This is a genomic window from Actinocorallia libanotica, from assembly GCF_039525175.1.
GTDB classification, from domain to species: Bacteria; Actinomycetota; Actinomycetes; order Streptosporangiales; family Streptosporangiaceae; genus Actinocorallia; species Actinocorallia libanotica.
The window spans coordinates 85,359-142,207 of record NZ_BAAAHH010000006.1; the positions used below are offsets into that span (position 1 = coordinate 85,359).

Consider the following 56,849-nt stretch of genomic DNA (forward strand, 5'->3'; position numbering starts at 1 on the left):
CACCCAGGCGGTGCCGCCGGGGAGCGCGAGGACGACGCCGTCGCAGCGCCCGGCGTACCAGGCCTCGAGGATGGAGGGGATCTCCTCGTAGGTTCCCTGGGGCAGGAGCGTGTCGATGACGTCGTCGCTCAGGTGGGCCGCGAGGCCGCCCCAGGCCGAGCGGCGGGCCATGTCCGACAGGGCCGCGCCGAGGTCGCCGAGCCCGAACTCCTCCAGCTGCCGCCGGTAGGCCGGGGTGCTGTAGAGGAAGCCGAGCTGCGGCCGGCGCTCGTCACGGACGCGTTCGAGCCCGGCGCGGGTGGCGGCCATCAGCGGCTGCGGCCCGGCGATGATCCGGGGCCCGCCGTCGGCCCGCCCCGCCCGGCGCGCCCCTTCGGCGAGGGCGGGCAGGATGCGGCCGTCGAGGATCCGCGGATGGGAGTTGGTGGGATGGCAGACGAAGCCGTCGGACACCTCCCCGGCCAGCGCGCACATCCCGGCGTTGACCCCGCCGGTCCAGATCTGCACGTCAGGATGGTCGATGGGCCCGGGATTGAAGTACGGCTGAAGCCGGCGGAACCGGTAATGGGTCCCCGAATGATCGAGTTCCGCGCCGGTCTGGAAGGACCGGAAGATCGCCCGCAGGGAGGCGACATAGTCGCGCAGCCGCGCGACCGGCTCCGACCACTCGGTGGAGAACCGCCCGACGATGTTGCCCTTGACCTGCGAGGCGATGCCGAGCTGGAAACGCCCCCCGGACAGCTTGGCCAGATCCCAGGCCGCGTACGCGGTGAGCATGGGACTGCGCGGAAACGCGACGACCATACTGGTCCGCACCACGAGCCGCGAGGTCTGCGTCACCGCCAGGGCGGCGACGGTGAACGCGTCATGGATCGTCTCGGGAACGTGCATGACGTCGAACCCCAGCCCCTCGACGCGCCGGGCATAACGCCCCACCTCGCTCAACGGCAGGTCGGCGGGCAGCGACGCCACGATCTCCACGCGCTCTCCCTCTCACCCGGACCCGGACACGCGGAAACGCCAGAGGCCCTTCACCGAAGTGAAAGGGCCTCGGGACCCGAGGCGAGCGACCGGACTTGAACCGGCGACACCCAGGATCCCCACTGAGATCATTTAAGGCCGAGTGCCATGTTAACGCGCAGAACGCCTGGTGAAGGACAGTGCCTGGCACCGGACGGCCGCTGCTGACGCACCTGCCCGAGCATGATCATCCCCACTCCGCCCCCGCAGGGTCGCGGGTGCGGTCGCCGGTGCCGTCCCCGCGCACCGGGCGGCCCTGATCCCCTCCGGCCCGGCCCGGCTAGGCTCCCCCCCCGAGATCCCCGCCCGCACGGGACACCCCCTCCCTGATCTCCCGAAAGGCCCCCGTGACCACCCGCGAGTTCATCGTCTTCGCCCCCGACGTCCCGGAGAAGTACCGCAAGCGCCTCACCATCAGGGTCGACGCCTGCTTCCCCTACAGCGCTCCGCTCCCGCGGTTCCCGTTCTGGAGCACCCTCATCGGGACGATCTTCAGCGCGATCTTCCACCTCTTCCTCACCGCGGTCATCGCCGCGATGGTCGCGAGCGTGGTGGCCGCCGCCGTCATGTTCGTCGGCTGGCTCCTCACCCTGATCGGCCTCCTCCCGGACATGTCCCCGGACACCGCGACGGTCATCGCCTCCATCCCGGCCGGCATCCTGGCCGCTGTGATCATGCTCGCCGGGGTCATGATGTACCTGGACCCCACATCGGACTCCGGGGCCCCCAAGGCGCTGAAGGCCAAGATGCTCGGGGCGCGCGCCCACCACCGCCGCTACCTGCGGGCGTCCGACCTGGACGAGCCCTCGCAGGCGCTGATGGAACGCGCCCGGAAGGCCATCACCGCCGTCCTGGACGCCGAGGTCACCCGGGACGGCCTGCTCGACGAGATCGCGAACGCGGTCATCCTGCCGGACGAGCAGTGGCAGATCGCCGAGCTCCTCCAGCGCCAGACCGCCCTGCGCACCAAGCTCGACCAGTACGACCGGATGGCCGACACCCCCGAGCTGGACCGGGTCCTCGACCCGCAGCTGGCCGCCCTCGACCAGTCGGTCCGCGAGGTCACCGGCCGCATCGAGGCCCTCGAACGCTACGCCGACCTCGTCGCCCGCGCCGACTCCATCCGCGCCTCCGAACGCCTCGACGACGACACCGCCTACCTCGACCTCCTGGCCCACACCGCCGACACCACGGCCGTGGCCTCCCTCGCCGAACACGCCGACCTCCTCGGCGCCCACCTCACCGAGACCCTCCAGGCCGGCCGTGCCATCACCCCCCGCTGAGCGATCGTCCCGGGCTCTCCGCGCCACGCCGCCGACCAGTCGCGCAAAGCGGTGTCATGGACGCCCGACTGCTGCTTCCCTTCGGTCACCCCGGGTCTGGCCGGGCACTGTCCGGAAGTCCTGGGGCGCCCCGGGCATGGTGAAACGCCAGAGGCCCCTTCACCGAAGTGAAAGGGCCTCTGGACCGAGGGTGAGTGACCGGGCTTGAACCGGCGACACCCAGGATCACAACCTTGCCGACCACCTTGATCAAGCTGGCCTGTTTGGAGGATTCGCAGCTGAACAGGCAATCGAGCGTTCTCTGGCCGAGTCTCACCGACGATCACGGGAGTACGCTCGCTCCCAGATCGGCTCCCAAGTGACTTGACTCGTGGGGGAGCGACCGGCGGTCAGCGTTTGCGGCGGCCGCCGGACTTGTCGGTCACGCCAGGGTGGCCGATGGAGGCCTTCGTGATGTAGAGGGTGCGTTCTTCATCGTTGATGGCGTACCAGAGCCGTCCGCCGGCGGTGATCTCGTACTGCCATTGTTCGAGGTCGGCTGCGCCGATCTTGACAGAGGAGAGTCCGCCTTTGAGGCGGTGCTGGCGGCTGGGGTTGGCCATGGATCGCGGGTCGGCGGTGATCTCGCACCAGGCGCGGTCGAGCCCGGTGCGTGCGTGGCGGAGGAGTTCGGGCCATCCTCGCGCCGCGTCGGAATTGTGGAGGACGACCCGCCACGGATCTGGACGTGGAGCTTCGTCTCCTCGGCGCAGCTTCATGCGCCGGGCCGTCCGATCTCGGTGAACTCGTCGGTTTCGAAGGGCCCTGCCAGGTGCTTGGCGAGGGACGGATCAGTGTGGACCTCGGCGGTGTGCTTCCAGGCGACGAGGTTGGCGGCGAAGGGAGTGAACCGTCCGGTGTCGGCTCCGGCGAGCAGGTCCTCGAGGAGCTCGGTGATGGCCTGGGGGCGCTCCTCGGCGGGTAGCCAGGTGAGCCAGGGCAGTTCTTCGGCAAAGGCTTCCTCCGCGAGTGCGCGGTTGGCCCGCGCGAGCAGACGCAGCGAGCGGGCGGCGAACCGGAGCGCGTCGAGCTCGGCCTGCCGGGAAGCGCGGCGGGTCAGTGAGAGGTCCTCCTCATCTCCCCGACGCTCGAGGATGACGTCACCGTCTCCGAGCGCAGGCAGCACCGAGGTGGGCTTCCTGAGAAAGTCGCTGTAGTTCACGGTCGTCGTAGCCATGACCTCACTATATCTGAACTAATGCAGAACTTGTCCCTGCTGGGTGTCGTCTACTCCGACGGGCCATCTCCGAGCTGGGCGGAGAGCTGCTCTATGAGCTGCTCTGTCTTCTCCGCGGCCTTCCGCTGCCGTTCAAGCTTTGCTTGAGCGGCTCGAAGATCGGCGTTCAACCGCTCGCGCTTGATATGACCCTCGGGATCGTTGGACGGGCCGATCCGCACGGACTCGACGATGCCGCGGCGTTCGCCGCACTCGCCGCAGTCGGCGACCGCCAGCGATGGGCGGTGGTTGCTCTGATGAACTCGAACCTTGACGACATGGCCACACGTCAGAGTCTGATCCCAGTCATCGAGCTCCCTGAGGTCGGGTTTTCTTCCTCCGCTCGGGGCGAAGATCTGACGAACGCGCTCGATCTGCCCAGGGCTCATCGGGGGTGGCGGACAGCAGTGCCCGCAATGGAGCGTCATGGAGCCTTCCACCGTCCACCTGTGTGATCGGCACGCGCCATGTCGTTGCCGATAGCGTTCCTCGTCCTGCTCCTTGAGGGCGATCGACTCCGCGTCCACCATGTTCGTTCGCCCAGGTCCGGCACGGTCGAGCAGAGGCTCGCCGCACCCGCGGCACGGCTCACCCGCCTGGTACTCCTCGTACGTGAGGTACGTTCCTTCGCGTTTCCAGAGTTCGGCCTGCTCGCGGCTGCGGCGATCCCTCTCCTCCCACTCAAGGGCCTCCCGTCTGGCTCGCGCAAGCGCCCGAGCTCGCTTCTGCTCTGCTGTCAGCTTCGCCACTGTCACCTCCGCGTCCGGGTTCTGGCCCCATCATTCGCTCGCGAGCACGAATGGGCGAGGAGCTGGGACGACTCGGTATGGCAAGGGCGAGGCTCAAGTGCCGGCCGCCGACCTCTGGGAGCGGACCTGCTCCCAGAGGCGGACGTATTCGCCGATCTGAGGTGATCGGAAATGCCAGAAGCCCTGCCCATCAATGCGATGAGCAGGGCTTCTGCTTGGGGTGAGTGACCGGGCTTGAACCGGCGACACCCAGGATCACAACCTGGTGCTCTGCCAACTGAGCTACACCCACCATGTTCGCCGTCCCGCCCTGTCGGGTGAGGCAGCGAGATAAGTGTAGCGCGTTTCGGAGGGTGGTCGTCACCCGTTATCGGCGGCCTCGGCGACGATCCTGGCCGACAGGGCGCGGGCGGTCTCGGAGTCGGGGCCGGGCTGGGGGACGAAGACGGCGGCGCGGTAGTAGCGCAGCTCGCGGATGGACTCGGTGATGTCGGCCAGGGCGCGGTGGCCGCCGTTCTTCACGGGGCTGGCGAAGTAGACGCGCGGGTACCAGCGGCGGGACAGCTCCTTGATGGAGCTGACGTCGATCATGCGGTAGTGCAGGTGGGCGTCGAGCGCCTGCATGTCCCGGGCGAGGAAGGAGCGGTCCGTGGCGATGGAGTTGCCGCACAGCGGGGCCTTCTTGGGGTCCGGGACGTGGCGCTTGACGTAGTCCAGGACGGTGGCCTCGGCCTCGGCGAGGGTGACCCCGCGGGGGAGCTCCTCCAGCAGGCCGGAGGTGGTGTGCATGTCGTGCACCACCTTGTTCATCTGGGCGAGCGACTCCTCGGGCGGCTTGATCACCACGTCCACACCCTCATCGAGGATGTTGAGCTCCGGATCGGTCACCAGGACCGCGATCTCGATCAGCGCGTCGCGCGCCAGATCGAGGCCGGTCATCTCGCAGTCGATCCAGACGAGTCTGTCGTTCATGTCCTCAACCTTAAGGGCCGCGGGGAGGGGCCCGGATCAGCCGATCTTGAGGGAGTCGAGGATCAGGCCGAGGTCGCCCTGGTTGGCGTGGCTGTCGGGGAAGGACAGGAAGAGGGCGGCGGGCTGGTCGCCCGGCCGGTCGACCAGGACGATCACGGCGCGCTCGGTGCGGAAGTTCCAGCCCTTGGACTCGGCCTGCGGGAAGCTCACGCGCGCCTCGTAGTACCAGGCCTTCTTGCCGCTGACGCTGTAGGCGCGCGAGGAGACGTCCTCGACCTGGTTCTCGGGGTAGAAGGCGGGCCGGACGAGGCCGAACCAGCTCTTGGCGGCCGCCTCGAGGTCGCCGTTGGTGTAGAAGACGCTGGTCGGCAGTTCGGCGGCGTAGACGGAGGAGACGTATTCGCTGCCGGGCCCGTTGTACTCCTTCTGCACCGAGGCGATCTGGCCCTTGATCAGGCCGAGCTTGGCGTAGGCGTTGTCGGACGGGATGGTGGAGGACTTCCACTCCCCGCCGAGCTGCGACCAGGACAGGCCGGAGGCGCTGTCGGAGACCGTCCCGACGACGGGGGAGCGGTTGTCGTTCGGGGCGGCGCTGGTGCTCTGCGCGGGGCGCGGCCCGGCGGGGTCGGAGTCGAACGCGCCGGTGGCCAGCAGCACCGCCACGACGACGAGGACGACCACGACGGCGCCGCCGCCGGCCAGGCCCAGGAGCACCGCCTGGTTGTTCCTGCGGGGCGGGGCGGTGGCGCCGGGGCTCTGGCCGGGCGGCGTCCACGGCTGCGGGGTGCCCTGCCCCGGCGCCTGCCAGGGCTGGGGCGTGCCGGATCCCTGAGGCGTGCCGGATCCCTGCCCGGGGGACCAGGGGGCGGGCGTCGGCTGCCCGGCGGGTTGGGTCGACTGGGTCCACTGGGCGCCGTCGAACCAGCGCTGGAGACCGGGGGTTCCGTAAGGATCCGGGTACCAGCCGGGGGGAGTCTGGCCGCTCATGGCACCGACTTTAAGGTAAAAGAATAACAAAGCAGTCAAAAGCCTCCGGCGGCCTCAAGTGGCCGCTCCAGCGGCCGGGAATTCACCCGCCCCAGCTGTTCACCGCTCAGCCGGGGCCGGGGCGGGCCCGGATCCGGACCGGTCAGCCTGCCGATGTCGATGCCCCCCGGCCCCGGAATCCGGCAGTCGGGGACCTGCGAGTGCCCGAAGTAGCCGCCGCGTGCCCAGAAGCGGCGTTCACCGAGCGTCTGGTACGCCGCGGGGACGGCCGGAGGCGGTCCGGCGGGCCAGCGCCGCGCGACACCCCAGGAGTCCAGCCAGTCCAGGACCAGGTCGAGGTCGCGCAGCGGCCCCAGGGTGAAGGGGTGGCGCGCGAAGCCCACCACCATGATCTGCAGGCAGGCCCGCCCCTCCCGGCCGGTCTCCCCGGAGAGCAGGCGCGCGGCCCGGGTCGCGGGCACCTGCTGCACCACCTCCCCGCGCAGCGGGTTCCAGACGAGATGGGCGGGCGTCCCGCCGTACTCCAGCGTCTGGGCCACCGACCGCGCGGAGACCGTCTGCGGGTCGTTCTCGCTGGTGCTCCAGACGGCGCGCGGCGCGCCGCCCTTGAGCCTCCCTCCGTCGTCGCTGCTCGGCAGGCGTCCTGCCCCTGGAAGCCAGGCTTCGGCCACGAACACGAACCCCCAATCGGGCGGAGGTTTCCGCCCTGGATTGGCCAAGTCCTACTGTCCTAACCCACTTACTGGGAGTTAGTCCAGTCAGGCACTACCCGAGTTGAAAGTTCCTTACACGGCAAGAAAAGGCCGTTTGTGGAGGGGCAGGGTGGCGCGACAGAACCGAGTCGCGTTCTAATTGTCTGCCATGAGCCTCGAACCCGTACCCGGCCTGGACTTCCCTCAGCTGACGCGCTGGCTGGAGCAGGCGTTGCCCGACGCCGGGGAGCCGACCGGCGCCACCCTGATCGCCGGCGGCAGGTCCAATCTCACCTACCGGCTGGACCTGTCAGGACGGTCGGTGGCGCTGCGCCGCCAGCCGCTGGGCCACGTGCTGCCCACCGCGCACGACATGGCCCGCGAGTACCGCGTGCTCAGCGCGCTGGCCGCGGCGGGCGGCGTGCCGGTGCCCGGGCCGCTGGCCCTGTGCACCGACGAGAGCGTGCTCGGCGCCCACTTCTATCTCATGGAGTGGGTCGACGGGCGGATCCTGCGCACGGTCGAGGACGCCGCGGACGTCACCCCGCAGCAGGCCGGCGAGCTCTCCCAGCGGCTCGCCGAGGCGTTGGCCGCCATCCACACGCTGGACGTGGAGGCCGCGGGCCTGAGCGGCTTCGGCAGGCCCGAGGGCTACATGGCCCGCCAGCTCAAGCGGTGGGGCCAGCAGTGGGAGCGCTCGCAGACCCGCGAGCTGCCCGCCTACGACAAGCTGGTGACCCGCCTGGCCGCGGGGCTCCCGGAGCACTCGCCCGCCTCCCTGGTGCACGGCGACTTCCGGCTCGACAACGCCCTCGTGCGGCTCGGCCCGCGGCCGGAGATCGCCGCCGTCGTCGACTGGGAGATGTCCACTCTCGGCGACCCGCTGGCCGATCTCGGCCTCACCCTCGTCTACTGGCTGGAGGCCGGCGAGCCTTCGCTGCCCGTCGGCGCCACCGTCACCGCCGCGCCCGGCTTCGCGACCCGCGACCAGTTCGTCGAGGCGTACGCGAAGCTCACCGGCTTCGACGTGGACGGCCTGGACTACTACGTGGCGTTCGGCTGCTTCAAGCTGGCGATCATCCTGGAGGGCATCCACGCCCGCTTCCTGCAGAACGCCACCGTCGGCGAGGGCTTCGAGAAGATCGGCGACGCGGTCCCCGTCCTCATCGACCGGGCGCACGCCGTCCTGGGCTAGACGGGCTGCGGTCCGTCGCCGTTCCCGGGGTCCTCCCCGGGGGCGGGCGGCTCCTCCTCCACCGGCGGCGGGCAGTCCCAGGCGACCTGGACGCTGCCCGCCGGGGTGAAGGGGACGGCCAGCTCGCCCTCGAGGCACGGGTCGTCCCGGACGACGCGGAAGAGCAGCATCCGGCTCTGGCCGTCGGCCAGGGTGCCCGAGCCGCCGCCGCGCACGTTGTCGTAGCCGGAGGCCGACCACTTCACCGGCCCGCCCGACGCCGTGATGGTGACCGTGCACGTCCGTGCCGGATAGGCGATGACGCAGGCGGCGGAGGAGAAGAGCAGCTTGCCCGGCTTGGGCGTCGCGGCGGGCTTGGTGGTGGACGGCGTGCTGCTCGGCGTGGGCTTCTTGGTCGGCGTCGTGGTGCTGGGCGATGCCGAAGGGGACGGCGGCTCCTGCGACGGCGTCTTCGCAGGGGTCTTGGTGACCGCCGTCTTCTCCGGGGACGGCTCGTCCGTCGGCTCCTCGCCGTCGACCGGCTCGTCGGTGTACTCGGGCATGAGCCGGCTGGTGTCGGCGGCCTGCGGATCGCTCAGCCCCTCGTCGGGGCGCAGGAGGAACAGCCCGCCCATGAGCATCGCGACGGCCGCCGCGCCCGCCAGCGGCCACAGCACGGACGGCGTCTTCGGCTTCTCCCCGGTCCGCCCGGCGCCGATCACCCTGGTCACGGCGGCTTCCGGCGCCCGATGCCCCTGGCGGGCCGCCTCCTCGCAGGGCCAGCCGCGGGCGTCGAACGGCAGGGCGCGCCGGGCGATCTGCGCCCGGTCCTGCTCCATGCCCGGATCCAGCACGCTGGCCAGCACCCGCTGCTCCAGGTTCGGCGGGGCCATCGCGGAGGGCAGGACGGCCATCAGGCGGCCGAGCTGGATCCGGCGGTGCCCCACGCGGGACTCGACGGCGTCGGCGAGCTCGTCGCGGGAGCCCTCGGCCAGCGCCGCCGCCTCCTCCGGGGGGACGCCCAGCACCCCGGCCAGCTCGGTGTCGGTCAGCCCGTGCCGCAGCGTCAGGTCGACCGCCTCGCGCTGCCGCCCGGTCAGCGCCCTGAGCGCGTCATGGGCCAGCAGCCGCGCCTCGTGGTACCTGCGGCGCTCCTCGGGGGAGGCGAAGCGGTCGGGCGTCTCGGGCGCCGGACGCCGCTGGACGGGCCGGTCGGGGCCGCTGAGGATGCGCTGGCACTCCCGCCGCGCCAGCGCGTACAGCCAGCCGCGCAGCTGCGCGGGGGAGCGCAGCCGCTCCACGTGGGCCTGGGCGGCGAGCAGGATGTCGTGCAGGACGCGCGAGGCGTAGGGCTCGTCCCGCAGCAGGGCGTGGCAGTAGTCGAAGAGCTGCGGGCCGTACCGGTCGTAGACCTGGGTGAGCGCGTCGGTGTGCCGGGTCCGCAGCGCGCGGACGAGCGCCTCGTCTTCGGGCGAGACGGGGGGCAGGGCGTCGGGCCGAGGCGTCCAACCGGTCAACGCGGCCTCCAGCAGTAGGGAAGGGGATCTACTTCCAAGGACGGCTCGCACTGTGCCACGGTTGACAGTGATCCGTCCATATGCGAGAGGCGCGGCCGTCGGCCGCGCCTCTCCTCGGATCCGCCCGCTCAGCGCGGGATCAGCACTTGGTCTGCTGGCCCGCGCACATCCGCCGCGAGAGCGCCTGCAGGAAGATCTGGGTGATCTCCTCGGGCTTCTTGGGGATGTAGGCCTGGCCGCCGGTGAGACCGGTGATCCTGTTCATGGTCGCCAGCTGCTCCGGGCCCGAGCCGATGCTGATCATGATGACCTGGATCGGCTTGCGCTTGTCGACCTCCTTCTTGAGCGTCGACAGCAGCTGCTTGAGGGTGATGCCGCCGTTGGGGTCGTCGTTGCCCAGGCCGTCGGTGAACAGCACGATCGAGTTGATGCGTCCCGGCTGGTGCGTCTTCTTCATGTGCCGGTAGGCGGCGAGCACCGTGTCGTACAGGCCGGTGTTGCCGGTCGGGATCGCCTTGATGCCCAGCAGCGCCTGCTGGAGGCGGCTCAGGTGGGTGGCCGAGCCGAAGCGCTTGTTGAGCTGCTCGACCGGCACGACCTCCTTCCAGTCCTGGTCGCCCACCAGCCGGTCGGAGTAGATCCAGGTGCCGATCTGGCTGTCCGGCGGGAACTGGCTGAGGCCCTTGGAGGCGATGGTGAGGATGGTCTCCATCCGGCTCGGCTGGCCGGGGGCGATCGGGTCGCCCATGGTGCCGGAGACGTCGATGACCGAGAGCATCCGGATCGCCAGCGACAGCTTCGACCAGTCCTGGGTGATCTTGTAGATCTCCTGGGGGGTGCTCAGCGGCAGCACCTTGACCCGCTGGGTGCTCAGCCCCGACTGGGGGGTGAAGGAGTCCGGCGCCTTGCGGTCGGGGCTGCGGAACCCGAGCGCCTGGTAGTTGGCGACGGCCTCGGGGGAGCTCAGCACGGTGGCCAGCTCCTGGGCCGCCTGCGCCTTGCCCGCGTCCTGGGCGGTGATCGTCACCGGGTAGTCGAGGCTCACCATGCCCTCGGTGGGGTAGATGGCGACGGCCTTCTCCTTGGGGTTGCCGCTGTTGTGCTCGAACACCGAGCGCTCGGGCGCGATGAGCAGCGGGAAGCGGCCCCGGGCGTCCTTGCGGAAGTTGTCGTAGAGCGAGTCCACCGTGGGGACGGTGTGGTTGCGGATCGTCTGCGCGATGCCGGTGAAGATGGTGGCGGCGTACTTGTCGCTGCGCAGCAGGGTGCGCAGCATCGAGACCGCCGACATCCCGGTGCCGGTGTTGACCGGGTCGGGCACCCGCATGTCCAGCAGCTTGGGGTTGATGGTCTGGTTCTTGGTGGCGGCGCCGCCCTCCATGCCGCCGGCGGCGCGCAGCAGGTTGTCCCAGGAGGGGCTCTCGGAGAAGCCCTCCTTCTGCAGGTAGGCGGCGAGCGTCTGCGGGACCGCGACGACCACCGGGGTGGAGGCGATCGAGATCTTGGTCGGGGTGACCGCCTTGTCGTCGGCCGCCTGCACCAGGCCCGACCACAGGGAGGAGTCCGGGATCCACACGTCGGGCCTGCCGGTCTGGCCGCCCGAGACGCCCTCGCCGGTCAGCACGGTGCGCACGGCGCTGGGGTCGGTGGCGGTGACCTTCGCCTCGTAGCAGACGCCGCCGATCTCCGTGCCGCCGTCGTTGAACGCCTGGGCGGACTTCTCGACGGCCGGGGCGATGTCCTTGGCCACCGCGACGTTCAGCGTGGTCGGCGAGCCCGAGCAGCCGCCGCTCTTCTGGGTGAAGGCGTAGATGGCCACGCCCAGCAGCAGCGCGAGCCCCACCGCGCCGGCCAGCGGGCCGATGAGCGCGCCCTTCTTGCGCTTCTTGCGGGCACCATAGGAACCGGAGTTGAACGCGTAGTCGCCGCTGGAATGAACGCCGCTGCCCCCGGGTCCGCCGCGGCCGGGCGAGGGTTCGCCGGGGCCGGTGGGAAAGGGGCGGTCGTAGGAGGAAGCGGACGGGTTGCCGGCGGAGGAGCCGGACGGCGGCACGGGCGCCGAAAGGTAGGGCTCGGACGCCGCGGGGTTCTGGGAGTAGGAGGGGCCGCCCGGATCGGAGGCGCCGGAGAACCCGCCGGATCCGAAGGACGAACCGGAGGCGCGCGGGTTGAACCATTCCGACTGCCCGCCGGAGTCCGAGACGGTCCGGTCCGCGGCGGGGTTGCCCGCCGACGAGCCTCCGGCCGCCCGGGGGCGGAACCAGTCACTGCTGTCGGCGGAGGGGTACTCCGAGGAGGAGCCGTATCCACCCTCGCCCGGGAGGTCGCCGGGGGGACGAGTCATGGTGCTCTCCGGGTTCTGTCATGGGGCCGTGCCTGGTCCTGGAGGCGCCGGGCGTTGGTCGGAGGCACTTTAGCCTTATCACGCAGCCGTTACAAAGGCGTCCAAACAGCGAATCTGCCTGCGGAACGCACCATGTCCTGATTTAATTGGATTACTTATCGGTAACATGTGGGTGCGGCGCCGCGCCTTGACCTCCGACGGGGCAAGGGGTGCGCATCCCGTAAGTGATCCCTTGCCCTGGGGTGACAACGCGCCGCGGTTCCCGTTCGTTGGGGTTGTCGTGGGTACCGAAGCCGTAACCGAAAAGTTGTCTGACGAATCAGGTGAAACGGGCAGGTCAGCGGGGGAGGAACGCGCCGGGAACGGCCGCGCGAGGCTCCGAAGCTGGACGGCCCGCTCTCTGGCGGGCCTGTGGGCCGGCTGGGCGCTGGGCCGCGTCCTGGGCCTCGACGGGTGGGCGGTCTTCGAGGGGCTCGCGGTGCCGCTCATCTCCCTCACCCCCTACCTGGCGCTGGTGTCGCCGCTGCCCGTCGCCGCGGCCCTCCTGCTCCGCCGCCGGGGCGCCGCGCTCGTCGCCGGCGTCGCGGCCCTCGCCCTGGGCGCCGCCCTCCTGCCCCGCGCCACCGCCGACACCGCCGTCGAGGCGGACGGCCCGAAACTGCGGGTCCTCACCTCCAACGTCTTCTTCGGCCGGGCCTCCATGGCCGAACTCGTCCGGATCGTGGAACGCGAACGGGTGGACGTGCTGAGCCTGCAGGAGTTCACCCCCGACGCCCAGAGCGGCCTGGCCGAACAGGGACTCCAGGCGCACCTGCCCCACAGGGTCGCCGACCCGCAGTGGGGCGCCGGCGGCTCCGCCCTCTACTCCCGGTACCCCCTCACCGCGCTGCCCGCCCTCCCCGGAACGGTCATGGCCCACCCCCGCGCCGCCCTGGACGTGGCAGGCCGCCGCGTCGAACTCACGGCGGTCCACCCCCTGCCGCCCATCAACGGCGCGGGCCGCGCCGACTGGAAGCACTCCCTCGCCACCCTCCCCTCCTCCTCCACCGACCCCGTCCGCATCCTCGCCGGCGACTTCAACGCCACCCTCGACCACGCCCGCTTCCGCGACCTCCTCTCCCGCGGCCACACCGACGCCGCCGACCGCCGCGGCCGGGGCCTCACCACCACCTGGGGCTTCACCGCCTTCCCCCGCCTCACCCTCGACCACATCCTCGTCCCGCCCACCGTGGCGGTGCGCTCCTACGACGTCCTCCGCCTGACCGGCAGCGACCACCGCCCCGTCCTGGCCGAACTCCAGCTGCCCTGACCCGCCCGTCCTGGCTTCGCCGCGGTCGCCGGGGCCTGGGACAATCGGCGCCATGGCCGAACTCATCCACGTCCCCGACGCCGCCGACCCGCGGCTGGCCGACTACGTCCGGCTCACCGACGGGCAGCTCCGCAGGAGCCTGGAGGCCGCGGAGGGCCTGTTCATCGCCGAGGGCGCCAAGGTCATCCGCCGCGCCCTGGCGTCCGGCCACCTCCCCCGCTCGATCCTCATGGCCGAGCGCTGGCTCGACTCCCTCGCCGACGTCCTGCCCGCCCTCGACTGCCCCGTCTACCTCGTCTCCGACGCCACCGCCGAGGCCCTCACCGGCTTCGCCGTCCACCGCGGCGCCCTCGCCTCCCTCACCCGCCTGCCCCTCCCCGACCTCCCCGACGTCCTCGCCTCCGCCCGCCGCGTCATCATCCTCGAAGACCTCGTCAACCACACGAACGTCGGCGCCATCTTCAGATGCGCGGCCGCCCTCGACGTGGACGCGGTGATCCTGGCGCCCCGCTGTGCCGACCCCCTGTACCGCCGCTCGGTGAAGGTCTCGATGGGCGCGGTCTTCGCCGTCCCCTACGCCCGCATGACCGACTGGCACAAGGACCTGTCCCAGGTCCGCGCGGCCGGCTTCCGCCTCCTCGCCCTCACCCCCGCCGACGACGCCCTCGACCTGGAGGACGCCGTCACCTCCTCCGGCGGGAAGGTGGGCCTCCTCCTGGGCTCCGAAGGCGACGGCCTCTCCTCCCACTGGATCTCCGAAGCCGACGCCGCCGTCCGCATCCCCATGAGCCCCACCGCCCTGGCCAAGGGCGTGGACAGCCTCAACGTCGTGGCCGCCGCCGCCATAGCCTGCTACACCCTCACCCGCTGACCCCGCCCTCCGGCCCGGGTCGCCGGGCCTTCAGCGCCGCGCCAGGGCCAGCACGCTCAGCCCGAACATCAGGACGCCCAGAGGGAGGTGGACCGACGGCACGTGCGCGATGCCGAGCGCGACCTGGGCCGAGGCGAGGGCGAGGAATCCGGTCGCGTGCCAGACGGGCCGGGGCGAGCCGCCGCCCGGCTTCCACGCCAGCACCGCCGCGAGCACGTACAGCATCGACGCCCCGTACATCACGCGGGCTCCGGCGCTGTGCAGCGTCTCCCCGTAGGACGAGGTCAGCAGCAGTCCGGCGGAGACGGCCTGGAGGAAGATGGTCAGGGTCTGCAGGGCGATCGCGATCTGCAGGAACGAGAAGCGGCGTTGCGTCATCGCCTGGGTCGCCATGTCACGGTCTCCTTTCCGCCCGGGGGGCGGTGGATCGGTAAGGTCTCACCGGTTCGACGACGCGGGCCCGCGAAAGGTAAGGCGAGGAGGCGGCCGGGAGCATGGGGACGGCTGGAACGCGCACCGATGAGGCGGCCGGCGAGCGGCGCCATCTGATCAATGTCGCCTACCGGCTGCTCGGCTCGCTGGCCGAGTCCGAGGACGCCGTGCAGGAGGCGTACGCGCGCTGGTACGCGCTGCCGCGGAGCCGGCAGGACGAGATCGCCTCCCCCGGCGCCTGGCTGACGACGGTGACCGGCCGCATCTGCCTGGACGTGCTCGGCTCGGCGCGGGCGCGGCGTGAACGCTACGTCGGCGCGTGGCTGCCCGAACCGCTGCCCGACCGCGCCGGGCGCGACCGCGGCTCCGACGCCCTCGACCCCGCCGACCAGATCGTCCTGGACGAGTCGGTGGCCATGGCCTTCCTCGTCGTCCTGGAGTCGATGACGCCCGCCGAACGTGTGGCGTTCGTCCTGCACGACGTCTTCCGGTACCCCTTCGCCGAGATCGCCGGCATCCTCGACCGGACCCCCGCCGCCTGCAAGCAGCTCGCGGCCTCCGCCCGGCAGCGGACGCGCGTCGAGCGGGCACAGGCGCCGGCGGCCGAGCACGCCGACACGGTGCGCCGGGTCAGAAGGGCGTGGGAGGCCAAGGACATCGCGGCCCTCGTCGACCTCCTCGACCCGGCCGCCGTGATGACCGCCGACGGCGGCGGCATGGTCGGCACCGTCCTGCAACCGATCGAGGGCGGCGCGCGCATCGCCCGGTACATGGCCGCCATCGCCGACAAGGCGCCCGGCCTGGAGCTCCTGGAGCGCTCGGTCAACGGCGCACCGGGCCTGGTGGCCCGCCACGCCGGCACCATCACGACCGTGGCCTCCTTCGACATCGCCGACGGCCGCATCACCCGGCTCTGGGTGGTCCGCAACCCGGAGAAGCTGCGTCCGTGGACGGAGCGCCGGTGAACCGGACGCGGAGGGCCAGCGGGCGAACCCGCCTCGGGAGGCGCGACGGCGGCCGCCGGGGTCAGCGGGCGAACCCGCCTCGGGGAGGCGCGGCGGCCGCCGGGGTCAGCGGGCGAATTTTCCTCGGGAGGTGCGGCGGTGGGCGCCGCGGAAGGGCTGACGCCTCAGGCGGACGGCGAGAGCGGTGAAGAGGGCGAGGAGGACGCCGAGCCAGACGGCCTGAGCGCGGACGATGGCGTCGGTGTCCGGGCCCGGGACGTCGGAGCGGATCGCCGCGACGTTCTGGGGGGCGTCCAGGGGGCGGGCGGTGGGGGAGGCGTCCGCCACGATCGGGGGGAGCCCGCCGTCGGTGCCATCGGAGGGCGAGGCGGTGGGGAGGGCCGCCTGCGGGACCCCGGAGGGAAGCGCCGAGTGCGGGCTCGCCGCGGGAGGCCCGGCCGGCGGGACGGCCGGCGGAGCGGCCGCCGTGGACGGCGTGGATGGCGTGGCCGATGTGGACGGCGTGGGAGTGGCGCTGGGCGCGGGCATGTCCTTCTCCGCGACGGTCAGAAGGTGGACCACCGTCTTGGCGGGGGCGGACTGCGCGGAAACGGCCGTCGTGACGCGCAGCGTGCCGGGCTTCGCCTTCGCCGGAACGGACAACTCGACGGGGATGAGCTCGCCTTCCGCCGTGATGTCGCCGAGGTCGCAGCCCCGCGCAGCGGACCCGCAGGCAGGCGCCGCCCCGACACCCCCGTCGGCGGTGACCTTCAGCCTGCCGCCCTTGGCCACGGGCCCCGTCGCATAGACGTGCGCATTGGCCTTCACCTTGTCCCCAGGCCGGACCGTCGGCTCGGGCACCACGAGAACGACGTGCAGCTCCGTCCCCTTCGAGGGCGCCTCCGGAGACTCACTCACCGGCCCGGGCGAAGCCGTGGGGCTCGCCGTCGCACCGGGACCGGCGGACCCGGTGGGAGAAGCGGGCCCGGCCGTCGGCTCGGGATCGGTTCCCGCCGTGGAGGAGGGCCGGGCGGTCACGCTGGGACCGGCGGACACCGTGGGCGAGGCGGGCCCGGTGGTCGGCCTGGCGTCGGCGGACACCGCGGGCGAGGCGGGCCTGGTCGCTGTGCCGGGACTGGTGGCGGGGGACGCCGTCGGGGGGTCCGGGGGGTCCGCGGCGCCGGTGGCGGTGGCCATCAGGACCAGGACCGCGACCAGGGTCGTGCTCGTTCTCGTCGTGCCCGTTCTCGGCGAAAGGCGCACGCCGCCGTCCTCCGCATCGTCTCGGAATCGATGAATGATCCGTGGCTTGTCTCCACGCTATCCGTACCCGATGCGACGAAGTGAAACAGTATGAAGTTGGCGGTATTTCTCAGATGAACTCTTCGTGGAGTTCCTCTACTTCTGTTCGGGGGGCCCAGGTCTGCCAGACGCCGTGGTCGACGCGGTCGAGGCCGAGGTGCTCGGCCACCGGGCCGCGCCCGCCGGTGTACTCCACGCGCAGCCACGTCTCGTGCTCGCCGACCACGACGAACCGCTCGCCCCGCCAGCGGCAGACCGTCCGGACGTAGCGCAGCCGCTCGATCTCCGCGGACGGCACGCTGCGGCGGTACCGGCCGGGGCGGGTCTCGGCGAAGCCCTCGGCGGGCTGCGTGGTGTACAGGCGGACCTCGTCCCCCGCCGTCGGGCTCGCCTCGTACTCCGAGCCCTTCCAGATCGCGACGTAGCCGTCCCGGATCACTGCGGGCCCTCCTTGGGCTGCTGGGCCGACGTCCAGCTCAGGACGTCGGCGTCGTAGACGGCGACCAGGGTGGCCGTCCGGTCCCTGCCGACGAGGTACAGCTCGGCGCCGGTGGGCAGCCGGGTGCTGTCGCTCTTGAACTCGCGGATGCTGCCGGCCGAGCCGGGCGCGAAGCCGTCGCCCTCGAACGGGCCGTGCTCGACCACCCAGCCGGCGTCGCCCCAGGCCTGCAGGTCCTCCTCGGTGCGCCCCCCGAACGGCACCCGGTAGAGGTCCTCGCAGTGGGCGGGCCAGCGCAGGACGTACACCGCCTCGTCGGCGGGGTCGAACACCGAACCGGGGTACAGCAGCCCGAGCGCCTCGTACAGCTGCACCGGGGTGGCCAGCTCCGCGCAGTCGGCCAGCGGGTGGACGAACCCGCCGACCCGGTCGTACCCCTGCTCCAGGTACCAGCCGACCTGGCCGTGCGGCAGCACCTTCTGCAGCACCGTCACCCCGGCGCCCCGCGGCGCGGGGACGTCCACGACGGGGTTCTCCGCCGAGGTCGCCGAGGGGTCGTCCGTGGGCGCCGCGTACGGCTGGACGGGATCGCGCCGCTGGCCCTGCCGGACGGGCAGCCCGACGGACGCCGCCCAGTCGCTGAGCTCGCGCACCTGCCCGCCGCTCAGGGACGCGCCGATCCGCGTGCCCGGGTTGAGGTGCAGCGTCCAGTCGGTACGGCGCCAGTGCGTGATGAGGTCGGTGAAGCCGACGGCGACGTACCGGACGTCGCCCACGGTCTCCTGCAGGCGCAGGTGCGAGGTGAACACCCGGACGGACGCGCCGGGGCCGGGCGGGCTCGCCGACAGCGCGGCCGACCAGTCGAAGTCGGGGTGCTCGGGGGAGAGGTCCTCGGGCGCGGTGACCGGGACCGGGACGAGCACCTCGGCGGCGAGCGCCACCCGCAGGTAGTCGTCGGGGTCCCCGGCGAGCACCGCCTCGTCGAGGTCCTGGTCGATCCGGTTGCCGGGCTCGAAGTGCTCCGGCCGCGGCTGCTGCGGCTCGGCGGGGGCGACGGCGGCGCGCAGCCTGTCGCCCGGCACGGTCAGGTCGATCGGGGTGCCCGGGTTGAGCGCCAGGGACCAGCCGTCCTCCGGCCAGCTCGCCGCCAGCTCCCGGAAGTCGGGCATGACGAACCGGCACTGGCCGACCGCCTCGTGCATCCACCGCGGCGAGGTGAACGCCATGATGGCCGGCTCGCCCTTGAGCGGCACCGGCCGCCACGGGAAGTCCGCCTCGCCCGGACGGGCGCCCCACGGCGTGTCCGGATCGGCGGGGATCATCACCTGGGCGGAGGCGAGCAGCCCGAAGAACGTCTCGGCGTCCCGGCGCTGCGCCGCCTCGTACAGCCGCTGCTCGAGCTCGTTCTGCGGGGCGAACGCCTCGGGCCGCTCGGCCAGGAGCTGGTCCGTCCAGGACGACACCAGCGGCAGCTGCTGCCCGGTCAGCGTCGCCGCCGCGGGCGTGCCCGGGTTGATGGCCAGCGTCCAGCCCGGGTCGGGCCAGTGCCGCGCCACGATCGGGAACGGCACCCGCACGTAGTCGACCTGCCCGATCGCGTCCACCAGCCGTTCGGGCGAGGTGAACCCCGGCACCGCCGGAGTACCGTCGATCTCCCCCGGCTGCCAGGGGAACCCCGCCCGACTGGGCCGCGCCGCCGCGTCCGTCCCCGGCGGCACCGGCAGCAACAGCTCCGCCCCCGCCAACGCCTTGACCAGCGACTCCTCATCGGCCGCCCGCACCAACTCCGTCTCCACCGGATTGGCGGGCAGGAACCGCCCCCGCCCCCCGGCCCCGACCACCTCGGGCACTCCTGGTCCGCCGACCACCTCGGGCACTTCCGGTCCGCCGGTCGCCGCGGGCGTTCCCGGTCCGTCGGTCGCCTCACGTGCTCCCAGGTCGCCGGTCGCCTCGGGTGCTCCGGGGCCTCCGGTTGCTTCAGGCACGCCCAGATTGCCGACCGCCGCGGGCGTTCCCGGTCCGCCGGTCGCCTCGGGTGCTCCCGGTCCTCCGGTCGCTTCAGGCGCTCCCGGAATCCCAGGTGCCTCGGGTGCTGCCGGAATCCCGGCCGACTCAGACGCTCCCGGTTCGCCGGTCGCCGCAGGCGTTCCCGGTCCGCCGGTCGCCTCACGTGCTCCCAGGCCGCCGGTCGCCTCGGGTGCTCTGGGGCTTCCGGTTGCTTCAGGCACGCCCAGATTGCCGACCGCCGCGGGCGTTCCCGGTCCGCCGGTCGCCTCGGGTGCTCCCGGTCCTCCGGTCGCTTCAGGCGCTCCCGGAATCCCAGGTGCCTCGGGTGCTGCCGGAATTCCGTGTGCCTCAGGTGTTCCGGGAACGCCGTGCGTCCCTGCCCCGGCCGCTCCGGGAGCCTCGGGCACTTCCGGGATGCTGGGAGCGCCAGGTGCTCCCGGGATCCCGGCCACCTCGGATGCTCCCGGAAGGCCGGGAGGAGCCTCAGGCACTCCAGAGACGCCGAGCGTCTCGGGCCGTCCGAGAGCTTCCGGCGCTCCCGTGGTTCCGGTCGCATCGGAAGCCTTGGGTGCTTCGTGGAGTCCGGGTTCCCTGAGCCCGCCGGGCATCCCAGTAGCGCCAGGTGCTCCTGTGGCTTCGGGCGCTTCGCGGAGTCCCGGTGTCTCGGGTGCTTCGGGACCTCCGAACATCTCGGGTGCTTCAGGCGCTCCAGGGGTGCCGGGCGCGCTGGGAGCCTCAGGTACCTCGGGAATGCCGGGTGCCTGGGGCGCTCTGGACGTCCCGGAAGCGCCAAGCGCGTCGGTCGCTCCGAGTGCGTCGAGAGCCCCCGGCGTCTCGGGGAATCGGGGCACTTCGGGCGCTCCGGGAGCGGTAGGCGTTCCGGCCATTCCGGACGCGTCGAAAGTCCGAGGTGCTTCGGGGGATCCAGGCGTCTCGGGAGCACCGGGAATTCCCGCAGCGTTGGACGCCTCAGGCACTCCGGCGGTGCTGGAAGCACCGAGGGGTCCAGTCGTGCCGGACGGATCGGACACACCAGAAGCTCCAAGCGCCTCGGGAGCTCCAGATGCCTCGGCGGTGTCGGGTCCTCCACGCGACCCATGCGTCTCGGATGTTTCGGACGGCCTGGGCGCCCCCGTCACTTCGGCTGCTTCGGACGTCCTGGGCACCTCGGGTATCCCAGGCACCCCGGACGGCTCGGTCACCTTGGAAGCCTCAGGCGTGCCGGTCGCGCCGAACGCTTCAGGCGTGCCGACCGTCCCGGAAGCACCGATGACTTCGGGCGCCCCCGCTGCTTCAGCCGCGTCTGGTGTCTTGGGCGCACCAGGAATCCTTGCGTCTTCGGTTGCGCCGGACGCGCCGACCACGTCAGCTGCTCCGGGTGCTCCGGGTGCTCCGGGTGCTCCGGGTGCTCCGGGTGCTCCGGGTGCTCCGGGTGCTCCGGGGACGTCGGGAGCGTTGGCCGCTTCAGGTGTTCCGGAAGAGCCGGGTGCTCCCTGCGTGCCGGGCATTCCGAGGGGGCTCGGCGCCTCGGGTGCTTCGCCTGTTCCGGGTGCGTCGGCCGGGTGGGGGGTGTCGCTCGTCCCGGGGGCGCCAGGAGTTCCGGTCGTGCCGGGAGCGCCTGGCATTTGGGCGACGGGGGGCAGGTCGGCCGCGGCGGGCGCCCCGGGTGTCTTCGATGCGTCGAGTGGGTGGGGGGCGTCGGTCGTGCCGGACGCTCCGGATCCTCGGGAGGCTTCAGGTGCTGCGGACACGCTGGGAGCGGCGGGAGCCCCGGTCGTTCCGGAGGCGTCGATCGCTTCGTGGCGGCCGTGTCTGCCAGGCCCTCCGGACCTCGCGGGCGTGCCTGCGGCATCGGATACGCCGGGTGCCGGGGATTCTTCCGGTGCTCTGGGCGTGAGGGGTGCTCCGGGTGTCCCAGATGCGCTGGACGGTTCAGGAGTTCCGGGGGCGCCGGTCTGCCCGGGAGCGACGGGGGCGTCGGAGGCGACGGGGGCGTTGGTCGGCCCGGGGGTTCCAGGGGCGCCGGTCGGGCCGGGCAGGGTGAAGCCGTCTGTGATCGGCGGTATGCCGTCGATTTGGGTCTGTGTCGGGTCTTCGACGGATCGTGCGTGCTGGGCTGCTCCGAAGACGCGGTCCGTGCCGGGCGCCTCCGTCGAGGTCGTTCTGTTCCGCTCGGCCTCTCGTTGTGCCAGGAGCGCGGCCACGGGGTCCGGTATGCCGCCCGGCTGGGCCTGCGGTGCGACGGGCACACCGGGGACGGGCTCGGCCTCGGTGTTCTCCGGACGGTTCCGCGATGCCGTCTCTTCGGGGGGCACCGGTCCGCCGGTCGCCGGCCCGGCGTCGACTCCGCCGGTGGGGAGGCTTCCGGGTGCTATCCCCTGGCCGGGAGGAGTCCCGGGCCCGTCGGGGGCGGTGTTCTTGTGTGCAGAGGTCGGTTCAGCGGACGCGCTGTTCGCGGGCGCGGCGGAGCCGGGCGTTCCATCGAGCGGGGAGCCCTGGCCGGGAGCCGTCCCGGGGAGCGCGTCTCCGTGCGCACCGGACCGCTCGGCGGGCAGGCCGACCGTGTTCTCCGCCGGGGAGATCTGACCGGCGAGGCCGGGTGCTCCGGCGGGCGAGGTGTTCTCTCCGGGAACCGCGCCGGGTGCGCCCGGTGCGGCGTTCCCCGGGAGGAGAGGCTGCTCGCCGAGGGCTTCGGCGTTGTTGCCCGTCGGAAGCGTCGGCCCGGTGAGACCGGGTGCTCCCGTCTGCGGAGCGTCTTGCGCCGCCGCTTCGGGCATGCCGGGCGCACCGGCCTCGCCCGAGGCTGCTCGCACGGGTGTCTCGAATCCTTCCGGCTCCCCTGTACGAGGAGCGCCGGGCTCCCCCGCGACCGGCGCCGTCTGCCCGGTGCCGGTCGAGGAAGGCACCCCGGGAAGAGCGTCTCCGGCGGGTGCCCGAGGGGGGAGCCCGCCGGTGCTCTGCGGTCCTTCGGCAGGGGGACCCGCGGCGGAAGCGTCGGCGGCAGAAAGCGTCTGCCCCGGAACGGCCTCCGAGGGGCCCGAGAGCGGGAGACCCCGTTCCGCGACGTGCGGGGCCTGCGGCGCGGGGAGGGAGTGGCTCTGTCCCGCGGTGTGCGGAGTCTCCGGGAGGGGGAGCGGGTGGCTCTGTCCCGCGACGTGCGGGGCATCCGGGAGGGGCAGCGGACGGCTCTGGTCCGCGACGTGCGGAGCCTCCGGCAGAGGAAGCGGGCGGCTCTGGTCCGCTGCCTGCGAAGCGCCCGGGACGAAGGCGCCGGGCGTCGTCCGGCCCGCGGACGTCCGCTGCGGGGGGACGCCCGGGCCGGGTGCGTACGGCGCGGTGGGGGGCACGAGGCCGGCGGGGGCGCCCGGTCGCTCGCCGGCGATGGCGCTCGGGGCGTCCTGGACGGGCCCGGAGAAGCGGTGGAGGTCGGCGAGGACCTCGGCGGCCTGCCGGGAGGCGTCCTGGACGGCGGCGCTCTCCTGGACGGCGGCCAGGGCGTTGTGGACGGAGGCGGCGTCGGGGGCCGCGGGGCGGGGGAGGCCCAGCAGCACGGGCCGCGGGTCGCCGTCGGCGAGCTGGCGCAGGAACCAGGAGGGCAGCAGCGCCTGCGGCGGGAGCGTCGCGTCGACGGCCAGCCACCAGTGGGGCTGGGGCCAAGCGGAGGCCAGGTCGGCGGGCTTCAGGCGCAGGTGGTGCTGGAAGCGCGGACCGAGATGGGCGCGCATCGCCTCGGGGGAGGTGTAGGCGAGCACATGGGTGCGGCCGTCGATCTCGTTGGTCGGCCAGACCGGTGGGAGGGCGTCGGCGAGCACCTGCTCGACGGTCTCCGGGTCGAGCGGGACGACCAGCTCGGCCCCGGCCAGGAGCCGGAAGTACCCCTCGGGGTCAGCGGCGTCGATCGCACCGACCAGAAGGGTCTCCAGGTCGGTGGTGGGCTGCCATTCCTCGGCCACGTTAAGCCACTCCTTGGGCGTGCTGCGAACCCGTCTACCTTAATGCGGACCTCACGCGGCCCAGTGCCGAGTCCGTGGACGAACCGGCCCGCCGCGAATCCTCCGCGCTCCGGCCTGCGGGACCCGCCCGTGCGCCATCATGGGAGCCTTGCGGATCACACCCCTGGAGGAATCTCATGCAGGCGGGGCGTACCACCCTCACCACCCTCATCACGGTCCTCGCGGCGGTCGCGGTCCTGCCGGGGTGCGGGGTCGTGGCGGGCATGACGGGCAACCGGAGCGAGGTCTGCGCCGAGGCCCAGCAGGTCCTCACCGACTTCGGGACGAAGCTGAGGTCCCTGCCCTCCACCGACAACGCGGCCTGGGGTCGTGCCGCCACCGACTTCGCCACCTCCCTGGACACGTTGTCCGCCAGATCCGACGACCAGGAGCTCCAGCGGACCCTGAAGGATCTGGCGGGCGCCTGGCGGGCCGCCTCACCGGCCATCGGCGACTCCGGCGACGTCGCCCCGATGACCGCGCTGCTGCGCGACCAGCCCGAGAAGCTGGTCGCGGCCTGCGACTAGGGGAACTGAGGCACCTCAGGCTCCTGGAAGGGCGGTTCCTCCCCCGGGCCGGCGGGGTTCGGCTCCACGGGAGGCGCCTCCTCCTCGTCCGGGAGCTCGGGCATCGGCTCGGGGTCCTCCCCCTCGTCGACCGGCGGCTCCTCCTCTTCCGGCGGGCCGGCGGGCTCGGACGGCTCCGTGGTGTCGGAGGGGCCCGGATCGGGGGCGTTGGTCTCCGAGGTCTGCTGCGGCTGCGGCCGGTAGGTGTAGTAGCCCGTCGACGACGGGAACTCCTCGGCCGGCAGGTTCTGGGTGGCCTCGGTCATGAAGGCGCGCCACACCTGCGCGGGCAGCACGCCGCCGTACGCCGAGTAGCCCTGCAGGTCCAGCGGCTTGTTGGGGGACTTGCTGTTGAAGATGCTGACCGAGGTCGACATCTGCGGGATGAACCCGTTGAACCACACCGCGGCGCCGCCGTCGGTGGTGCCCGTCTTGCCGGCGACGTCCCGGCCGTCGTAGAGCTGCGCCGAGGTGGCGGTGCCGCCGGTGACGACCTGCTGCAGCGCGTACGTGGCGTCGGCGGCGACGTCCTTGCTGAACACGCGGACGCCCTCGGTCTGCACCTCCTTCGTCCGTCCCTTGCGGTTGGTGAAGGACTTGATGACGTGCGGGGCGTGGAAGACGCCCTCGTTGGCGAACGCCCCGTACGCCCCGGCCTGCTGCGTGGTGCTGGCATCCGCGACGCCCAGCGCGTACGACTCGGACTTGTCGGCGTCGTTGTCGGTCAGCTGCGAGCGGGGGATGCCCATGCTCTCGGCCATGTCGGTGACCTTGGAGTTGCCGACCTCCTGGGCGAGCCGCACGTAGGCGGTGTTCACCGAGTTGCGGGTCATCTGCACGAGGTCGAGGTAGCCGTAGCGCGCCCCGCCGGAGTTGGTGATGACATGCCCGTTCGAGGCGGTGTAGTTCGAGCCGTCCACGGTGTCGGTGAGCTCCTTGCCGTCGGCCAGCGCGGCGGCCAGCACGAACGGCTTGAACCCGGATCCGGCCTGGGCGCGCAGCCCGAAGGAGCTGCTCATCTGCTCCTTGAGGTAGTCGCGCCCGCCGTAGAAGGCGATCACCTCGCCGTTCTTCGGATCGACCGCGGTCAGCCCGACCCGCTGCTCCTTGGGCATGCCGGACGGGACGTTGTCGGTGACGGCCTTGACGGCGGCGTCCATCAGGGGCTTGCGGAAGGTGGTGACGACCTTGAATCCGCCCAGGGCGAGCCGGCGGTCGGTGACGCCGTGCTTCTCGCGCAGCTCCTTCTTCGCCACGTTGACCATGTAGCCGACCTGGCCCTGGTAGATGTTCTTCTCTTTCTGCTTCACCGGCTTGGGCAGCTTGAGCTTCGCCGCCTCCTCGGCGGTGAGGTTCCCCGCGGAGACCATGCCGTCCAGGACGTACCGCCAGCGCTCCTCGAGCTGCGCGCGGTTGTTCTTGGTGAGCTTCTGGTAGAGGCTCGGCTGCTGGATCGTCGCGGCCAGGTAGGCGCTCTCGGCCGGGCCGAGGTCCTTGGCGTCCTTGGCGAAGTAGGCCTGCGCGGCGGCCTGGACGCTGTAGCTCTGCCGCCCGAAGTAGATCGTGTTGAGGTACTGCTCCATGATCGTGTCCTTGTCCTGGGACCGGTTCACCTTGAGCGAGACCATGACCTCTTTGAGCTTGCGGAAGATCGACCTCTCCTGGCTCAGGCCGCTGTAGTAGTTGCGCACCATCTGCTGGGTGATGGTGGAGCCGCCCTGGACCTGGGCGCCCGAGACGGTGGACCAGAAGGCGCGCACCGTGCCCTTCAGGGAGACGCCGGGGTCGCTGTAGAAGCTGCGGTTCTCGGCGGAGATGACCGCTTGCTGCATCGCCTCGGAGACGTCCTTCAGCGGGACGGGCTGGCGGTTGGTGCCCTCCTGGGCGATGACCGTCTTGCCGTCGGCGTAGTAGAAGACGTTCAGCTGCTCGCGGGCGTTCACCTGCTGGGAGGAGGGCACGGGGGTGAGGATGTAGGCGATCGCGAAGGCGACGACGCACGCCCCGATGAGGCCGAGGACGCCGTAGGAGATCCGGCGGAGCAGCCGCCCCCGCCTGCGGGCGGGAAGGCCGGGCTGCTGCGAGGACGCGGGGCCTTCGCCGGTCTCCGCCGCGCCGTCGTCGGCTCGCGGATGCTCCTCGTTCTCGTTCACCATGCCCCCGTTACCTTTCCGTTACTTCGACCCTACCTGAACGGCCGGCTCCGTATCCGGGTCGTCCGGCGGGCTCGGGCGGGGCGGTCGCCGCCCTGGAGAATTGCGGGGCGGCCCTTCACAAGACGCTCAAAAGGTGCGAAAGGTTGTCAGAAAGTGGGAAACGGCCGGTCCCGCCGCGGGGACCGGCCGTCTCGCGGCTCAGTAGGAGGTCAGGACGTCGACGACGAACACCAGGGTGTCGTCGCCCTTGATCCCGGCGCCCTCGTTGCCCTTCTCGCCGTAGCCGTCGGCGGGCGGGATGACCACCATGACCCGGCTGCCGGCCTTCACGCCGACCAGCGACTTGTCCCAGCCGGTGATGACCGCGCCGGTGCCGATCTCGAAGGTGGTGGGCTCGCCGTTGGCGTAGCTGGAGTCGAACTCCTTGCCGCTGCCCCAGATGACGCCCTTGTAGTGGGCGGCCAGCTTCTGGCCCTTCTCCACGACCGGGCCGGTGCCCTCGATGAGGGTCTTGACGGTGAGCTCCTTGGGCGCGTCGCCGTCGGGCAGCTTGATTCCGGGCGCCTCGCCCTCCTTGGCGGGAGCGGTGACCTCGGGCAGCTTGTCGTCGTCCTGCTTGGCCATCTCACCGGTGACCGGGTACTGCTTGGTGATGACGTCCACGACGAAGATCACGTTGTCGTCCTTCGCCAGGCCCGTCTGCTCGGCGGTCTCGCCGAGGTCCTTGACCGGCATGGTCACCAGGTAGCGGCTGCCGATCGTGGCGCCCTTCATGGCCTCGTCGAGCTGCTTGAAGCCGCTGCCCCCCTGGGAGTCGACGGGAAGCGCGGTCGGGCTGTTCTCGGCGTAGCTGCTGGACTTCTCCTCGAACTCGCCCGCGCCGGTCCACTGGTAGGTCTCGAAGTTGACGTACGCGGTGTCGCCGCTCTGGAGCTTCGCGCCGTCCCCCTTGATCAGCTGCTCGGTGCGCGCGGCGGCGTAGGGCTCGACCTCCGGGAAGGTGATCTTCGGTTCCTTGTTGAAGGCGCCGGAGATGGCGAACTCCTCCGACGGCCGGGTCAGCAGGTAGGCGCCCCCCGCGACGCCGGCGATGATCGCGAGGACGAGGACCGTCACCCCGGTCTGCCTGATGCGCTTCTTGCGCAGCTCGGCCTTGTTGGCCGGGCGCTTGAGCGACCCCTTGCCCTTGTTGATGCCGTGCGGGGTGAAGTCGGTGCGACTGATGTCCCGGGCGCTCGGAAGCTTCACACCAGGGGTCTTCTCGTTGTCCGACATGGTCCTCTTGTCTTCGGCTCGACGTCATCGGGCTGGGGGTGGCCCACACACTCTTCCAGCTCCGGCCTAAGCTCGGAGTGAAATCACCCCAAAATACCGGCTCCCCGGACCCGGGGCCGCGCGGTGGGCCTCAGCCTCCCACGAGGACGGCCCCGCTTCCCGGGGCCGGCCGTGTACTGATGCCGTGTCGGGGACGAATCGGACACAAATCTGCTGTTCCGGCGGCCCTCCGTGCCCTACACTCGGGGCGCGAAGCGTGCGCCCATAGCTCAGCTGGATAGAGCAACGGACTTCTAATCCGTCGGCCGGGGGTTCGAATCCCTCTGGGCGCGCTGCCGGACGGCCCGCCGTCACCGTTCGATCGGTGGTGGCGGGTCGTCCTATTTCCGGCATGTCCGGACAGCCGGGCGGCGTCATGGCCGAAATCCGCCAGTGACGCCTCCCGGCGTCGCCCAGACTGGGAGGCGTGGACGACGAGAGCCGCTACAGAGCGGTGTGCAGCAGGGACTCACGATTCGACGGGGAGTTCTTCTTCGCCGTGCGGACCACCGGCATCTACTGCAGGCCCAGCTGCCCGGCCACCACGCCGCTGCGCCGCAACGTGCGCTTCTACCCCAGCGCGGCGGCCGCCCAGCACGAGGGGTTCCGCGCGTGCAAGCGCTGCCGCCCCGACGCGGTGCCCGGCTCGGCGGCCTGGCACGTACGGGCGGACGCCGTGGCCAGGGCGATGCGGCTGATCGCCGACGGGGTCGTCGACCGGGAGGGCGTCGACGGGCTCGCGGACCGGCTGGGCTACAGCACCCGGCAGCTGCGGCGGCAGCTGACCGCCGAGGTCGGCGTGGGTCCCGTCGCCCTGGCCAGGGCCCAGCGGGCGCAGACCGCCCGGGTGCTGCTGCAGACCACCGGCCTGCCGGTGACCGAGATCGCCTTCGCCGCGGGCTTCGCCAGCGTCCGCCAGTTCAACGACACCATCAGGAAGATCTACGAGACCACCCCCGGCGCCCTCCGGGACACCGGCCCGGGTCCCGCCTCCAGAGGTCGTGGGACCGCCGCCTCCGGTGGCCGCGGGTCCGCCACTTCCGGGGGGCGTGAGCTCGCCGCCCTCGGTGATCGCGGGTCCTCGGCTTCCAACGGTCACGGGCCCGCCGCTTTCGGCGGGCGGGGGATCGCGTTGCGGCTGGCCTATCGGGGGCCGTACGCGGCGCGGCAGATCTTCGACTTCTTGGCACGGCGGGCCGTGGCCGGGGTGGAGGAGGTCGAAGGGGAGGCGGGCTCCCGTGTCTACCGGCGCACCCTGCGGCTGCCCGGGGGGCCCGGCATCGCCGCCGTTCACGAGGCGGACGGGGGCCGCGGGTGGCTCGACTGCACCATGGAGCTGACCGAGGTGCGGGACCTGACCGCCGCCACCCAGCGGATCCGCCGCCAGTTCGACCTGGACGCCGACCCCGGCGCCGTCACCGAACGGTTCGCCGCCGACCCCGCTCTGGGGCCGGAGGCGGCCAAAGCGCCCGGCCTGCGCGCGCCCGGCTCGTCCGACCCGCACGAGGGGGCCTTCCGCGCGATCCTCGGCCAGCAGGTCACCGTGGCGGCCGCCCGCAACCACGCCGCCGCGCTGGTCGCCGCCCGGGGGGCCCCGCTGCCGGAGCCCTCGGGAGGCCTCACCCACCTCTTCCCCGACGCGGAGTCCCTGGCCGAGGCCTCTCTGGAGGAGCTGAAGATGCCCCGCGCCCGCCGCGGGGCCCTGCGGGCGCTCGCCGCGGCGCTCGCCGAAGGCGGCCTCGTCCTGGACGCCGGAGCGGACCGCGACGAAGCGGAGAAGGGGCTGCTGTCCCTGCCCGGCATCGGCCCGTGGACGGCCGCCTACATCCGCATGCGCGCCCTGGGCGACCCGGACGTCCTGCCGCCCGGCGACGTGGCGCTGCGCCAGGCGCTCGCCCGCAAGGGCGACCCCGACACCGTGGCCTGGAGCCCGTGGCGCTCCTACGCCACTCACCTGCTGTGGAACTCCCTGGACTGAAGGAAGGACCGATCATGAGGCTCTACACCACGTTCGACAGCCCGCTGGGCGCCCTGCTGCTCACCGGCGTCCGCACCGAGACCGGCCTGGCCCTCGCCTCCCTCTCCCTGCCGGACCAGCGCAACGCGCCCGCCCGCGCCGACACCTGGCGGCACGCCCCCGCCGAGTTCGCCGCGGCCGCCTCCCAGCTGGACGCCTACTTCTCCGGCGGCCTCAAGGAGTTCGACCTGCCCTTCGCCACCACCGGCACCCCCTTCCAGCGCCAGGTCTGGGCGGCCCTGGAAGCCCTCCCCTACGGCGCCACGACCACCTACGGCGAGCTCAACGCCGCCCTCGGCGGCACCCCCGCCCGCGCCCGCGCCGTCGGAGCCGCCATCGGCGCCAACCCCCTGCTCATCCTCCGCCCCTGCCACCGCGTGATCGGCTCCACCGGCGCCCTCACCGGCTACGCCGGCGGCCTCCCCGCCAAACAGGCGCTCCTCACCCTCGAAGGCGCCCTCCTCCCCACCTCCTGACCCGAACCGCCCTTCCCCGGCCCGAGCCGCCCTCTCCTGACCCGAACCGCCCTCTCCTGGCCCGGACGACCTCCTGGCCCGGACGACCTCCTGGCCCGGACGACCTCCTGGCCCGGACGACCTCCTGGCCTGGGCGGCTTCCCGGCCCGGACGGCCGGGGCGCCGGCGGGGATCAGGGGACGAGGACGCCGGGGTTGAGCAGGCCGGCGGGGTCGAGGGCGTGTTTGACGGCGCGCAGGGCCGCCAGCTCGGCGGGGGAGCGGCTGAGGTGGAGCCAGGGGGTCTTGGCGCGGCCGACGCCGTGCTCGGCGCTGATGCTGCCGCCGGCCCGGGCGACGCGCCGCAGGACGGGCTCGGTGGCGTCGCGGCCGCCGACGAGGTTGACGTGGAGGTTGCCTTCGGCCAGGTGGCCGAAGAGGTACAGCTCGGCGTCTCCGGCGAGCGCGGGCAGCTCCTCCAGGAAGGAGGGGAGCTCGCCCAGGGGGAGGGCGACGTCCAGCTTCACCGGGACGCCCCGCGTGTTGATCGCCTCGGTGTGCGCCTCCCGGTAGCGCCACAGCCGGTGCCGGTCGGCGGTGTCGGCGGCCACCACGATCTCGGGCACGTCCAGGGTCTCCAGGAGGGCGTGCAGCTCAGGGGCGGGATCCCGGGGCGCGGCGCACTCGACCAGGAGGTAGACGGCGTGCTCGGTGCGGGTGGGCGCGGGCAGTCCCGTGTGCTCGCGGACGAGCCGCAGCCCCGCGGGCAGGAAGAACTCGGCCATCTCCAGGGAGTCCAGCGTCCGCAGGACGGCCAGCGCCGCCAGCGCCGCCGGGACGCCGGGCAGCCCCAGCAGCGCCGTCGCCCGGTGCTCCAGCAGGGGCACCAGCCGCAGCCGCGCCGCGGTGATGACGCCCAGCGTGCCCTCGCTGGCGGTGAACGGGAGCTCGAAACCGGTGTTGTCCTTGGGCAGCCCGCCCAGCCGGGAGACCACCGACCCGTCGGCCAGGACGGCCTCCACCCCGACCACGTTCGCCCGGGTCGTCCCGTAGCGCAGGACCCGCTCCCCGCCCGCGTTCGTGGCGATCATGCCTCCGACGGTGGCCCCGTCCCGCGCCGCGAAGTCCACGCCGAAGTCCAGGCCCGCCGCCCGGACGTGCCGCTGCAGCGCGGCCAGCACGACGCCCGCCCCCGCCGTCACCTGCTGGGCCGAGGAGTCCACCGGCCCGAGCGCCGTCAGCCGCCGCAGCGACAGCACCACCTCGCCGCCCACGGGCACCCCGCCGCCGACCAGCCCGGTGTTGCCGCCCTGGGGCACCACCGGCACCCCCTCCCCGGCGCACACCCGTATGACCTCCGCCACCTCGGCGGTACTGGACGGGAGCGCCACCAGCGGCGCCCGCCCGCGCCAGCGGCCGGTGAAATCGGTGCAGTACCCCGCCATCACCGCCGGGTCCGTCACCACCTGCGTGATCCGGGAGAGCCGTTCCTCGAGCATGTCTTCGATTGTGGTGCACTACGGTCGACCGGATGCGACCGAGAGGTGAATCTGTGGATCGTCCAGCACGCGCCGGCGGGCGTTCGGCCGGGGGCAGGGCACGGGCCGTCGGCCTGCTGCTGGGAGTCGGCCTGGACGCGGTGTTCGCCGACCCCCGCCGGGGCCACCCGGTGGCGGGCTTCGGCCGGGCGGCGGCGGCTCTGGAGGGGCGGCTGTACGGGGATTCCCGGGCGCGGGGCGCGGTCTTCACCGGCGTCTGCGTCGGGGCGGCGGCCGCGCTGGGCGTGCTGGCCGAGCGGAGCGGCCGTCCCGCGGTCCGCTGCGCGCTGACGGCCGTGACGGCCTGGGCGGTGCTGGGCGGCACCTCCCTGGCCCGGGAGGGCATGATCATGGCCCGCCGCCTGGAGGACGGCGACCTCGAGGCGGCGCGTGCCCGCCTGTCGCACCTGTGCGCCCGCGACCCGTCGGGACTGGACGCCGCCACCCTGGCCCGCGCGACCGTCGAGTCGCTGGCCGAGAACACCGGCGACGCCGTCGTCGCGCCGCTGCTGTGGGGCGCGGTCGCCGGCGTCCCCGGCCTCGTCGCCTACCGGGCGGTCAACACCCTCGACGCCATGGTCGGCTACCGCAGCCCCCGCTACGAGCGTTTCGGCTGGGCCTCGGCCCGGCTGGACGACCTCGCCAACTGGATCCCCGCCCGCGTCACCGGCCTGCTGACCGTTCTGGCCGCCCCCGCTGTCGCCGAGAACGGCACCCGCGAGGCGGTATCGGACTCCTGGCGGATCCTGCGCCGCGACGGAGGCCGTCATCCCAGCCCCAACGCAGGGCGCTGCGAGGCGGCCGCCGCGGGGGCGCTGGGCGTCCGCCTGGGCGGCGCCAACTCCTACGGAGGCCGCCTGGAGCTGAGGCCGGAGCTCGGCGACGGCCGCAAGCCGGAGGTCGAGGACGTGCGGCGTGCCGCCCGCCTCAGCCGCGCCGTCACCGCGGGAGCGGCCCTGGCGGCCGCCGCCCTGGCGCTGGGAGCCGGCCGGTGAAGGGTTCCCTGCTGATCGCCGGCACGACGTCCGACGCCGGGAAGAGCATCGTCGTGGCGGGCCTGTGCCGGTGGCTGCGCCGCCAAGGGGTGAGCGTCGCGCCGTTCAAGGCGCAGAACATGTCGCTCAACTCCATGGTCACCGCCGACGGCGCCGAGATCGGCCGCGCCCAGGTGATGCAGGCCCAGGCCGCCGGGATCGAGCCGACCGCCCACCTCAACCCGATCCTCCTCAAGCCCGGCAGCGACCGGCGCAGCCAGGTCGTCGTCCGGGGGAGGCCGGTCGCCGACGTGGACGCCGTGCAGTACCGCGACCACCGCGACCACCTGCGCGAGGTGGCCCTGGAGAGCTACCACGAGCTGCGCTCCCGCCACGACGTGGTCGTCTGCGAGGGCGCGGGCAGCCCCACCGAGATCAACCTGCGCCGCGGCGACATCGCGAACATGGGCCTGGCCCGCGCCGCCGGCCTGCCGGTCCTGGTGGTCGGCGACATCGACCGCGGCGGCGTCTTCGCCGCCCTCTACGGCACGGTCGCGCTGCTGGAGCCCGCCGACCAGGAGCTGGTCTCCGGCTTCGTGATCAACAAGTTCCGGGGCGCCCCCGAGCTGCTGGCCCCCGGCCTGGAGCAGCTGCGCGCCCTCACCGGCCGCCCCACCGTCGGCGTCCTGCCCTGGCTGGACGGCCTGTGGCTGGACGTCGAGGACTCCCTCGGCCTGTCGGCGGCCCGCCCCGCCACCGGCCTGCCGCACGGGGAGGAGACGCTGCGGGTCGCCGTCCTGCGCTTCCCCCGCATCTCCAATTTCACCGACCTGGACGCGCTCGCGTGCGAGCCGGGCGTCTCGGTCTCCTACGTGACGAGCCCGGGCGAGCTCGCCGGAGCCGACCTCGTCGTCCTCCCCGGCACCCGCGCCACCGTCTCCGACCTGGCCTGGCTGCGGGAGAACGGCTTCGAGGAGGCGCTCCGGCGGACGGACAGGCCGGTCCTCGGCGTCTGCGGCGGCTACCAGATGCTCGCCGAGACCATCCACGACGACGTGGAGTCGCGGCGCGGCGAGGTCGCCGGGCTCGGCCTCCTGCCGGTGACCGTCCGCTTCGCCCCGGACAAGGTCCTGGCCCGGCCCGTCGGAGCCCACTACGGCCAGACCGTCCACGGCTATGAGATCCATCACGGCCGGGCCGAGCGGCACGGCGGCGAGCCCTTCCTCGACGGCTGCCGCGCGGGCGCGGTCTTCGGCACCACGTGGCACGGCGCGCTGGAGAACGACGGTTTCCGCCGCGCCTTCCTGTCCGAGGTCGCCGAGCTGGCGGGAAGGCGCTTCACGCCCGCGCCGGACACCGACTTCGCCGCGCTGCGCGAACGCCAGCTCGACGCGCTGGGCGACCTGGTCGCCGCGCATCTGGACGGCGAGGCCGTGGAGAGGCTGATCACCCGGGGCGCTCCGCCGGACCTGCCCGCCCTACCGCCGGGCGGCGCCCCCCACCAGCCGCTATCGTGATCCGCCGAAGCACGAGCACGGAGGTCCGGAAGATGAGCGAACCGCACGACCTGATCGTCCCGATCCTGGGCGCCCGGGTCCCGGTCGACGTCAAGCTGGACTTCCCGCTCCCGCCGGACGAGGCGCCGCTGCGCGAGCAGTTCTCCGGCGACCTCCACCTGACCTACGGCCTGGACCGGCCGCCGTCCGACGACGGCAGGACCCGCTTCGAGCCCGTCACCCCGCGCATGGTGCGCGAGCTGGGCCTGGATCCCGGCCGGCTGCGCGCCCAGGCCGCCGCCAACCTGCGGGTCCGCCGCCCCGAGCTGGCGCTCAACTGGTTCCCGGGCGTCCAGGCGGTGACCGTCGGCTTCGGCGGCGACCTGGAGGCCGGCCTGCTGATCGACGAGCCCTTCCTGGACAAGCTCGCCCGGGAGGTCGACGGCGAGCTCGTCGTCGGCGTCCCCGCCCGCGACGTCTTCACCGCCACCGGCTCCCGCGACGAGCAGGGCCTGGCCAAGCTGCGCTGGGTCGCCGACCGCGTCTGGGCCAGGGGCGACCACCTCCTGTCGCCCCACCTCCTGGTGCGCCGCGACGGCCAGTGGATCCCGCTGGCCCAGCGGCCCTAGCGCAGGCCGCGCAGGCCCTCGCGGAAGGCGCGGGTGTCGACGTCGCCGAAGAGGGTGCGCTGGACCATGTAGCCGTGGACCAGGGCGACCAGGGTGCGGATGACGTTGAGGGCGGGCATGTCGCGGGTGATCAGGCCGGTGCGCTGGTAGAGCTCGACGTACCACAGCAGCGCCTTGGTGAACTCCGCCGCGGTCCGGTCCTCGCGCTCGTCCAGCACCGAGGCGCGCAGCGCGGCGCTCCACACCTTCACGGCCAGGCCGGGGAAGCCCTGCTCGACGTGCGGGAAGGCCTCGACGGGCTTGGGCATCCGGCCGAAGGCGGCGGCGAAGACACGGTGCACCTCGTCCTCGGTCTCGGCGGCGAACGCGTCGATCACCTCCTCCCGGCCGCGGAAGTAGCGGGTCACCCCGGTGAAGGAGACCCTGGCTTCGGCGGTGACGTCCCGCATCGAGGTGGCGTGGAAGCCGTTGCGGATGAAGCAGCGGCGGGCGGCGTCGAGGATCTGGGTGCGCCGGGGGTCGGAGGAGCGGGCGGGGAGGGTGTCTTCTGAACTGTCTCGGGGCATGACAGGTAGGTTTCCCCGCCGAGCCTCCACGTGGCGTATCCGACACCCAAAGCGCGGGTCAGCAGTACGTACACTGCGGGGAAAGGCGAAGTTCTGGAGGCTCTGCCGGGAGGCGACCATGCCCTGTGGGCTGTGCGGGGACATCATCCCCACGGTCTCCGTCCGCTGTCCCGCCTGCGGCGCCTGGTCGCACCGGCGGGACTTCCGGGCGCTGGCCATCGGATTGTTCACGATGCTGGGGTTCAACGCCTTCCTGGCGCTGGGCTCGGCGGTGAGCATGCTGCGGCTGCTGGCCGGGCTGGAGGACCAGACCGCGTTCGGCTACGACGCGGCGACCGCGGGGCCGGTGCTGGCCGCCTACCGCGACGTCTTCCTGATCTCCGCGGTGCTCGCCGCGGTCACCGGCGTGCTCTTCGTCGCCTGGCTGTGGCAGGCGCACGCGCAGGCGCCGGGCCCCCTGCGGCACCGCAGGGCCTGGACGATCGGCTCCTGGTTCCTGCCGGTGGCCAACCTGTGGCTGCCGCCCCGGATCGTGCACGACGTGTGGGTCTCCACCGGCCGGTACCGGATGGCGCGGCGGCACGGCGTCCTGCTGGTCGTGGCGGCCTGGTGGGCGAGCCTGCTGGGCGGCGCGGTGCTGGCGCGGGTCTTCCCCGGCATGGGCGCGGGCACGCTGACCGACGCCCGGCTCGCGGCGGAGACGGGGATCGCGGCGGCGGCCGGGCTGGCCCTGGCCGCGAGCCTGTGCATGGCGGTCGTCTTCCAGGTGACCCGCCTGCAGCTCTCCACCGTGCTGGACTGACGGGTCGAACGACCGCAGCGGAGCGAGGATCGGTCGACCCGTTTGCGGAGGTCCGGGGGTCGCCCTCCGGGATGGGCCGCGACGGCGAGATCGCGGGTATTCTGAGGCGGCCCCGGCCGGGCCGGGGAGAGGGGGACGGTCATGGCGACGGGCGGGCTGCGCGAGATCAAGAAGCAGCGCACCAGGCTCGCGCTCGTCGACGCGGCCCTCGGCCTCTTCCTCGACCGCGGCTACGCCAACACCACCATCGACGAGATCGCCGCGGCGGCGGAGGTCTCCCAGCGCACGTTCTTCCGGTACTTCGCCACCAAGGAGGACGTGATCACCGGCCTCCTCGGCGGCTCGGACGCCCAGCTGGTGGAGCGGGTGCGGGCGCGCCCCGCGGACGAGCCGGTGCCGCTGTCCCTGCTGGCGGCGATGCGCGAGCTGCTGGACGTGCTCCGGCTGGGCGACCCCGCCCAGCTGGAGCGGATGCGGCGGCTGCACCTGGTCCTGGAGAGCAACACCTGCGTCGTCGCCGCCTACCTGACCCGCCACGCCGAGACCTCGGGGCGCCTGGCGGCCGAGCTCGCCCGCCGCATGGGGGCCGACCACCGCGCGGACCTGCGGCCGCGCCTGCTCGCCTCGATCTACCTGGGCGCCCTGCGGGTGGGCTTCGAGGACTGCGCCTCCCGCGGGGTCTTCGACCCGCCCGAGGTGGCGAAGCGTGTCGAGGAGTCGGTGACGCTCGCGCTGGGCGCGCTCCGGGAAGATTGGATCAGCTCCTCCGGCTGAGACGGGGGAGCCCCGAGAGCCTGGAGGAGCGATGCGCGCGATCACCGTCGAGAAGCACGGGGGGCCGGAGGTCCTGGTGCCCGCGGACCTGCCCGAGCCGGTTCCCGGTCCGGGGCGGCTGCTGGTCCGGGTGGCCGCGGCGGGCGTCAACTACATCGACACCTACCACCGCACCGGCCGCTACGAGACGCATCCGCCGTTCACGCCCGGCGTCGAGATCGCCGGCGAGGTCGAGGCGGTGGGCGAGGGCGTCACCGCCTTCCGGCCCGGCGACGTGGTGGCCACGGCCGACGCGGTCGGCGGCTACGCCGAGAAGGCGCTGGTGGACGAGGGCCGCGCGGTGCCGGTGCCGGGGAACCTCGACCCGGAGCGGGCCGCCTCGATCCTGCTGCAGGGCCTGACCGCCCACTACCTCACCCACTCCACCTACGCCGTCCAGCCGGGGGACACCGTCCTGGTGCACGCCGCAGCGGGCGGCATGGGGCTGCTGCTCACCCAGATGGTCAAGCTGCTGGGCGGCCGGGTGATCGGCACGGTCTCCACGCCGCGCAAGGAGCGGCTCGCCCGGGAGGCCGGCGCCGAGGAGGTCGTCGGCTACGAGGACTTCGCCCGCCGCGCCAGGGACCTCACCGGGGGCCGGGGCGTGCCGGTGGTCTACGACGGGGTCGGCGCCGCCACCTTCGAGGGCAGCCTCGCCGCCCTGCACCCGCGGGGCCTGCTCGCCCTGTACGGGGCGGCCAGCGGCCCGGTCCCGCCGTTCGACCCGATCCGGCTGGCCGGGCTCGGCTCCCTCTTCCTCACCCGGCCGTCCCTGGCCCACTACGTGGCCACGACCGAGGAGCTGCGCGCCCGCGCCGAGGACGTCTTCGGCTGGCTGGCGGCGGGGAGGCTGAACGTTCACGTGGGCGGCCGCTACCCGCTGGCCGAGGCGGGGAGGGCGCACGAGGACCTGGAGGGCCGCCGAACCACGGGCAAGTTGTTGTTGATCCCGTGATCTACGCCAGAATGGGCGGACTCGTCCCCTCCGAGGAGCCCCCGATGGAACAGAACATCGGCCCCTACCGGCTGATGAACCGGCTCGGCCGCGGCGGCATGGGCACCGTGTACCTCGCCCAGGACGGCGAGGGCCGCCAGGTCGCGCTCAAGGTCATCAACGCCGAGCTCGCCGACGAGCCGGTCTTCCGCGAGCGGTTCCGCCGGGAGGTGCTCGCCGCCCAGCGGGTCCGCCGCTTCTGCACGGCCAGCGTGCTCGACGCGAACCTGGAGGACGACCCCCTCTACGTGGTCACCGAGTACGTGCAGGGCCCGGACCTGGACGTGCACATCCGCGACTCGGGGCCCATGCGCGGCTCCAGCCTGGAGCACCTCGCGGTGGGGGTGGCCACCGCGCTGACCGCGATCCACGGCGCGGGGATCGTGCACCGCGACCTCAAGCCGGGCAACGTGCTGCTGTCCCCGGTCGGCCCCCGGGTCATCGACTTCGGCATCGCCCGCGCCCTGGACACCGTGGCCGCCGCCACCCGCACCGGCACGTTCGTCGGGACCCCCGCCTACATGGCGCCGGAGGTCATCCGCGGCCAGGAGGCCACGCCCGCCGCCGACATCTGGGCCTGGGGCTGCGTGGTGGCGTTCGCCGGGACGGGCGAGTCCCCGTTCTCCGGTCCCAACATCCCGGCCGTCCTGTACCAGGTCACCCAGGGCGTCCCGAACCTGGAGGGCCTGGACGAGGGGGTGCGCAAGCTCGTCGAGGCGGCGCTGTCGCACGACCCGCAGTCGCGGCCCACCGCCCAGCAGCTGCTCGACCAGCTCACCGGTCAGACCAGGGTGGACGTCGCGCAGGTCGCCCGGACGGTGCAGGCCGAGTCGCCCTTCGACCCCGCACGCGGTTTCCTGCAGATGCCCCCGCCGCCGCCCGCCGGCACGACCGTGCCGCCGGCGGGGGAGGAGGAGAGCAGCCGCCGCCGCGTCCCGGGCAACCGCAGGCACCTGCTGATCGGCGCGGGGGTGGCGGTCGCGGCGACGCTCGTGGGCACCACGTTCGTCTACATGTCCGGCGAGGACGGCCCGCCGCAGGCGGTCCCCGTCTTCGACGACAGCTTCGCCGACACGAGCACGGGCTGGGACGGCACCAACTTCCTGCCGAAGATCTCCACCTACGGCTATCTGGAGGGCCACTACCGGCTGGTCATCACCAACGCGAACAACCTGCGGGAGGAAGTCGGCTCTCCGCACAAGGACGCGGAGGGCGAGTACCGCCTCCCCCCGCGGGCCCTGGTCTCGGCGACCGTCAAGATGACCGGGACCCCCAGCGCGACGGCGGGCCTGAGCTGCTTCGGCGCGGACTCCGGCGGCGAGGACGGCTACTGGTTCCTGGTGCGCGCGGACGGGCGGGGCATCGTCCTCCGGCGGGTCACCGAGGACCGCGGCAACGCGCAGATCGGCACCGGCGCCGAGGCCGCCGGTTTCGTCGTGGGCAAGGAGAACCGGCTGCAGATCGCCTGCGAGAAGAAGGGGCCGGCGACCCGCCTGCGGTTGTGGATCAACGGGACGCTCGCCCTGGAGAAGACCGATGAGAGCGGAGCGCTGACCGGAGGCACCGCGGGGCTGCTCATCGAGCAGACCACCTGGGACGGCAGGGGCCTGACCGCGGACTTCGACGACTTCCAGATCGCCGAGATCCGCTGAGCGCCCGGCCCTTGGGCCGAGACCCCGGCCTTTCGCCGTGGGCCCGGCCCCTCGGCTGAGCGCCCGGCCCTTGGGCCGGGGCTCAGCCCTTCGCGGGCAGGTAGGCGCCGATCCAGCGGGCCAGCTCGGTGAAGGCGCGCTCCCGGGCGGGCCGCGCCGAGAGCACCACGTCGTGCAGGGCGCCCTGGACGCGCACCAGCGTCAGGTGCGGGCCGAGCTGCGGCGACCACCGGGCGATGTGCTCGACGTCCAGGACGATGTCGGAGCCGGTGATGCCGTCCCCGGCGGGCTTGGCGGGCACCGTGCGGGCCGAGCACATCACCAGGACCGGCACGTCGATCGCCAGCCCGGCGTGCAGCCGCTTCTGCCCGCGCCGGACCGCCGCCAGCCAGCCCGCCCGCACGGGGAAGCCCTCCAGCGGCTTGAGCCTCAGGTCGAAGTCCCACTCGCCCTCGTGGTCGCGGTGGATCGTCGTCACGTAGACGGGCGAGAGCCCGGCGGGCAGCACCGCCTGCGGCCGGATCCCGCGCAGGGCGCGGGCCAGCCCCGTCCCGGCGATCCGGGCCGGGGCCGGCTCGTTGAGGTCGAAGAAGGGGCTGTTGAGGAACAGCCCCTGCACCAGCCCCCGGCCCTTGACCCGGTCCGCCCACAGCGCGGCGATCAGCCCGCCGGTGGAGTGCCCGTTGAGCAGGAGGACGTCGTGGTCCTCCCGGATGATCCGCACCGCCTCGTCGAGCTCGGTGAAGTAGTCGCTGAGGCTGTCGATCATGTTGGGCGTCTGGTACGGGCGCAGGGAGCGCCCGTACTTGCGCAGGTCCAGGGCGTAGAAGTCGAAGCCCTGCGCCAGGTAGAAGTCCGCGAGATGGGTCTGGAAGAAGTAGTCGACGAACCCGTGCACGTACAGCACGGCCCGCCCCGTCGGCTCGGGGGAGCGGCGGATGACCAGGGTGGCGCTGACGGCGCCCTCGTGGTCGTGGCCCAGCGGGAGTTCGACGGCCTCGTAGTCCGGCCCCAGCACGTCTTCCATGCGGCTCATTCCATCACGCGTCGACCAGTTCGCGCAGAGCCCGCAGGGTGGGCTCGTCCTTGACCCCGGCGATCAGCAGGGTGGAGACGGGGCTGGCCTTCCACAGCTCCAGCCGCTCCTTGATGCGCTCCAGCGGACCGAGCAGGGAGATGGAGTCGGCCAGCTCGTCGGGCACCGCGTTGATCGCCTCGTCGCGGCGGCCCTCCAGGAACAGCTTCTGCACGTGCTCGGCCTCCTCGGCGTAGCCGAGCCGGCCGATGAGGTCGAGGTGGAAGTTCTTCTCCTTGGCGCCCATGCCGCCGATGTAGAAGGCCAGCGGCACCTTCGCCCAGGCCAGCGCCTGCTCCAGCGGGGCGACCACGGTGGTGACGGTCGCGGTGATCTCGAAGCCGGGGCGGCGCCCGGCCAGCGAGCCGCCGAAGAGGGCGTCGATCTGCTGCGGGTCGACGAACAGGGGCAGCCAGCCGTCGGCGAGCTCGGCGGCGAGCGCGATGTTCTTGGGGCCCTCGGCGCCCAGGTAGACCGGGATGTCCGGCCGCAGGGGGTGGGTGATGGACTTCAGCGGCTTGCCCAGCCCCGCGCCGCCCGGGTAGGGCAGCGGGTAGTGCGGCCCGTCGTTGGCCAGCGGCTCCTCCCGCGCCCAGACCTTGCGCACGATGTCGAGGTACTCGCGGGTGCGGGCCAGCGGCTTGGGGAAGGGCACCCCGTACCAGCCCTCGACGACCTGGGGCCCGGACGCGCCGAGCCCCAGGATCAGCCGTCCGCCCGACAGGGCGTCCAGCGTGAGCGCGTGCATCGCGGTCGCCGCGGGGGTGCGCGCCGACATCTGCACCACGGCGGTGCCCAGCTTGATGCGCGAGGTGCGCGCGCCGTACCAGGCCAGAGTGGTGAAGGCGTCGGACCCGTAGGCCTCGGCGGTGAAGACCGAGTCGTAGCCCTGCCGTTCGGCGGCCAGCACCGTCTCGGTGGCGTCCTCCGGGTCGCGCTGCCAGTAGCCGATGTTGATCCCGAGTTTCACGAGTCCCCAACCTCCAGGTCTGCGGTCCCCTGGAGATTAGAACACGTTCTAGTTTGTTTGGAAGACCTCCTGGACGAAGTTCGCGAAACCGATGCTGCTCAGGGTGAGGGACGGCGACTCGGGGTGCTTGGAGTCGCGGATCGCCCGCCTTCCGCCGGGGAGGGCGGCGATCTCGACGCACTGGTCTCCGGATCCGCTGTAAGAGGACTTGCGCCAGATGGACTCAGCCACGGACTACTCCTTCGCCGCCTCGGCTATCAGCCGGATGGAATCGGCAGGGGAGAGCGCCTCCTCGACGATGCGCTCGAACCGGTTCCTATGCTGAGTTATTGCCTCCGCGCTCTCGATGTACACGTCGCCCATGGTGCCTTCGACATAGGCGATATCGGGGTCCGCCGGGTCGGGGAACGACAGGATCGTGAACCGTCCGTCAAGTCCCGCGTGAGCCCCGCCGGCCAGCGGCATCACCTGCAGGGTGACGTTCTCGCGGTCCGCGGCCTGCGCCAGCGCCGCCAGCTGGTCGCGCATCACCGAGGGGCCGCCGATCGGCCGCAGCACCGCGGCCTCGTCCAGGACGACGTGCAGGTGCGGGGCGTCGGCACGGTCCAACAGGGCCTGGCGCTGCTTGCGGGCGAGGATGCGCCGGTCGATGTCGGCCTCGCTGGGCAGGAACCGGCCCGCGGTGATCACGGCGCGGGCGTAGTCCTCGGTCTGCAGCAGCCCGTGCACCAGCTGGGCGTCCCAGGTGCGGATCTCCGAGGACTCGTCCTCCAACCCCACGTAGGAGCCGCTGAAGACGTCGACGTAGGCGGTCCACCAGCCCATCTGGCGGGCCTCCCGGGAGAGGGTGAGCAGCGCGTCGCGCTCGGGGCTGGTCACCCCGTAGAGGTCGAGGAGCTCGGCCACGTCGCGCGGGCGGGTCTGCCCGGTCTCCAGCCGGGACACGGTGGCGCGGGACCAGCCGAGCCGGTCGGCGACGTCTTGCAGGGTCAGGCGCTGGCGTTCACGCAGGCGACGCAGCTCGCGTGCCAGCCGGCGGCCTCGTACGGTCGGACGGTAGGTCATAGGAGGAGTTTGCTGCCGAGTCATGCGTCAGTACAGAAGAAACCAAGAATCTTCGGCAACTCAGTTGCGCAGGTGAGATTCCCACAAGACACTTTGCGGTATCGGCTCGGGACCGGCTGTGACCGGCTGTAGACGTGGTGTCGCTGGCGAAAGGGCTGCTGTGGAGCTCGCGATAGACCTGGGAAGAACCTGGACCTGGTCTCTGCCCATCGACGCGACCGGTCCGCGGCTCGCCCGCACCCTGGTGCGCGAGGCGCTGACGGCCCTGGAGGTGTCGCGCGACACCATCGCGGACGCCATGCTGATGACCAGCGAGCTGGCGACCAACGCCCACCAGCACGCGTCCGCGCACCCGCCGCACGAGCTGTGGGTCTACTGCTTCGACGCCGACACCGTCTCCTGCGCCGTCTTCGACGGCCTGCCCACCCGCACACTTCCACTGTCCCTGGAGCGGGGCGACTTCGGCCGAGGGCTGAGCATCGTCGCCGAGCTCAGCGGGGGCCGGTGGGGGACCGATGCCGCGCACGCACGACTCGACCCCCGCGTGCGCGGCAAAGCGGTCTGGTTCACCTGCGACCGCTAGGCGGCGCGAGCGCGCCGGACGGCGAACAGCCGCAATGACCGCTCCCGGTTGACGATCACGTCCACCGGACGTCCCCGCAGGCCGCCGGGCACCACCAGCGCTCCGACGCGGCCCGCGGCGAGCAGCGCGCGGAACAGCCGGTCCCGTCCGGGACTCCACGCGATGCCCAGCCCCTCCCGCAGCCGCCGCGGCAGCATCGCGCCCGCCGCCAGCAGGTTGAACCGGCTGTAGGCGGCGCCGAGCGCCCGGGGCATCTGCGGCAGATCGGAGCCGAGCGCGACGACCTGGCGGGCGGTCCGCGTCACCTCCAACCCCTCCAGCATCTCCGCGAAGTAGCGCCGGAAGGCCGCGAAGTCCGGCGGGCAGGCGCCCTCGGGAACGCCGCAGGCATGGGCGACCAGCTTCTGCTCCTGGTAGAAGGTCTCGCGCTCGGCCGAGGAGAGCGCGCCGAAGGTGAGCTCGTAGACGGTGAGCTGCCCGTGGACGAGCGTCGCCCACACCCACAGCAGCAGATCCGGATCGAGAGCCCGATAGGGGACGCCCTCCTCCGAGACCCCCTGAACCCGCTGATGGATGCGGCGCAGCAGCTCCGACTGGCGCGCCGACACCTCAGGCCGTCCGTAGGAGAGCTTGAGCTGGATGTCCAGGGTCCGCCACAACCGGGCGAACGGATCGGAGGTGAAGTCGGAGTACCGGGCGACGCCGGCGGCGACCAGCGGATGGCAGACCTGCAGCAGCAGGGTCGGCGCGGCGGCCAGCGCCAGGACGGGCTCATGGCCCACGGTCCAGGAGACGTCGCCGGGCCGGAACGGCAGGGATTCCCGCATGCGGCTCCCCTCACGTGTGGTAAGTGAGCGCTTATGGCGATGATAGGCCGCTTCCGTCCCGGAGAGAAGAGGGGCGGAGCGCTCCGCCGGGGGCGGGCCAGGTCCGGACGGGACGGATTCCGGAGAAGGGCGGCCGGAGGCGGGGCGTGCCGCTTAGCTTCGAAGTGTGGGAACCGTCATGGGCGAGGATCTGGAAGAGGGCGTCTTCGGGCTGGTCGCGCGGGCTTTCGCCGGAGCGGGGCTGGACGGGGAGGGCGCCGTCGTCGTGTCGGCGCGGGAAGGGGGGTTCCGGCGGGCCGTCAACGCCTGCCGCGCGCACCCCAGGGTCGCGGTGCTGACGGGCCCCGGGGCGGGGCCGGCGGAGCTGGGGCGGGAGCTGCATCCGCAGACGCCGCGCTCGTTCGTCGTCTGCGAGGACCTCGGCGGCCCGGACGAGCGGGTGGTGCACGTGCGTCCGGCGGAGGCGACGACCCGGCCCTGGCGGGAGCCGCAGGTGGTGATCGTCCATGATCCGCGGTGGCGGGGGGAGCCGTCGGGGTGGCTCGTCTCGGGACGGCCGGGCCCCGGGGGCTGGGCCCCGCCCGAGGAGGGCTTCGAGGGCGGCGGGCGGGTGCCGGGCGCCGCGGCGCGGGCGCTGGTGCTGGCCAGGCTGGGGCCGGGCCTCGGCGACCTCGTCTGGGACATCGGCTCGGGCGGCGGGGCGGTCGGCGTCGAGTGCGCGCGGCTGGGCGCGGCGGTGGTCGCGGTGGGCGGGGACGGGGAGGCCTGCGAGCTGGTGCGCCGCAACGTCCGCGCCCACGGGACCAGGCTGGCCGTCGCCCGGGGCGAGGTCCCGCAGGTCCTCGCCCACCTGCCGGACCCGGACGCGGTCTTCGTCGGCGAAGGGGATCCCGCCGTGGTGGAGGCGTGCGTCCGCCGGTCCCCGCGGGCGATCGCGACGATCCTGGACGGCGCGGCGGGGCTCGATCCCCTGCGCGAGGCGCTGCGGGACGGGGGCTACCGGGTGGAAGCCGTCCGGCTCACCGCCGCGCGGGAGGGGGCGGGGGAGCCGGACGCCGTTCTCGTCGTCTCGGGGACGATACGCTGACCGGCGTGCGTCTCCGGATGAACCCGGACCCAACGGGCATCCGGCGGGACGCCGGTGGGCCCGGCGGAGGAGGAAACAGGGATGAACGTGCGGCAACCTCACCCGATCGAGGTCGCTTCGTATGAAATCCTGCGCTCCCGCGTGGACCTGTCGCCGATGCCGCCGCTGTGGCGGGCCGTCACCGAACGGGTGATCCATGCCAGCGCCGACGTCGAGTACGCGGTCGACCTGGCGACCGACGAGCGGCACCTGCGCCAGGGCCTGGACGCGCTGCGGGCGGGCGCGCCGATCGTCGCTGACGTGCCCCTGGTCGCGGCCGGGATCACCGAGCGGCCCGTCGTCTGCCCGATCGACGACCCCGCCGCGGTCCGCATGGCCAAGGCCGCCGGGATCACCCGGTCGGCGGCCGCGGTCCGGCTCGCCTACTCCGAGGTGGGGCCCGGCGCGGTCTGGGCGGTCGGCAGCGCCGCCAGCGCGCTGGAGGAGATCCTCCTGCGCGGGGTGCGGCCCAGCCTGGTGATCGGGCTTCCGGTGGGCTTCGTCGGCGCCGGCGAGGCCAAGGCCAAGCTGCGCGCCAGCGGCCTGCCGCAGGTGAGCAACCTCAGTGAGAAGGGCGGCGCGACGGTCGCCGCGGCGGCCGTGAACGCGCTGCTGTACTACCAGGGCTGAACGTGGAACTCGTGCACGACCCCGTCCGCCACCAAGACCCCGTCCACCACGACCTCGCCCACCACGGCGACGCCGAGGTCGGCGCGGACCTGATGGACTTCGCGGTCAACGTCCGGGGCACGGCCCCGCCGGAGTGGCTGGCCGAGCTGGTCCGCGCGTCCGTCGCCGACCTCGCGGCCTACCCCGACCAGCGGCGCGCCCGCGAGGCGGTGGCCCGCAGGCACGGGCGGCCCGCGGCGGAGGTGCTGCTCACCTCGGGCGCCGCCGAGGCGTTCGTGCTGCTGGCGCGGGTGCTGCGCCCGCGCCGCGCGGTGGTCGTCCACCCCCAGTTCACCGAGCCGGAGGCGGCGCTGCGCGCCGCCGGGCACGAGGTGGACCGGGTGGTCCTGAGCGGGGACTTCCGGTTCGACGCGGGCGCGGTGCCCGAGGACGCCGACCTCGTCATGATCGGGAACCCGACGAACCCGACGTCCGTGCTGCACCCCGCGGACGAGGTGCGCGCGCTGCTGCGCGAGGGGCGGACGGTCGTCGTCGACGAGGCGTTCATGGACTGCGTGCCGGGCGAGCCCGAGAGCCTGGCGCACGACCCGCGCCTGGTGGTGCTGCGCAGCCTGACCAAGACCTGGGGACTGGCCGGGCTGCGGGCCGGGTACGTGCTGGGGCCCGCGGGGCTCGTCGCCGAGCTGGAGCGGGCCCAGCCGCTGTGGGCGGTGTCCACCCCGGCGCTGGTGGCGATCGAGGCGTGCATGTCGGACCGGGCGCTGGCCGAGGCGGCCGCCTGGGCCGGGGAGCTGGCGGCCGAGCGGGACCGGATGGAGGAGGGGCTGCGGGGGCTGGGGCTGCACGTGGTCCCGGCCGCCAGGGCTTCGTTCCTGCTGGCCAGGGCCGGGGCCGGGGTCAGGGAGGCGCTGCGGGAGCGGGGGATCGCGGTACGGCGCGGCGACACCTTCCCGGGACTGGGCCACGAGTGGATCAGGATCGCGGTGCGGGACGCCGCCGCCACCGCGCGGCTCACCGCGGCGCTTCGCGACTTGTCTGTTTCTTCCGACATCGTCACGATCTCCGGCTGAAAGCCCCGGGTGGTAAGGCCTGCCGCCGGGGACGAGTACCTTTGTCACAGCAGTTGTCGAGTCCGTTGCTGCAGATGGGATAGCCCTCCGGTGCCGCCGTATCTTCTGGGTCTTCGTCTGTCAGGGCGCCGCGTCGTCGTCGTGGGCGGCGGCAGGGTCGCCCAACGGCGCGTACCCACCCTTCTGGCCGCGGGCGCCGCGGTCGAACTGATCTCCCCCGAGGTGACGCCCTCGCTGGAGGACCTGCTCGACCGGATCGTCTGGCACCGCCGCACCTACCGGCACGGCGACCTCGCCGGGGCCTGGCTGGTCCAGGCCTGCGCCGACGACCCCGCCGTCAACGCCGCCGTCGCCGCCGAGGCCGAGGAGGCGCGGATCTGGTGCGTGCGCGCCGACGACGCGCACGCCTCCGCCGCCTGGACCCCGGCCACCGGGCAGATCGGCGAGACCAGCGTCGGCGTGCTCAGCGGCGGCGACCCGCGCCGCTCCGCGAGCATCCGCGACGCCGTCGTCGAGGGACTGGGCGACGCCACCTTCACCGCCCGCCACTCCCGGAGCAAGCCCGCCGGGGTGGCGCTGGTCGGCGGCGGGCCCGGCGACCCCGGCCTGATCACCGTCAAGGGGCGGCGGCTGCTGGCCCAGGCCGACGTGGTCGTCACCGACCGGCTCGGCCCGCGCGACCTGCTCGACGAGCTCGCCCCCGACGTCGAGGTGGTCGACGCCGCCAAGATCCCCTACGGGCGGGCGCTGCACCAGGACCGCATCAACGAGCTGCTGGTCGAGCACGCCAAGCAGGGCAAGTTCGTGGTGCGCCTCAAGGGCGGCGACAACTTCGTCTTCGGCCGGGGCGGCGAGGAGGCCCTGTACTGCGCCTCCCACGGCATACCCGTGACGGTCGTGCCAGGGATCACCAGCTCCATCGCCGCGCCCGCCTCCGCGGGCATCCCCGTCACCCACCGGGGCGTCGCGCAGGAGTTCCACGTGGTCTCCGCGCACGTCCCCCCGGGACACGCCGACTCCACCGTCGACTGGGAGGTCCTCGCACGCAACGGGGGAACTCTGGTACTGATGATGGCCGTCGAGCGAATGCGTCTGATAGCCGATGCCCTCATGCGCTATGGTCGGGCGACCGACACTCCCGTAGCGGTCGTCCAGGACGGCACTCTCCCGGGGCAGCGGACCCTCGTCGCCTCGCTCGGCACCGTGGCGGACGAGATGGCGGCCCGAGGGGTGCGGCCACCGGCGATCGTGGTCGTCGGGGACGTCGTGCGCGTGGCAGAAGAGATCGGCAACTTGACGGCGGATATAGGGCGGGATCCGTGACATCCCCGGCGGACCAGAGCGCGGTGCGCGACGAGACCACGTCCGCGCCGGCCGAGGGCACGGCGCCTCTGGGCCGGGTCCTGGTCGAGCTGCGCGACCAGATCGACGCGCTGCGCTTCACCCTCGACGTGCCGGGCGCCGACGAGGCGGTGCTGGCCGCCAGGGAGATCCGCGACCAGCTGGAGGACTACGTCCTGCCCCGGGTACGGCAGGCCGCCACGCCCCTGCTGGCCGTGCTCGGCGGCTCCACCGGCGCCGGCAAGTCCACCCTGGTCAACTCGCTCGTGGGCTCCCGCGTCTCGGGCACCGGCGTGCTGCGGCCCACCACGTCCAGTCCCATCCTGGTGTGCAGCCCCGAGGACTTCGACTGGTTCATGGGCACCGACGGCAGGCCGCCCGGCGTGCTGCCGACCATGGGGCGGGTCGAGGGGCCCGCGCCCGACGCCGTCGTCGGCGACCAGCTCGTGGTGATCCGCACCGAGGCGGTGCCGCGCGGGCTCGCGGTGCTCGACAGCCCCGACTTCGACTCCCTCTTCGACGACCACTACGAGTTCGCGACCAAGCTCATGGCCGCCGCCGACCTGTGGGTCTGCGTCACCACCGCCGCCCGGTACGCCGACGCCCAGGTGTGGCGGATGCTGGAGCGCGCCCGCGAGCAGGGCGCCACCCTCGGCGTCGTGCTCTCCCGGGTGCAGCCCGGCCCCGGCGAGGAGATCGCCGGGCACTTCACCGAGATGCTCGCCGAGCGCGGCTTCGGCGAGGTGCCGCGGTTCGACATCCCCGAGACGACCATCGTCGACTCCCGGCTGCCCGAGGAGACGATCTCCGGCATCCGGGAGTGGCTGCTGGAGCTCGCCGAGAACGCCGAGGCCCGCGACGAGATGATCGTCGAGACGCTCGGCGGGGTGCTCGACAGCTTCCGCACCCGCGTCCCGCAGCTGGCCAAGCGGGTCGAGGAGCAGGTCGACTGCCGCGACAGGCTCGCCCGCGACGCCGACGCCGCCTACTCCACCGCGCTGGCCGAGCTCGACGAGGCCACCCGCAACGGCTCCCTCCTGCAGGGCGAGGTCCTCGCCCGCTGGCAGGACTTCGCCGGCACCGGCGACCTCATGCGCGCCCTGCGCCTGCGGCGCGGCCGCGCCGCCGCGCCCAAGGGATCGGCGCGCCGCCGCCGCTCCGCGCCCCGCGTCCACGCCCTGAAGGCGGCGCTGCGCTCGGCCCTGGAGGCGCTCATCCTGGCCGCCGCCGAACAGGGCGCCGAGCAGGCCGTCCAGCGCTGGCAGGCCGACGCGCCGGGCCGCCTCGTGCTCGGCGACCTGGCCGACCAGCTCGGCCACGTCTCGCCCGAGCTGCCCCGGCGCATCACCCGCGCCGTCAGCGCCTGGCAGGACCACGTCCTGGAGCTGGTCCGCACCGAGGGCGTGGTCAAGCGCTCCCTCGCCCGCGTCGTCTCCTTCGACGACGAGGCGCTGTCGGTCGTCCTCATGGTCGGCATCCTGGGCTACGGCACCAGCGACGTCGTCGTGGGCGGCACCAGCGCCGTCCCCCAGCGGCTGCTGAAGTCCCTCTTCGGCGCCGAGTCCCTGCGCGGCATGAGCTCCAAGGCCAAGGCCGACCTGCGCAAACGCGTCACCATGCTGCTCGACGAGGAGAGCCTGCGCTTCAGCCAGGCGATCGACCAGGTCGACATCCCCGACGAGAGCCTCGCCGTCGCCCTCTACCAGGCCACGTACAACCTCGAGGTCGCCCGATGACCCACCGGAACGAGGCCGGCACCCCTCCCCGCGGAGAAGACCCCCTCGCCCCACCCGCTCCCGCACCCGAGGACGCCCCCCTGACCAGCGGAGATCCCGAAACCCCGGTCCCGGCCCCCGCGCCCGCCGAGGAGGACCCCCTCACCTCCCCGTCCTTCCGCCTGCGCCCCCCGCCGCCCGCCTCCTCCGTCCCCGGCGACCCCGCGGACCCGGAGGACGACCCCCTGACCGCTCCCTCCTTCCGGCTCCGCCCGCCGTCGTTCTCCTCCTCGGAGGGCGGCGCGCCGGTCGATGAGGAGTCCGGTGAGGACGTTGCGGACGGGGCGGGGGAGGGGTCTTCGGGCTTCCCTCCTTTCGGCGCTCTTCCGTCGCCGGCCGTTTCCCGGGAGGACGCGCCGGCTGACGGCGGGTCCGGTGAGGCCGACTCGGATCCGTTGACCTCTCCGTCCTTCCGGCTCCGTCCGCCGTCGTTCCCCTCTCGGGGGGACGTGTCGGCTGACGACGGGCTTGGTGGGGACGTTTCAGACGTTTCGGACGTAGGGGATGCGGAGCCGTGGGACCCCCCGTCCTTCGGGCTTCGTCCGTCGTCGACCGCTTCCGGGGACGACGCGCCGGCCGATGGCGGGTTCGAAGGAGCCGGTCGGGACGTGGCGGAGGATGATCCGCTGATCAGCGGCGGGTTCGGTCGTTCCGCCCTCTCCTCGGAAGAGGGCGGCCGCCGTGCCCCGTCCTTCCGTGATCGCGGGTTCTCCGGCGAGACGGGCGGTGAGTACGGGAGCTCCCCGGGGCGGATCGAGGACGATCCGCTGACCGGAGGGAACTTCCGCCGTTCGGCCTTCTCGGGTTCGGGGGGCGACCCGCTGGACCCGCCGTCCGTCCGGCTGGGGCGTCCTTCCACCTGGGGGCGCAAGGACCCGCTGACGAGCGGGGAGCTCGACGGGTTCGCCTCCTCGCCCGGGAACGGGTACCGCGGGCGGGAGTCGAAGGAGGAGTCGCTCGACGAGAAAGGGCTCCTGTGGGTGGCCTTTTCCGCCACGAACGAGGATGAGGCGCTCTCCGTGCCGGAACTTCCGGAGAAGGGCACGTCCGAGGAGGAACGGGACGACCCGCTGACCAGCGGGGAGTTCGGGTGGCGGATGGCCCGGGAGGCGTCCGGCGGGGACCCGCTTCCCCGGCGGATGCGGGATCCCGAGGACGATCCGCTGACCTCCGCGGAGTTCCGGGTGCCGCGGTCGGCCGAGCTGGAGGCGATGCGCGCCGCGGCCGAGGAGGAGGCGCGTGCCGCGGCCGAGGTGCAGGCCGCGTCGGAGGCTCGGGCCGAGGCGGAGGCTGCGGCGGAGGCCCGGGCTGCGGTGGAGGCTCGGGTCGAGGCGGAGGCAGGAGTCGAGGCCGAGGACGAGGCTCGGGTCGAGGCGGGGCGCGGCGGAGCCGGTGAGGACGTTGCGGCCGCCGAGGCCGCGGCGGTGTCCGACGACGACGCCGGAGAGCCCGCGGAAGCCGAAGACTCCGAGGCCGTCGCGGCTTCGGAGGAGGGCGCCGAAGAGGCGCTGGAGATCGCCGAGGTGCCCGAGGCGCCCGTGGCGGAGCCGGAGGAGTCCGCGGAGGCGGAGTCCGCGCAGCGGCCCGGCGACGTGGCGTTCGGCAAGCGGCTGGCGGCGCTGGAACGGCTGGTGGAGCTGGCCGAGGGCCGGCTGGACGAGGAGCTCGTCGGCGAGGCGGCGGCGCTGCTGGAACGGGCCGGGGAGCGGATGCGGCTGTCCGGCGAGCACACCGTCGTCGCCCTGGCGGGCGGCACCGGCAGCGGCAAGTCGTCGCTGTTCAACGCGATCTGCGGGCTGGAGCTGTCGCCCAGCGGCATGCGGCGGCCGATGACGTCCTCCGCCCATGTCTGCGTCTGGGGCCATGACGGCGCCGGGCCGCTGCTGGACTGGCTGGAGATCGACAAGCGGTACAGGTACGCACGGGCCGGGGCGTCCGCGCACAAGGGCGCCGAGGAGGAGAACTCCCTCGAAGGGCTCGTCCTGATCGACCTGCCCGACCACGACTCCATCCAGGCGGTCCACCGGGCCGAGGTGGACCGCTTCGTGGGCGTCGCCGACCTGCTGGTGTGGGTCGTCGACCCGCAGAAGTACGCCGACGCGGCGCTGCACCGCGACTACATCGTCCCGTTCGCCCAGCACGCCTCGGTCACGCTGATCGTCCTCAACCAGGTCGACCGGCTCCAGCCCGCGGAGATCGACGACTGCGTGAGCGACCTGCGGCGGCTGCTGGAGTCCGAGGGGCTGGCCGCGCCGCACATCATCACCACCTCCGCGGTGACCGAGGGCGGCGTGGACGGGCTGCGCGAGGTGCTGGCCGAGGCCGTCACCGCCGGGAACGCCCGCGCCGAGCGGCTCGGAGCCGACCTCGACCAGGTCGTCGAACGCTTCGCCGTGCTGGCCGAGGGCGGTCCCGTCCCCGTCGAGATCGACGAGGAGCGGGCCGAGGGCCTGGTGGACGCGCTGACCGTCGCGGCCGGCGCCCCCGCCGTCGCCGAGGCGATGGAGAGCGCCTACGAGCTGCGCGCCGCCGGCTACGTCGGCTGGCCGTTCGCCCGCTGGGCGGCACGCCTGCGGCGCGACCCGCTGCGCGCGATCAGGCTGACCGGGCTCCGCGACGAGCTGCGCGGCGCCTTCAGCGGCCCGATGGGCGCCCAGCAGGGCGAGGTGGACAACGCCCTGCACGGCATCACCGACGGTGTGGCCGCGGACGTCTCCGAACCGTGGAAGCGCGCCCTGCGCACGGCCTCCCGCGCGCACGCCGCCGAGCTCCCCGACGCGCTGGGCGAGTCCCTCCGCGAGCTGCTCCCCTCGTTCGACCAGGTGCCCCGCTGGTGGTGGCTGGTCCGCGTCTGGCAGCTGCTGCTGGTGGCCTGCGCCGCCCTCGGCGTGCTCTGGACGCTGCTGGTCGTGGTCTACGGCGTCCTGGACCTCGCCGACCCCCCGGCCGAGCTCCTGGGCGACACCGGCATCCTCCCCTGGGTCCTCGTCCTGACCGCCTGCCTCTTCGGCATGGGCGCCCTCACCGCCGCCGCCTGCCGCAACATGGTCGCCCTCTCCGCCGCCCGCCACGGCGAGAAGATCAAGAACACCATGCGCGAAGGCATCGCCCGCGTAGGCGACGAGAAGGTCCTCACCCCCGTGGCCACCGAACTCAGCGCCCTCGCCGACTTCCGCTCCACCGTCACCCGGGCCCGCCGCTGACCCACCCCACCCACCCCCGGACAAACCCCCCTCCCGCCCCCGGCCAGGCCGTCTCCCTTGCCCTTTTCCGCGGGCGGGCCACTGCTCCTGCCACTTCTCACAGGCGGACCATCCCACCCGCCCCGGGCGGACCATTCCACCCGCCCGGGCGGACCATCTCGCCCGCCCCGGGCGGGCTGTCCTTTCTGCCCTCTTCTACAGGCGGGCCGTCCCCCGGCCCTCTTCCCTGGGCGGTCGTCCCTCCCATCCTTTTCAGTGAGCGATCGCCCCTCCCGCCCCCTTCCATAGGCAGGCCGTCTCTCTTGCCCTTTTCCGCGGGCGGGCCACTGCTTCTGCCACTTCTCACCGGCAGACCATCCCACCCGTCTCCCGGGCGGGATGTCCCTCCCGCCCTCTTCCACGGGTGGGTCACTGCTTCTGCTGCTTCTCGCGGGCGGACCATCCCATCCGCTCCTGGGCGGGCTGTCCCTTCTGCCCTCTTCCGTGGGCGGGTCATCCTTCTGCTACCTCTAGCAGGCGGATCGCGGGCGGGCGTTCACGGAGCAGCGCGTGTCCGGCGGTGTGCTGGCGGGGGCCGAATGCATGGTGGCGGGCATCGCGTCATCCACAGAACGCGGTTCGGTGGGGTGCGGGGGAGGGAGGGGCGGCAGTCTGGGCGGTGGACGGGGTTCGACGGGAATCCCCGGCTCCGAGGAGGAGCCCATGGACGAGGCGTTGACGACGCTGGTGGGATGGGTGGCGGCGCGGCCGCTCTACACGGTGACCAGGAGCGGAGTGCCGTTCCTGTCTTTACGAGCCGGGGTCACCCCGCGGCGCTTCAACCGCGGGAGCGGCCTGTGGGAGGACGGCGAGCCGACGTACTTCGCGGTGAGCTGCTGGCGCTCCCTGGCGGAGAACGCCAACGCCTCGGAACTGGTCCCCGGCACGCCGATCATCGCGCACGGGCGGCTGCGGGTACGTGAGTACGAGCAGGGCGGCGAGCGCCGTTTCACCGTGGAGCTGGAGGCGGTCGCCCTCGGCCCCGACCTCACCCGAGGCAAGGCGGTCTTCCAGCGCATAGCCAAGGGCGGCGTCCTCACCATCGAGGACCGCGCCGAGGCGGCCACCCTCTCCGACCGCGCCGCGGGCCTGAGCCTGACCCCCGGCGGCGGCCCCGCCACGACCGCGGAAGGAGACGATCCCGAGCTCGAACAGGACGAGGATGAGGAGGAAGACCTGGACGAGGCCGCCTGAGGGACCCCTTCTGATGGGCTCCGTCGGCCGCGAGCCGGCACAAGCCCTCCTGCGAAGGCTGGTACAAGCCCTTCTGTGAAGGTCGGCATAAGCCTTCCCGCGAAGGCTGGCATAAGCCCTCCTGCGAAGGCCGGCACAAGCCCTCCTGCGAAGGCTGGTACAAGCCCTTCTGTGAAGGTTGGCATCAGCCCTCCCGTGGAGGCTGGCATAAGCCCTTCTGTGAACGTCGGCATCAGCTTTCCCGCGAAGGTCGGCGCGAGCCCTCCTTCAGAAGCCGGCACAAGTCCTCCCGCGAAGGGAGGGCTTGTGCCGGAGGGAGCCGGGTGTGTCGTTTGTCACGGGGTGTGCTGGAACACATGCGGGGGGCTTAAGAAAGGCACCGTTTTCTGCCCCGTGCCGCACAGGTTGCAACTATCGTGTTACCTAACGTGATAGGCGGCCCGAGTGGGGGAAGCATGACGGCAGTGCACCGGTCAGCCGCCGATGAGCATCGCCACGAGGGCGAGCCCGCGCGGGGACCCGCGCGGTTCTCGCTGCTGGCGCAGTCGCTGCCCCTGGTGGCCTACGTGCTGGCCGTGGTGGTCGCCTACGTGGTGGCGGTGGTCTGGCAGCTGGCCGTCACCGAGTACCGGCTGCGCGACGTCTCGACCTTCCTGGCGCTCGCCCTGTGCGGGGCGGTCTGCATCGAGACCTCGCGCCGGCTGGGCATGCCCGCGGGCGTGGCCCGCGACCTGCTGTCGGCCTGGTGGCTGCCGGTCGCGCTGCTGCTGCCGCCGGTCTACGCCCTGCTGATCCCGCTGCCGCTGCAGGTGCTGATGCACTACCGGGTGCGCCCGACGATGGCCTACCGGCGGGTCCTGGTGACCGCGGTGACCGCCCTGTCGGGCCTGGCCGCCTCGCTGGTCTTCCACCGGGTGGTGGCCGAGCCGCTGGCGGGCGACTCGGCGTGGGTGGTCGAGGACCGGGGGGCGCTGCTGGCCGCGCTGGGCTGCGCGGTGCTCTTCACGGTGCTCAACACCCTGCTGATCGGCGTCGCGATCCGCGCCGTGCACGAGGGCCGCTGGCGGGATGCGCTGTGGACCCGGGAGACGCTGATGCTCGACGTGGTCGAGCTGTGCCTGGGCCTGCTGATCATGATCAACTGCGTGATCTCGCCGTTCCTCCTGCTGCTGGTGCTGCCCCCGGTGGTGCTGCTCCAGCGCAGCCTCATGCACCAGCAGCTCCAGGCCGCCGCCCGCACCGACGCCAAGACCGGCCTGCTCAACGCGGGCGCCTGGCAGCGCGAGGCCGACATCGAGATCTCCCGCGCCGAACGCTCCCACGAGGCGCTGGCCATCCTCCTGATCGACATCGACTACTTCAAGCGCGTCAACGACACCCACGGCCACCTCGTCGGCGACCAGGTCCTGGCCAGCGTCGCCGGCACCCTCTGCCTCCAGCTGCGGGACTACGACATCGTCGGCCGCTTCGGCGGCGAGGAGTTCGCCGTCCTCCTGCCCGGCGCCGACACCGTCGAGGCCTGCCGCGTCGCCGAACGCCTGCGCGCCCGCGTCCGCCGCCTCGCCGTCCCCACCGAGGACACCACCGTCTCGGTCACCATCTCCATCGGCGTCGCCCTCTACCGCACCCACGGCCAGGACCTCATCGAACTCCTGGCCTCCGCCGACCTGGCCCTCTACCGCGCCAAACAGACCGGCCGCGACCGCGTCTGCCTCCCCGCCGTCCGCAAATCCAGCTGACCCCACCCACCCGCACCCCGCCGCACAACACCGTCTGCCTTCAGGCGTGTGCCAGCGGGCCGCGTCCGCTTCCCCGCCGTCCGCAAATCCAGCGGTCCTCACCCGTCTGCGCTCTGCCGCAGAGCACCGTCTGCCTTCAGGCGTGTGTCAGCAGGCCGCGTCCGCTTCCCCGCCGTCCGTAAGTTCAGCTAGTCCCACCCGTCCGCGCCCTGCCGTAGGGCACGGTCTGCCTTTCGGAGCGTGTGGCGGCGGGTCGCGTCTGCCTCCTGGTCGTCCGCGAATCCAGCTGGTCCCGCTCCGGGGGGCCGCTGGACCGGGCGGGTCTGGGTGAGGTTGGTATCGTTCTGGTATGACGACGTTGAGCCTTCGCCTCCCGGACGAGGTGCACGCCAGGCTGGTGGCCCTCGCCGCGGCCGAGCACATCTCGCTCAACGCCGCGCTGGTCCAGGCCGCGGAGCAGTGGATCGCGCGGCGGGCCCAGGAAGCCGTGTTCACCGTGGCGATGGACAAGGTCTTCGAAGAGGACGCCGCGCTCTTCCGGCGGCTGGCCGACACGTGATCCACCTGACCGTCGAGCAGCTCATCGCCATCAACGCCCGTCATCTCGGCGGGAGGGCCGCCGTTCGCGATGCCGGGTTGGCCGCTTCCGCGGTCTCCCGGCCCGGCACCGTGGCCTTCGGGGAGGAGGCTTATCCGGCGCTGGAGGAGAAGGCGGCGGCGCTCCTTCACTCGGTGCTGTGCAACCACCCGTTCGTCGACGGCAACAAGCGGACGGGGTGGGCGGCCTGCCGGATCTTCCTCCTGATGAACGGGGCGGACTCGGTGCTCGGCCATGACGAGGTGTTCGATCTGGTGCTCCGGGTCGCGGCCGCCTGCTCGCGAACCGAGATCAAGGGGCTCGCGCCGGGATTGAGGGTCGCCGTCCGCCGGGGGTGAGGGAAGGGGGGCCTTC

At 72.9% G+C, this 56,849-nt stretch carries 50 protein-coding genes, 2 tRNA genes and 1 pseudogene; 29 read left to right on the plus strand and 24 right to left on the minus strand.

The genetic code is table 11. The annotated features are described in order from the left end of the window. Positions 1–981, minus strand: a 981-nt coding sequence (locus ABD140_RS10455) for a TIGR03617 family F420-dependent LLM class oxidoreductase (protein WP_344239327.1), incomplete at its 3' end; no start/stop codon positions are given. Between the two features lie 386 nt (positions 982–1,367). Between ABD140_RS10455 and ABD140_RS10460 the strand changes: the two genes are divergently transcribed. Next, complete coding sequence (locus tag ABD140_RS10460; RefSeq protein ID WP_344239329.1) at positions 1,368–2,303, plus strand: hypothetical protein; 936 nt, start codon at positions 1,368–1,370, stop codon at positions 2,301–2,303. Between the two features lie 389 nt (positions 2,304–2,692). On the opposite strand, the gene ABD140_RS10465 is transcribed toward ABD140_RS10460, so the two are convergent. The 7 genes from ABD140_RS10465 to ABD140_RS10495 all read right to left on the minus strand — a co-directional run bounded on the left by ABD140_RS10465 (position 2,693) and on the right by ABD140_RS10495 (position 6,937). Beyond that, positions 2,693–3,061 (minus strand): hypothetical protein, encoded by a 369-nt coding sequence (locus ABD140_RS10465; RefSeq protein ID WP_344239331.1) that lies wholly within the window; start codon positions 3,059–3,061, stop codon positions 2,693–2,695. Next, a complete protein-coding gene (locus ABD140_RS10470) occupies positions 3,058–3,519 on the minus strand; it encodes a hypothetical protein (RefSeq protein WP_344239333.1) in 462 nt (153 codons plus the stop codon). Before ABD140_RS10470 ends, ABD140_RS10465 begins: the two co-directional genes overlap by 4 nt. Before the next feature lie 50 nt (positions 3,520–3,569). Next, positions 3,570–4,307 carry a hypothetical protein gene (locus ABD140_RS10475; RefSeq protein WP_344239335.1) on the minus strand — a complete coding sequence of 246 codons (738 nt, stop codon included), beginning with the start codon at positions 4,305–4,307 and terminating at the stop codon, positions 3,570–3,572. Between the two features lie 216 nt (positions 4,308–4,523). Next, positions 4,524–4,599: transfer RNA gene (locus tag ABD140_RS10480), tRNA-His, on the minus strand. A 68-nt stretch (positions 4,600–4,667) separates the two neighbouring features. Then, positions 4,668–5,279 carry an oligoribonuclease gene (gene orn, locus ABD140_RS10485; protein WP_344239337.1) on the minus strand — a complete coding sequence of 204 codons (612 nt, stop codon included), beginning with the start codon at positions 5,277–5,279 and terminating at the stop codon, positions 4,668–4,670. A gap of 36 nt (positions 5,280–5,315) precedes the next feature. Further along, positions 5,316–6,266, minus strand: coding sequence for a DUF2510 domain-containing protein (locus ABD140_RS10490; RefSeq protein ID WP_344239339.1), 951 nt, complete (start codon positions 6,264–6,266; stop codon positions 5,316–5,318). A gap of 35 nt (positions 6,267–6,301) precedes the next feature. Then, a complete protein-coding gene (locus ABD140_RS10495; RefSeq protein ID WP_344239341.1) occupies positions 6,302–6,937 on the minus strand; it encodes a hypothetical protein in 636 nt (211 codons plus the stop codon). A 190-nt stretch (positions 6,938–7,127) separates the two neighbouring features. Between ABD140_RS10495 and ABD140_RS10500 the strand changes: the two genes are divergently transcribed. After that, complete coding sequence (locus ABD140_RS10500; protein WP_344239343.1) at positions 7,128–8,153, plus strand: phosphotransferase family protein; 1,026 nt, start codon at positions 7,128–7,130, stop codon at positions 8,151–8,153. On the opposite strand, the gene ABD140_RS10505 is transcribed toward ABD140_RS10500, so the two are convergent. After that, positions 8,150–9,649: an RNA polymerase sigma factor gene (locus ABD140_RS10505; RefSeq protein WP_344239345.1), complete on the minus strand. Its 1,500-nt coding sequence runs from the start codon at positions 9,647–9,649 to the stop codon at positions 8,150–8,152. The genes ABD140_RS10500 and ABD140_RS10505 overlap by 4 nt on opposite strands. Positions 9,650–9,788: 139 nt before the next feature. Further along, on the minus strand, positions 9,789–11,993 hold the full coding sequence (locus ABD140_RS10510) for a substrate-binding and VWA domain-containing protein (RefSeq protein WP_344239347.1): 2,205 nt from the start codon (positions 11,991–11,993) through the stop codon (positions 9,789–9,791). 307 nt (positions 11,994–12,300) lie between these two features. Here ABD140_RS10510 and ABD140_RS10515 point away from each other — a divergent pair, with 307 nt between their 5' ends. Beyond that, a complete protein-coding gene (locus ABD140_RS10515) occupies positions 12,301–13,302 on the plus strand; it encodes an endonuclease/exonuclease/phosphatase family protein (RefSeq protein WP_344239349.1) in 1,002 nt (333 codons plus the stop codon). Between the two features lie 52 nt (positions 13,303–13,354). Further along, the gene (locus ABD140_RS10520; protein ID WP_344239351.1) at positions 13,355–14,173 is read left to right on the plus strand and encodes a TrmH family RNA methyltransferase; all 819 of its coding nucleotides are present in this window, start codon (positions 13,355–13,357) and stop codon (positions 14,171–14,173) included. A 30-nt stretch (positions 14,174–14,203) separates the two neighbouring features. Here the strand turns inward: ABD140_RS10520 and ABD140_RS10525 are convergent, their stop codons facing one another. After that, a complete protein-coding gene (locus ABD140_RS10525; RefSeq protein ID WP_344239353.1) occupies positions 14,204–14,566 on the minus strand; it encodes a hypothetical protein in 363 nt (120 codons plus the stop codon). A 101-nt stretch (positions 14,567–14,667) separates the two neighbouring features. Here ABD140_RS10525 and sigJ point away from each other — a divergent pair, with 101 nt between their 5' ends. Then, a complete protein-coding gene (sigJ, locus tag ABD140_RS10530; protein ID WP_344239355.1) occupies positions 14,668–15,570 on the plus strand; it encodes an RNA polymerase sigma factor SigJ in 903 nt (300 codons plus the stop codon). A 105-nt stretch (positions 15,571–15,675) separates the two neighbouring features. Here sigJ and ABD140_RS10535 read toward each other — a convergent pair whose 3' ends face one another. Beyond that, positions 15,676–16,467 (minus strand): hypothetical protein, encoded by a 792-nt coding sequence (locus tag ABD140_RS10535; RefSeq protein ID WP_344239357.1) that lies wholly within the window; start codon positions 16,465–16,467, stop codon positions 15,676–15,678. Positions 16,468–16,519: 52 nt separating this feature from the next. On the opposite strand from ABD140_RS10535, the gene ABD140_RS10540 reads away from it, so the two are divergent. Further along, entirely contained in the window at positions 16,520–16,846 is a 327-nt protein-coding gene (locus tag ABD140_RS10540; protein ID WP_344239359.1) for a hypothetical protein, read from the plus strand. A 75-nt stretch (positions 16,847–16,921) separates the two neighbouring features. Here the strand turns inward: ABD140_RS10540 and ABD140_RS10545 are convergent, their stop codons facing one another. Next, positions 16,922–17,290 (minus strand): hypothetical protein, encoded by a 369-nt coding sequence (locus tag ABD140_RS10545; protein WP_344239361.1) that lies wholly within the window; start codon positions 17,288–17,290, stop codon positions 16,922–16,924. After that, the gene (locus tag ABD140_RS10550) at positions 17,287–19,275 is read right to left on the minus strand and encodes an SseB family protein (RefSeq protein WP_344239363.1); all 1,989 of its coding nucleotides are present in this window, start codon (positions 19,273–19,275) and stop codon (positions 17,287–17,289) included. The genes ABD140_RS10545 and ABD140_RS10550 overlap by 4 nt, the downstream gene beginning before the upstream one ends. 3,403 nt (positions 19,276–22,678) lie before the next feature. Here ABD140_RS10550 and ABD140_RS10555 point away from each other — a divergent pair. Further along, complete coding sequence (locus ABD140_RS10555) at positions 22,679–23,041, plus strand: hypothetical protein (RefSeq protein WP_344239365.1); 363 nt, start codon at positions 22,679–22,681, stop codon at positions 23,039–23,041. On the opposite strand, the pseudogene ABD140_RS40295 reads toward ABD140_RS10555, so the two are convergent. Continuing rightward, positions 22,942–23,250 (minus strand): annotated as a pseudogene (locus ABD140_RS40295) (SseB family protein); the annotation flags it as partial. The gene ABD140_RS10555 and the pseudogene ABD140_RS40295 sit on opposite strands and share 100 nt — an antisense overlap. A gap of 176 nt (positions 23,251–23,426) precedes the next feature. On the opposite strand from ABD140_RS40295, the gene ABD140_RS10560 reads away from it, so the two are divergent. Then, on the plus strand, positions 23,427–23,816 hold the full coding sequence (locus ABD140_RS10560) for a hypothetical protein (protein ID WP_344239367.1): 390 nt from the start codon (positions 23,427–23,429) through the stop codon (positions 23,814–23,816). Here the strand turns inward: ABD140_RS10560 and ABD140_RS10565 are convergent. Beyond that, complete coding sequence (locus ABD140_RS10565; RefSeq protein WP_344239369.1) at positions 23,813–26,011, minus strand: transglycosylase domain-containing protein; 2,199 nt, start codon at positions 26,009–26,011, stop codon at positions 23,813–23,815. The genes ABD140_RS10560 and ABD140_RS10565 overlap by 4 nt on opposite strands. Before the next feature lie 198 nt (positions 26,012–26,209). After that, the gene (locus ABD140_RS10570) at positions 26,210–27,286 is read right to left on the minus strand and encodes an FKBP-type peptidyl-prolyl cis-trans isomerase (protein WP_344239371.1); all 1,077 of its coding nucleotides are present in this window, start codon (positions 27,284–27,286) and stop codon (positions 26,210–26,212) included. Positions 27,287–27,544: 258 nt separating this feature from the next. Between ABD140_RS10570 and ABD140_RS10575 the strand changes: the two genes are divergently transcribed. From ABD140_RS10575 to ABD140_RS10585, 3 genes are all read left to right on the plus strand, one after another. Then, positions 27,545–27,618 (plus strand) — tRNA-Arg (locus ABD140_RS10575). Between the two features lie 134 nt (positions 27,619–27,752). Next, positions 27,753–29,303, plus strand: a complete 1,551-nt coding sequence (locus ABD140_RS10580; RefSeq protein ID WP_344239373.1) for an AlkA N-terminal domain-containing protein — start codon at positions 27,753–27,755, stop codon at positions 29,301–29,303. A 14-nt stretch (positions 29,304–29,317) separates the two neighbouring features. Continuing rightward, positions 29,318–29,818 carry a methylated-DNA--[protein]-cysteine S-methyltransferase gene (locus ABD140_RS10585; protein WP_344239375.1) on the plus strand — a complete coding sequence of 167 codons (501 nt, stop codon included), beginning with the start codon at positions 29,318–29,320 and terminating at the stop codon, positions 29,816–29,818. Positions 29,819–29,990: 172 nt separating this feature from the next. On the opposite strand, the gene ABD140_RS10590 is transcribed toward ABD140_RS10585, so the two are convergent. Beyond that, on the minus strand, positions 29,991–31,295 hold the full coding sequence (locus ABD140_RS10590; RefSeq protein WP_344239377.1) for an FAD-binding oxidoreductase: 1,305 nt from the start codon (positions 31,293–31,295) through the stop codon (positions 29,991–29,993). Between the two features lie 53 nt (positions 31,296–31,348). Here ABD140_RS10590 and ABD140_RS10595 point away from each other — a divergent pair, with 53 nt between their 5' ends. From ABD140_RS10595 to ABD140_RS10605, 3 genes are read left to right on the plus strand one after another with little or no spacing between them, the layout of a single operon-like run. After that, complete coding sequence (locus tag ABD140_RS10595; protein WP_344239379.1) at positions 31,349–32,329, plus strand: cobalamin biosynthesis protein; 981 nt, start codon at positions 31,349–31,351, stop codon at positions 32,327–32,329. Beyond that, on the plus strand, positions 32,326–33,825 hold the full coding sequence (locus tag ABD140_RS10600; RefSeq protein WP_344239381.1) for a cobyric acid synthase: 1,500 nt from the start codon (positions 32,326–32,328) through the stop codon (positions 33,823–33,825). Before ABD140_RS10595 ends, ABD140_RS10600 begins: the two co-directional genes overlap by 4 nt. A gap of 32 nt (positions 33,826–33,857) precedes the next feature. After that, positions 33,858–34,433, plus strand: a complete 576-nt coding sequence (locus tag ABD140_RS10605; protein WP_344239383.1) for a DUF1444 domain-containing protein — start codon at positions 33,858–33,860, stop codon at positions 34,431–34,433. On the opposite strand, the gene ABD140_RS10610 is transcribed toward ABD140_RS10605, so the two are convergent. Then, positions 34,430–34,999: a TetR/AcrR family transcriptional regulator gene (locus ABD140_RS10610; RefSeq protein ID WP_344239385.1), complete on the minus strand. Its 570-nt coding sequence runs from the start codon at positions 34,997–34,999 to the stop codon at positions 34,430–34,432. The genes ABD140_RS10605 and ABD140_RS10610 overlap by 4 nt on opposite strands. Before the next feature lie 118 nt (positions 35,000–35,117). Here ABD140_RS10610 and ABD140_RS10615 point away from each other — a divergent pair, with 118 nt between their 5' ends. From ABD140_RS10615 to ABD140_RS10630, 4 genes are all read left to right on the plus strand, one after another. Beyond that, positions 35,118–35,801 carry a DUF4328 domain-containing protein gene (locus ABD140_RS10615; protein WP_344239387.1) on the plus strand — a complete coding sequence of 228 codons (684 nt, stop codon included), beginning with the start codon at positions 35,118–35,120 and terminating at the stop codon, positions 35,799–35,801. Between the two features lie 141 nt (positions 35,802–35,942). Beyond that, positions 35,943–36,575: a TetR family transcriptional regulator gene (locus ABD140_RS10620; RefSeq protein WP_344239389.1), complete on the plus strand. Its 633-nt coding sequence runs from the start codon at positions 35,943–35,945 to the stop codon at positions 36,573–36,575. 31 nt (positions 36,576–36,606) lie between these two features. After that, positions 36,607–37,569 (plus strand): quinone oxidoreductase family protein, encoded by a 963-nt coding sequence (locus tag ABD140_RS10625; protein ID WP_344239391.1) that lies wholly within the window; start codon positions 36,607–36,609, stop codon positions 37,567–37,569. 44 nt (positions 37,570–37,613) lie between these two features. Then, positions 37,614–39,260 (plus strand): serine/threonine-protein kinase, encoded by a 1,647-nt coding sequence (locus ABD140_RS10630; protein ID WP_344239393.1) that lies wholly within the window; start codon positions 37,614–37,616, stop codon positions 39,258–39,260. Positions 39,261–39,342: 82 nt separating this feature from the next. On the opposite strand, the gene ABD140_RS10635 is transcribed toward ABD140_RS10630, so the two are convergent. The 4 genes from ABD140_RS10635 to ABD140_RS10650 are packed head-to-tail and all read right to left on the minus strand — an operon-like array spanning position 39,343 to position 42,370. Continuing rightward, positions 39,343–40,287 (minus strand): alpha/beta hydrolase, encoded by a 945-nt coding sequence (locus ABD140_RS10635; protein ID WP_344239395.1) that lies wholly within the window; start codon positions 40,285–40,287, stop codon positions 39,343–39,345. A 13-nt stretch (positions 40,288–40,300) separates the two neighbouring features. Next, positions 40,301–41,305: an LLM class F420-dependent oxidoreductase gene (locus ABD140_RS10640; RefSeq protein WP_344239397.1), complete on the minus strand. Its 1,005-nt coding sequence runs from the start codon at positions 41,303–41,305 to the stop codon at positions 40,301–40,303. A 48-nt stretch (positions 41,306–41,353) separates the two neighbouring features. Further along, positions 41,354–41,536: a DUF397 domain-containing protein gene (locus tag ABD140_RS10645; RefSeq protein ID WP_344239399.1), complete on the minus strand. Its 183-nt coding sequence runs from the start codon at positions 41,534–41,536 to the stop codon at positions 41,354–41,356. A gap of 3 nt (positions 41,537–41,539) precedes the next feature. Then, positions 41,540–42,370: a helix-turn-helix domain-containing protein gene (locus ABD140_RS10650; protein ID WP_344239401.1), complete on the minus strand. Its 831-nt coding sequence runs from the start codon at positions 42,368–42,370 to the stop codon at positions 41,540–41,542. Positions 42,371–42,530: 160 nt separating this feature from the next. Between ABD140_RS10650 and ABD140_RS10655 the strand changes: the two genes are divergently transcribed. Next, positions 42,531–42,953 carry an ATP-binding protein gene (locus ABD140_RS10655; protein WP_344239403.1) on the plus strand — a complete coding sequence of 141 codons (423 nt, stop codon included), beginning with the start codon at positions 42,531–42,533 and terminating at the stop codon, positions 42,951–42,953. On the opposite strand, the gene ABD140_RS10660 is transcribed toward ABD140_RS10655, so the two are convergent. Further along, positions 42,950–43,780, minus strand: a complete 831-nt coding sequence (locus tag ABD140_RS10660) for an oxygenase MpaB family protein (protein ID WP_344239405.1) — start codon at positions 43,778–43,780, stop codon at positions 42,950–42,952. The genes ABD140_RS10655 and ABD140_RS10660 overlap by 4 nt on opposite strands. A gap of 166 nt (positions 43,781–43,946) precedes the next feature. Here ABD140_RS10660 and ABD140_RS10665 point away from each other — a divergent pair, with 166 nt between their 5' ends. The 10 genes from ABD140_RS10665 (at position 43,947) to ABD140_RS10710 (ending at position 56,833) form a co-directional block, all read left to right on the plus strand. Further along, positions 43,947–44,867: a hypothetical protein gene (locus ABD140_RS10665; RefSeq protein ID WP_344239407.1), complete on the plus strand. Its 921-nt coding sequence runs from the start codon at positions 43,947–43,949 to the stop codon at positions 44,865–44,867. Positions 44,868–44,948: 81 nt separating this feature from the next. Further along, positions 44,949–45,536, plus strand: coding sequence for a precorrin-8X methylmutase (locus tag ABD140_RS10670; RefSeq protein ID WP_344239409.1), 588 nt, complete (start codon positions 44,949–44,951; stop codon positions 45,534–45,536). Between the two features lie 92 nt (positions 45,537–45,628). Beyond that, positions 45,629–46,606 (plus strand): Rv2231c family histidinol phosphate aminotransferase CobC, encoded by a 978-nt coding sequence (gene cobC / locus ABD140_RS10675; RefSeq protein ID WP_486303342.1) that lies wholly within the window; start codon positions 45,629–45,631, stop codon positions 46,604–46,606. A gap of 90 nt (positions 46,607–46,696) precedes the next feature. After that, positions 46,697–47,929, plus strand: coding sequence for a uroporphyrinogen-III C-methyltransferase (cobA, locus tag ABD140_RS10680; RefSeq protein ID WP_344239413.1), 1,233 nt, complete (start codon positions 46,697–46,699; stop codon positions 47,927–47,929). Next, complete coding sequence (locus ABD140_RS10685) at positions 47,926–49,683, plus strand: GTPase family protein (protein ID WP_344239415.1); 1,758 nt, start codon at positions 47,926–47,928, stop codon at positions 49,681–49,683. The genes cobA and ABD140_RS10685 overlap by 4 nt, the downstream gene beginning before the upstream one ends. Before the next feature lie 647 nt (positions 49,684–50,330). Further along, a complete protein-coding gene (locus ABD140_RS10690; protein ID WP_344239417.1) occupies positions 50,331–52,925 on the plus strand; it encodes a GTPase family protein in 2,595 nt (864 codons plus the stop codon). A gap of 702 nt (positions 52,926–53,627) precedes the next feature. Further along, the gene (locus tag ABD140_RS10695) at positions 53,628–54,158 is read left to right on the plus strand and encodes a single-stranded DNA-binding protein (protein WP_344239419.1); all 531 of its coding nucleotides are present in this window, start codon (positions 53,628–53,630) and stop codon (positions 54,156–54,158) included. A gap of 455 nt (positions 54,159–54,613) precedes the next feature. Continuing rightward, on the plus strand, positions 54,614–55,897 hold the full coding sequence (locus ABD140_RS10700; RefSeq protein ID WP_344239421.1) for a diguanylate cyclase: 1,284 nt from the start codon (positions 54,614–54,616) through the stop codon (positions 55,895–55,897). 349 nt (positions 55,898–56,246) lie between these two features. Then, complete coding sequence (locus tag ABD140_RS10705) at positions 56,247–56,456, plus strand: toxin-antitoxin system HicB family antitoxin (RefSeq protein WP_344239422.1); 210 nt, start codon at positions 56,247–56,249, stop codon at positions 56,454–56,456. Further along, the gene (locus ABD140_RS10710; protein WP_344239424.1) at positions 56,453–56,833 is read left to right on the plus strand and encodes a type II toxin-antitoxin system death-on-curing family toxin; all 381 of its coding nucleotides are present in this window, start codon (positions 56,453–56,455) and stop codon (positions 56,831–56,833) included. Before ABD140_RS10705 ends, ABD140_RS10710 begins: the two co-directional genes overlap by 4 nt. Positions 56,834–56,849 lie beyond the last annotated feature (16 nt).

Coding starts and splice junctions, on each gene's coding strand:
- ABD140_RS10465 (WP_344239331.1), bottom strand. CDS start 3,061: ATGAAGCTGCGCCGAGGAGACGAAGCTCCACGTCCAGATCCGTGGCGG.
- ABD140_RS10470 (WP_344239333.1), bottom strand. CDS start 3,519: ATGGCTACGACGACCGTGAACTACAGCGACTTTCTCAGGAAGCCCACC.
- orn (WP_344239337.1), bottom strand. CDS start 5,279: ATGAACGACAGACTCGTCTGGATCGACTGCGAGATGACCGGCCTCGAT.
- ABD140_RS10490 (WP_344239339.1), bottom strand. CDS start 6,266: ATGAGCGGCCAGACTCCCCCCGGCTGGTACCCGGATCCTTACGGAACC.
- ABD140_RS10500 (WP_344239343.1), top strand. CDS start 7,128: ATGAGCCTCGAACCCGTACCCGGCCTGGACTTCCCTCAGCTGACGCGC.
- ABD140_RS10510 (WP_344239347.1), bottom strand. CDS start 11,993: ATGACTCGTCCCCCCGGCGACCTCCCGGGCGAGGGTGGATACGGCTCC.
- ABD140_RS10520 (WP_344239351.1), top strand. CDS start 13,355: ATGGCCGAACTCATCCACGTCCCCGACGCCGCCGACCCGCGGCTGGCC.
- ABD140_RS10525 (WP_344239353.1), bottom strand. CDS start 14,566: ATGGCGACCCAGGCGATGACGCAACGCCGCTTCTCGTTCCTGCAGATC.
- sigJ (WP_344239355.1), top strand. CDS start 14,668: ATGGGGACGGCTGGAACGCGCACCGATGAGGCGGCCGGCGAGCGGCGC.
- ABD140_RS10555 (WP_344239365.1), top strand. CDS start 22,679: ATGGCGCTCGGGGCGTCCTGGACGGGCCCGGAGAAGCGGTGGAGGTCG.
- ABD140_RS10560 (WP_344239367.1), top strand. CDS start 23,427: ATGCAGGCGGGGCGTACCACCCTCACCACCCTCATCACGGTCCTCGCG.
- ABD140_RS10565 (WP_344239369.1), bottom strand. CDS start 26,011: ATGGTGAACGAGAACGAGGAGCATCCGCGAGCCGACGACGGCGCGGCG.
- ABD140_RS10570 (WP_344239371.1), bottom strand. CDS start 27,286: ATGTCGGACAACGAGAAGACCCCTGGTGTGAAGCTTCCGAGCGCCCGG.
- ABD140_RS10585 (WP_344239375.1), top strand. CDS start 29,318: ATGAGGCTCTACACCACGTTCGACAGCCCGCTGGGCGCCCTGCTGCTC.
- ABD140_RS10590 (WP_344239377.1), bottom strand. CDS start 31,295: ATGCTCGAGGAACGGCTCTCCCGGATCACGCAGGTGGTGACGGACCCG.
- ABD140_RS10605 (WP_344239383.1), top strand. CDS start 33,858: ATGAGCGAACCGCACGACCTGATCGTCCCGATCCTGGGCGCCCGGGTC.
- ABD140_RS10610 (WP_344239385.1), bottom strand. CDS start 34,999: ATGCCCCGAGACAGTTCAGAAGACACCCTCCCCGCCCGCTCCTCCGAC.
- ABD140_RS10615 (WP_344239387.1), top strand. CDS start 35,118: ATGCCCTGTGGGCTGTGCGGGGACATCATCCCCACGGTCTCCGTCCGC.
- ABD140_RS10620 (WP_344239389.1), top strand. CDS start 35,943: ATGGCGACGGGCGGGCTGCGCGAGATCAAGAAGCAGCGCACCAGGCTC.
- ABD140_RS10625 (WP_344239391.1), top strand. CDS start 36,607: ATGCGCGCGATCACCGTCGAGAAGCACGGGGGGCCGGAGGTCCTGGTG.
- ABD140_RS10630 (WP_344239393.1), top strand. CDS start 37,614: ATGGAACAGAACATCGGCCCCTACCGGCTGATGAACCGGCTCGGCCGC.
- ABD140_RS10635 (WP_344239395.1), bottom strand. CDS start 40,287: ATGGAAGACGTGCTGGGGCCGGACTACGAGGCCGTCGAACTCCCGCTG.
- ABD140_RS10650 (WP_344239401.1), bottom strand. CDS start 42,370: ATGACCTACCGTCCGACCGTACGAGGCCGCCGGCTGGCACGCGAGCTG.
- ABD140_RS10660 (WP_344239405.1), bottom strand. CDS start 43,780: ATGCGGGAATCCCTGCCGTTCCGGCCCGGCGACGTCTCCTGGACCGTG.
- ABD140_RS10670 (WP_344239409.1), top strand. CDS start 44,949: ATGAACGTGCGGCAACCTCACCCGATCGAGGTCGCTTCGTATGAAATC.
- cobC (WP_486303342.1), top strand. CDS start 45,629: ATGGACTTCGCGGTCAACGTCCGGGGCACGGCCCCGCCGGAGTGGCTG.
- ABD140_RS10695 (WP_344239419.1), top strand. CDS start 53,628: ATGGACGAGGCGTTGACGACGCTGGTGGGATGGGTGGCGGCGCGGCCG.
- ABD140_RS10700 (WP_344239421.1), top strand. CDS start 54,614: ATGACGGCAGTGCACCGGTCAGCCGCCGATGAGCATCGCCACGAGGGC.
- ABD140_RS10705 (WP_344239422.1), top strand. CDS start 56,247: ATGACGACGTTGAGCCTTCGCCTCCCGGACGAGGTGCACGCCAGGCTG.